The organism is Fictibacillus sp. BK138, from assembly GCF_004216955.1.
Taxonomy (GTDB): domain Bacteria; phylum Bacillota; class Bacilli; order Bacillales; family Fictibacillaceae; genus Fictibacillus.
Genome location: NZ_SGXL01000006.1, coordinates 1 through 57,001 on the forward strand (window position 1 = coordinate 1; position 57,001 = coordinate 57,001).

The 57,001-nt window shown below is 40.8% G+C and carries 58 protein-coding genes and 1 tRNA gene; 58 read left to right on the top strand and 1 reads right to left on the bottom strand.

What is annotated here, in order from left to right; translation table 11 throughout:
* Nucleotides 1–717 precede the first annotated feature (717 nt).
* From EV282_RS19415 to rsmI, 11 genes are all read left to right on the top strand, one after another.
* On the top strand, nucleotides 718–912 hold the full coding sequence (locus EV282_RS19415; protein ID WP_066285362.1) for a sigma factor G inhibitor Gin: 195 nt from the start codon (nucleotides 718–720) through the stop codon (nucleotides 910–912).
* Between the two features lie 120 nt (nucleotides 913–1,032).
* Nucleotides 1,033–2,457 carry an aminotransferase class I/II-fold pyridoxal phosphate-dependent enzyme gene (locus EV282_RS19420; RefSeq protein ID WP_130297485.1) on the top strand — a complete coding sequence of 475 codons (1,425 nt, stop codon included), beginning with the start codon at nucleotides 1,033–1,035 and terminating at the stop codon, nucleotides 2,455–2,457.
* Nucleotides 2,458–2,468: 11 nt separating this feature from the next.
* A complete protein-coding gene (gene tmk / locus EV282_RS19425) occupies nucleotides 2,469–3,113 on the top strand; it encodes a dTMP kinase (protein WP_130297486.1) in 645 nt (214 codons plus the stop codon).
* Between the two features lie 15 nt (nucleotides 3,114–3,128).
* The gene (locus EV282_RS19430; protein WP_077365562.1) at nucleotides 3,129–3,458 is read left to right on the top strand and encodes a cyclic-di-AMP receptor; all 330 of its coding nucleotides are present in this window, start codon (nucleotides 3,129–3,131) and stop codon (nucleotides 3,456–3,458) included.
* Nucleotides 3,459–3,489: 31 nt separating this feature from the next.
* Nucleotides 3,490–3,930, top strand: coding sequence for a YaaR family protein (locus EV282_RS19435; protein ID WP_130297487.1), 441 nt, complete (start codon nucleotides 3,490–3,492; stop codon nucleotides 3,928–3,930).
* A 15-nt stretch (nucleotides 3,931–3,945) separates the two neighbouring features.
* Nucleotides 3,946–4,932: a DNA polymerase III subunit delta' gene (gene holB, locus EV282_RS19440; protein ID WP_130297488.1), complete on the top strand. Its 987-nt coding sequence runs from the start codon at nucleotides 3,946–3,948 to the stop codon at nucleotides 4,930–4,932.
* Between the two features lie 4 nt (nucleotides 4,933–4,936).
* A complete protein-coding gene (locus EV282_RS19445; RefSeq protein ID WP_066285372.1) occupies nucleotides 4,937–5,770 on the top strand; it encodes a PSP1 domain-containing protein in 834 nt (277 codons plus the stop codon).
* A gap of 15 nt (nucleotides 5,771–5,785) precedes the next feature.
* Nucleotides 5,786–6,142, top strand: coding sequence for a DNA replication initiation control protein YabA (yabA, locus tag EV282_RS19450; RefSeq protein WP_130297489.1), 357 nt, complete (start codon nucleotides 5,786–5,788; stop codon nucleotides 6,140–6,142).
* A 481-nt stretch (nucleotides 6,143–6,623) separates the two neighbouring features.
* Nucleotides 6,624–7,373 (top strand): tRNA1(Val) (adenine(37)-N6)-methyltransferase, encoded by a 750-nt coding sequence (locus tag EV282_RS19455; protein ID WP_130297490.1) that lies wholly within the window; start codon nucleotides 6,624–6,626, stop codon nucleotides 7,371–7,373.
* Nucleotides 7,357–7,647, top strand: a complete 291-nt coding sequence (locus EV282_RS19460; RefSeq protein WP_226537577.1) for a GIY-YIG nuclease family protein — start codon at nucleotides 7,357–7,359, stop codon at nucleotides 7,645–7,647. The genes EV282_RS19455 and EV282_RS19460 overlap by 17 nt, the downstream gene beginning before the upstream one ends.
* Complete coding sequence (gene rsmI / locus EV282_RS19465) at nucleotides 7,622–8,506, top strand: 16S rRNA (cytidine(1402)-2'-O)-methyltransferase (protein WP_130297492.1); 885 nt, start codon at nucleotides 7,622–7,624, stop codon at nucleotides 8,504–8,506. The genes EV282_RS19460 and rsmI overlap by 26 nt, the downstream gene beginning before the upstream one ends.
* A gap of 57 nt (nucleotides 8,507–8,563) precedes the next feature.
* Here rsmI and EV282_RS19470 read toward each other — a convergent pair whose 3' ends face one another.
* A complete protein-coding gene (locus EV282_RS19470) occupies nucleotides 8,564–8,848 on the bottom strand; it encodes an AbrB/MazE/SpoVT family DNA-binding domain-containing protein (protein WP_066285380.1) in 285 nt (94 codons plus the stop codon).
* 834 nt (nucleotides 8,849–9,682) lie between these two features.
* Between EV282_RS19470 and metG the strand changes: the two genes are divergently transcribed.
* The 47 genes from metG (at nucleotide 9,683) to lysS (ending at nucleotide 56,531) form a co-directional block, all read left to right on the top strand.
* The gene (metG, locus tag EV282_RS19475; RefSeq protein ID WP_242611958.1) at nucleotides 9,683–11,653 is read left to right on the top strand and encodes a methionine--tRNA ligase; all 1,971 of its coding nucleotides are present in this window, start codon (nucleotides 9,683–9,685) and stop codon (nucleotides 11,651–11,653) included.
* A 177-nt stretch (nucleotides 11,654–11,830) separates the two neighbouring features.
* Nucleotides 11,831–12,598, top strand: a complete 768-nt coding sequence (locus EV282_RS19480; RefSeq protein WP_130297494.1) for a TatD family hydrolase — start codon at nucleotides 11,831–11,833, stop codon at nucleotides 12,596–12,598.
* Between the two features lie 215 nt (nucleotides 12,599–12,813).
* The gene (locus EV282_RS19485; RefSeq protein WP_130297495.1) at nucleotides 12,814–14,022 is read left to right on the top strand and encodes a G5 and 3D domain-containing protein; all 1,209 of its coding nucleotides are present in this window, start codon (nucleotides 12,814–12,816) and stop codon (nucleotides 14,020–14,022) included.
* 186 nt (nucleotides 14,023–14,208) lie between these two features.
* Complete coding sequence (gene rnmV / locus EV282_RS19490; protein WP_207224350.1) at nucleotides 14,209–14,775, top strand: ribonuclease M5; 567 nt, start codon at nucleotides 14,209–14,211, stop codon at nucleotides 14,773–14,775.
* A gap of 6 nt (nucleotides 14,776–14,781) precedes the next feature.
* On the top strand, nucleotides 14,782–15,657 hold the full coding sequence (rsmA, locus tag EV282_RS19495) for a 16S rRNA (adenine(1518)-N(6)/adenine(1519)-N(6))-dimethyltransferase RsmA (RefSeq protein ID WP_130297497.1): 876 nt from the start codon (nucleotides 14,782–14,784) through the stop codon (nucleotides 15,655–15,657).
* Nucleotides 15,658–15,744: 87 nt separating this feature from the next.
* Nucleotides 15,745–16,611 (top strand): sporulation peptidase YabG, encoded by an 867-nt coding sequence (yabG, locus tag EV282_RS19500; RefSeq protein WP_130297498.1) that lies wholly within the window; start codon nucleotides 15,745–15,747, stop codon nucleotides 16,609–16,611.
* A gap of 478 nt (nucleotides 16,612–17,089) precedes the next feature.
* A complete protein-coding gene (gene veg / locus EV282_RS19510; RefSeq protein ID WP_066238125.1) occupies nucleotides 17,090–17,350 on the top strand; it encodes a biofilm formation stimulator Veg in 261 nt (86 codons plus the stop codon).
* Between the two features lie 125 nt (nucleotides 17,351–17,475).
* Nucleotides 17,476–17,649, top strand: coding sequence for a small, acid-soluble spore protein, alpha/beta type (locus EV282_RS19515; protein WP_077365586.1), 174 nt, complete (start codon nucleotides 17,476–17,478; stop codon nucleotides 17,647–17,649).
* A 146-nt stretch (nucleotides 17,650–17,795) separates the two neighbouring features.
* Nucleotides 17,796–18,659: a 4-(cytidine 5'-diphospho)-2-C-methyl-D-erythritol kinase gene (gene ispE / locus EV282_RS19520; protein WP_130297500.1), complete on the top strand. Its 864-nt coding sequence runs from the start codon at nucleotides 17,796–17,798 to the stop codon at nucleotides 18,657–18,659.
* A 60-nt stretch (nucleotides 18,660–18,719) separates the two neighbouring features.
* A complete protein-coding gene (gene purR / locus EV282_RS19525; RefSeq protein ID WP_066285396.1) occupies nucleotides 18,720–19,550 on the top strand; it encodes a pur operon repressor in 831 nt (276 codons plus the stop codon).
* A complete protein-coding gene (locus EV282_RS19530) occupies nucleotides 19,547–19,924 on the top strand; it encodes a RidA family protein (protein WP_207224351.1) in 378 nt (125 codons plus the stop codon). Before purR ends, EV282_RS19530 begins: the two co-directional genes overlap by 4 nt.
* A 197-nt stretch (nucleotides 19,925–20,121) precedes the next feature.
* Nucleotides 20,122–20,412, top strand: coding sequence for a septation regulator SpoVG (gene spoVG, locus EV282_RS19535; protein ID WP_066238133.1), 291 nt, complete (start codon nucleotides 20,122–20,124; stop codon nucleotides 20,410–20,412).
* A 228-nt stretch (nucleotides 20,413–20,640) separates the two neighbouring features.
* Entirely contained in the window at nucleotides 20,641–22,020 is a 1,380-nt protein-coding gene (gene glmU / locus EV282_RS19540; protein ID WP_130297502.1) for a bifunctional UDP-N-acetylglucosamine diphosphorylase/glucosamine-1-phosphate N-acetyltransferase GlmU, read from the top strand.
* Between the two features lie 32 nt (nucleotides 22,021–22,052).
* Complete coding sequence (locus EV282_RS19545) at nucleotides 22,053–23,003, top strand: ribose-phosphate diphosphokinase (protein WP_077365594.1); 951 nt, start codon at nucleotides 22,053–22,055, stop codon at nucleotides 23,001–23,003.
* A 420-nt stretch (nucleotides 23,004–23,423) separates the two neighbouring features.
* Nucleotides 23,424–24,095, top strand: a complete 672-nt coding sequence (locus tag EV282_RS19550; RefSeq protein WP_130297503.1) for a 50S ribosomal protein L25/general stress protein Ctc — start codon at nucleotides 23,424–23,426, stop codon at nucleotides 24,093–24,095.
* A 97-nt stretch (nucleotides 24,096–24,192) separates the two neighbouring features.
* The gene (gene pth, locus EV282_RS19555; protein WP_130297504.1) at nucleotides 24,193–24,753 is read left to right on the top strand and encodes an aminoacyl-tRNA hydrolase; all 561 of its coding nucleotides are present in this window, start codon (nucleotides 24,193–24,195) and stop codon (nucleotides 24,751–24,753) included.
* A gap of 64 nt (nucleotides 24,754–24,817) precedes the next feature.
* The gene (locus tag EV282_RS19560; protein ID WP_130297505.1) at nucleotides 24,818–25,048 is read left to right on the top strand and encodes an anti-sigma-F factor Fin family protein; all 231 of its coding nucleotides are present in this window, start codon (nucleotides 24,818–24,820) and stop codon (nucleotides 25,046–25,048) included.
* Between the two features lie 99 nt (nucleotides 25,049–25,147).
* Nucleotides 25,148–28,687, top strand: a complete 3,540-nt coding sequence (gene mfd, locus EV282_RS19565; RefSeq protein WP_130297506.1) for a transcription-repair coupling factor — start codon at nucleotides 25,148–25,150, stop codon at nucleotides 28,685–28,687.
* Nucleotides 28,688–28,832: 145 nt separating this feature from the next.
* Nucleotides 28,833–29,369, top strand: coding sequence for a stage V sporulation protein T (gene spoVT, locus EV282_RS19570; RefSeq protein ID WP_130297507.1), 537 nt, complete (start codon nucleotides 28,833–28,835; stop codon nucleotides 29,367–29,369).
* A gap of 416 nt (nucleotides 29,370–29,785) precedes the next feature.
* A complete protein-coding gene (locus EV282_RS19575) occupies nucleotides 29,786–31,372 on the top strand; it encodes a putative polysaccharide biosynthesis protein (RefSeq protein ID WP_130297508.1) in 1,587 nt (528 codons plus the stop codon).
* Nucleotides 31,369–32,811, top strand: coding sequence for a nucleoside triphosphate pyrophosphohydrolase (mazG, locus tag EV282_RS19580; RefSeq protein WP_130297509.1), 1,443 nt, complete (start codon nucleotides 31,369–31,371; stop codon nucleotides 32,809–32,811). The genes EV282_RS19575 and mazG overlap by 4 nt, the downstream gene beginning before the upstream one ends.
* Nucleotides 32,812–32,937: 126 nt before the next feature.
* On the top strand, nucleotides 32,938–33,210 hold the full coding sequence (locus EV282_RS19585) for an HU family DNA-binding protein (RefSeq protein ID WP_130297510.1): 273 nt from the start codon (nucleotides 32,938–32,940) through the stop codon (nucleotides 33,208–33,210).
* A 2-nt stretch (nucleotides 33,211–33,212) separates the two neighbouring features.
* A complete protein-coding gene (locus EV282_RS19590; protein ID WP_130297511.1) occupies nucleotides 33,213–33,479 on the top strand; it encodes an RNA-binding S4 domain-containing protein in 267 nt (88 codons plus the stop codon).
* A 328-nt stretch (nucleotides 33,480–33,807) separates the two neighbouring features.
* Nucleotides 33,808–34,119 (top strand): sporulation protein YabP, encoded by a 312-nt coding sequence (gene yabP, locus EV282_RS19595; RefSeq protein ID WP_066285426.1) that lies wholly within the window; start codon nucleotides 33,808–33,810, stop codon nucleotides 34,117–34,119.
* Nucleotides 34,116–34,715 (top strand): spore cortex biosynthesis protein YabQ, encoded by a 600-nt coding sequence (gene yabQ, locus EV282_RS19600; protein ID WP_130297512.1) that lies wholly within the window; start codon nucleotides 34,116–34,118, stop codon nucleotides 34,713–34,715. The genes yabP and yabQ overlap by 4 nt, the downstream gene beginning before the upstream one ends.
* 20 nt (nucleotides 34,716–34,735) lie before the next feature.
* On the top strand, nucleotides 34,736–35,095 hold the full coding sequence (locus EV282_RS19605; RefSeq protein ID WP_066285430.1) for an FtsB family cell division protein: 360 nt from the start codon (nucleotides 34,736–34,738) through the stop codon (nucleotides 35,093–35,095).
* A gap of 91 nt (nucleotides 35,096–35,186) precedes the next feature.
* Nucleotides 35,187–35,627, top strand: a complete 441-nt coding sequence (locus EV282_RS19610) for a S1 domain-containing RNA-binding protein (RefSeq protein ID WP_130297513.1) — start codon at nucleotides 35,187–35,189, stop codon at nucleotides 35,625–35,627.
* 353 nt (nucleotides 35,628–35,980) lie between these two features.
* Nucleotides 35,981–36,057 (top strand) — tRNA-Met (locus EV282_RS19620).
* Nucleotides 36,058–36,380: 323 nt separating this feature from the next.
* A complete protein-coding gene (gene spoIIE, locus EV282_RS19625; RefSeq protein ID WP_130297515.1) occupies nucleotides 36,381–38,876 on the top strand; it encodes a stage II sporulation protein E in 2,496 nt (831 codons plus the stop codon).
* Between the two features lie 356 nt (nucleotides 38,877–39,232).
* The gene (locus EV282_RS19630) at nucleotides 39,233–39,985 is read left to right on the top strand and encodes a vWA domain-containing protein (protein ID WP_130297516.1); all 753 of its coding nucleotides are present in this window, start codon (nucleotides 39,233–39,235) and stop codon (nucleotides 39,983–39,985) included.
* On the top strand, nucleotides 39,948–40,934 hold the full coding sequence (locus tag EV282_RS19635; RefSeq protein ID WP_130297517.1) for a serine/threonine protein kinase: 987 nt from the start codon (nucleotides 39,948–39,950) through the stop codon (nucleotides 40,932–40,934). The genes EV282_RS19630 and EV282_RS19635 overlap by 38 nt, the downstream gene beginning before the upstream one ends.
* A 66-nt stretch (nucleotides 40,935–41,000) precedes the next feature.
* Nucleotides 41,001–42,395: a tRNA lysidine(34) synthetase TilS gene (gene tilS / locus EV282_RS19640; RefSeq protein ID WP_242611959.1), complete on the top strand. Its 1,395-nt coding sequence runs from the start codon at nucleotides 41,001–41,003 to the stop codon at nucleotides 42,393–42,395.
* 15 nt (nucleotides 42,396–42,410) lie between these two features.
* Entirely contained in the window at nucleotides 42,411–42,950 is a 540-nt protein-coding gene (hpt, locus tag EV282_RS19645) for a hypoxanthine phosphoribosyltransferase (RefSeq protein WP_066285441.1), read from the top strand.
* A 50-nt stretch (nucleotides 42,951–43,000) separates the two neighbouring features.
* The gene (ftsH, locus tag EV282_RS19650; protein ID WP_130297519.1) at nucleotides 43,001–44,908 is read left to right on the top strand and encodes an ATP-dependent zinc metalloprotease FtsH; all 1,908 of its coding nucleotides are present in this window, start codon (nucleotides 43,001–43,003) and stop codon (nucleotides 44,906–44,908) included.
* A 559-nt stretch (nucleotides 44,909–45,467) separates the two neighbouring features.
* Nucleotides 45,468–46,238: a type III pantothenate kinase gene (locus tag EV282_RS19660; protein WP_130297521.1), complete on the top strand. Its 771-nt coding sequence runs from the start codon at nucleotides 45,468–45,470 to the stop codon at nucleotides 46,236–46,238.
* A 14-nt stretch (nucleotides 46,239–46,252) separates the two neighbouring features.
* Nucleotides 46,253–47,137, top strand: coding sequence for an Hsp33 family molecular chaperone HslO (hslO, locus tag EV282_RS19665; RefSeq protein ID WP_130297522.1), 885 nt, complete (start codon nucleotides 46,253–46,255; stop codon nucleotides 47,135–47,137).
* A gap of 157 nt (nucleotides 47,138–47,294) precedes the next feature.
* Complete coding sequence (gene cysK, locus EV282_RS19670; protein ID WP_130297523.1) at nucleotides 47,295–48,221, top strand: cysteine synthase A; 927 nt, start codon at nucleotides 47,295–47,297, stop codon at nucleotides 48,219–48,221.
* Nucleotides 48,222–48,660: 439 nt separating this feature from the next.
* Entirely contained in the window at nucleotides 48,661–50,091 is a 1,431-nt protein-coding gene (locus tag EV282_RS19675) for an anthranilate synthase component I family protein (RefSeq protein WP_130297524.1), read from the top strand.
* 28 nt (nucleotides 50,092–50,119) lie between these two features.
* Nucleotides 50,120–50,713, top strand: coding sequence for an aminodeoxychorismate/anthranilate synthase component II (gene pabA, locus EV282_RS19680; protein WP_130297525.1), 594 nt, complete (start codon nucleotides 50,120–50,122; stop codon nucleotides 50,711–50,713).
* Nucleotides 50,698–51,546: an aminodeoxychorismate lyase gene (gene pabC, locus EV282_RS19685; RefSeq protein ID WP_130297526.1), complete on the top strand. Its 849-nt coding sequence runs from the start codon at nucleotides 50,698–50,700 to the stop codon at nucleotides 51,544–51,546. Before pabA ends, pabC begins: the two co-directional genes overlap by 16 nt.
* Nucleotides 51,547–51,571: 25 nt before the next feature.
* Nucleotides 51,572–52,426 carry a dihydropteroate synthase gene (folP, locus tag EV282_RS19690; RefSeq protein ID WP_425590208.1) on the top strand — a complete coding sequence of 285 codons (855 nt, stop codon included), beginning with the start codon at nucleotides 51,572–51,574 and terminating at the stop codon, nucleotides 52,424–52,426.
* Entirely contained in the window at nucleotides 52,419–52,781 is a 363-nt protein-coding gene (gene folB / locus EV282_RS19695; protein ID WP_130297527.1) for a dihydroneopterin aldolase, read from the top strand. The genes folP and folB overlap by 8 nt, the downstream gene beginning before the upstream one ends.
* A complete protein-coding gene (gene folK, locus EV282_RS19700) occupies nucleotides 52,782–53,315 on the top strand; it encodes a 2-amino-4-hydroxy-6-hydroxymethyldihydropteridine diphosphokinase (RefSeq protein WP_130297528.1) in 534 nt (177 codons plus the stop codon).
* Nucleotides 53,267–53,464: a helix-turn-helix domain-containing protein gene (locus EV282_RS19705; RefSeq protein WP_130297529.1), complete on the top strand. Its 198-nt coding sequence runs from the start codon at nucleotides 53,267–53,269 to the stop codon at nucleotides 53,462–53,464. The genes folK and EV282_RS19705 overlap by 49 nt, the downstream gene beginning before the upstream one ends.
* Nucleotides 53,465–53,482: 18 nt before the next feature.
* Nucleotides 53,483–54,499 (top strand): tRNA dihydrouridine synthase DusB, encoded by a 1,017-nt coding sequence (gene dusB, locus EV282_RS19710; protein WP_130297530.1) that lies wholly within the window; start codon nucleotides 53,483–53,485, stop codon nucleotides 54,497–54,499.
* Between the two features lie 108 nt (nucleotides 54,500–54,607).
* Nucleotides 54,608–55,021: a GreA/GreB family elongation factor gene (locus EV282_RS19715; protein WP_130297531.1), complete on the top strand. Its 414-nt coding sequence runs from the start codon at nucleotides 54,608–54,610 to the stop codon at nucleotides 55,019–55,021.
* A gap of 16 nt (nucleotides 55,022–55,037) precedes the next feature.
* Nucleotides 55,038–56,531, top strand: coding sequence for a lysine--tRNA ligase (gene lysS / locus EV282_RS19720; RefSeq protein ID WP_130297532.1), 1,494 nt, complete (start codon nucleotides 55,038–55,040; stop codon nucleotides 56,529–56,531).
* Nucleotides 56,532–57,001 lie beyond the last annotated feature (470 nt).

Genomic DNA, 57,001 nt, shown 5'->3' on the forward strand with positions numbered 1-57,001 from the left:
TTCAGCGCCGATGGTAGTTGGGGGTCTCCCCCTGTTAGAGTAGGACGTCGCTAGGCAATGAGGAAGATGGATGAAGATCCATCTTCTTTTTTTGTATAAAAAAGAAAGAGAAAGCACCTAAAACAATAAAGATTAGCTGCTATTTGTAAGATTGCGAGTTAGTTGTTCTAAAAACTACTCCATATAGAGCTATTTTTGTTATATATGAGGGGCAAGGCGTGGCATGGATCTGCAAGTTTGAGCGAACAAGGTATCATTCTGAGCGTAGGTAAGGAATTTTGAGCGTAAAACGACAATTCTGAGCGTAACTTGAAGTTTTTGAGCGAAGAAAGGGTACTCTTGAGCGAACGTGTAACAAATAAAAGAACACGTACCGTAAAAAACATTTAAACTACTGCAAATTTCACACCTGTAAAACATCTGCTGATAAACGATTTAATACACTCACCACTAACCTTCCATCACCTTTATTATCTCTTGTGCTTTAGTATAAAAACTTTAACTCTTAAAAGCGGCACATCGAACTGTTTTAAATCCTGCTGCAGCGGGGATTTAAGGAAACATGAGGACGCATACTCGGTTTATTTTACCTAATTGAATAAAGACAGACACAACGAGAGCCAGAGTCTCATACATTTTAAAAGAACATTTAAATAATCTGAAAAAACGTATATGAATAAACAATTCTGGCAACAATGGCATTATGGAGGTGGAAGAATGAAAAACACACGACAGTACGGGGAAACGTGTATGGTTTGTGAGGAACAAAAGGATCGGGGATTACACATTCTTCATCAATTTATTTGCCGGGAATGTGAGCAGAAAATCCTTACTGCCAAGACAAATGACGACTATTATAAACATTACTTATCACAGTTAAGAAAATTAAAATTAGTAAATGCGTCTTCATAAAAACAGGCTGATTAAACAGTCTGTTTTTTTATGTGATAAATTCTTTGAGGAAGCAACATGTGATAGAATAGAGATATACCAAAAGCTGAAAAACGTTTGAAAACAAAAGGGTTTTTAACTATGAAACATGCACCGCTATATGAGGCGTTACTTAAACATACAAAGAATAATAAGTGGTCTTTTCATGTTCCCGGACACAAAAATGGTCAGGTTTTTGAAAAGACTGCAAAACCTTTTTTTCAGCCTGTCTTGTCCTTAGATGCAACAGAACTGACAGGACTTGATGATCTGCATCATCCTGAAGGAGCAATCTTGGAAGCGCAGGAATTGCTGTCTTCATTTTACAACGTGAAGAAAAGTTATTTCCTTATTGGAGGAAGTACATCTGGGAATCTCGCTATGATTCTTTCTTCATTTTTTCCGGACGATATCGTGCTTGTTCAGAGAAACTGCCATAAATCCGTTTTAAACGGACTTGAACTTGCTGGTGTGAAACCCGTATTTTTATCACCAGAAATGGATGAAGACGGAGGATTTCCTTTAGGTGTCAGTCTTGAAACAGTAAAGAAAGCAATAAAAAGATACCCCGAGCTTAGAGGTATTATTTTAACAAATCCTACTTACTACGGGTTGCAGCAGGGTATAGAAGATATAGCAGAAGTAATCCACGCTCATAACGGCATCGTTTTGGTTGATGAAGCACATGGAGCACATTTTGGGCTTAAGAATATGCCTCAGAGTGCGATACATAGAGGTGCAGACGTAGTCGTGCAATCGGCACATAAAACACTTCCAGCTTTAACGATGGGTGCTTTTTTACATGTGAACAGTGATCAAGTTGATGAGTATCGTCTGTCGCAAGCTCTTCAGATGGTACAGTCTTCTTCTCCTTCTTATCTGATTATGGCTTCACTGGATTTGAGCCGTTTATATATGGAGAATTTATCGCAAGCGGATTTAGATTATATTATTCTTCAAGCTGATGAGTTTAGAGTGTTCATCAATTCACTGGAACATCTTCATACTGTTAAAACTCCTGCAGGTTACAATTTAGATCCTCTTAAGATAACCGTTCAGTCAGATAAAGATATTTCAGGGTTTGAACTGCAGCAGCTTTTTGAGGCAAAGGGTTTGTATACAGAGCTTGCCGATGACCGCAATGTATTACTTATTTTGCCGATCGGAACAATGAACGAGCTTGCTGAGCTTAAAGAAGTTTTTTATAAAATTTCAGAAAAACTTTCTTCATATAAAAGCAGATCAGAACGAATTCAAACGGTATCGCTATTTCCTCAGGTCAGTACGTTAGAAATTTCTTATCATGACATGAAGAGAATGCGCGTCAAACAAGTTCAAATGGAGGGTGCTGAAGGGTATGCGGCAGCTGAAGCAGTAATTCCGTATCCTCCAGGTATTCCATTGATTGCAAAAGGAGAAAAAATCACTTCAGAATCCATTCGTCGTTATTTATACCTTAAAGAGAAGGGTGCTCGGTTTCAAGGGGTCTGCGAGCAGAATAGGATGCATGTATTTGATATAAGTTAGGAGCAGTAATTGTGAAAGGCTTATTTATTACGCTAGAAGGTCCAGACGGATCAGGCAAAACCACTCAGGTTGCAAAGATTGCCGAATACTTAACCGAAAATAAAATCGACTTTATTCAAACACGCGAACCAGGTGGCACTAGAATCAGTGATAAGATTCGTTCACTTATCTTGGATCCAGAACATAAAGAAATGAATGACCTTACGGAAGTTCTTCTTTATGCTGCATCTAGGGCACAGCATGTTCATGAAAAAATCCTTCCTGCTCTAGAAAGTGGCAAGGTTGTACTATGTGACCGGTTTGTTGATGCTTCACTCGCTTATCAAGGATTTGGACTCGGTGTCGGAGAAGAACCGGTACTACAGGTAAACCGAATTGCAACGGGTGGATTGGTTCCTGACCGCAGTTATTTCATTGATGTCTCTCCAGAAGTTGGTCGAGAGCGAATGAAGGAGAGATACGGTACAGCAAGTCTCGACCGCATCGAGCAAAAAGATCTTTCGTATCATGAGCGCGTGAGGGAAGGATTTCAGTATATTTTTGCTAATCAGGAGAAACGTATTCATCGCGTTAACGGTGAACAAGATCCGGAAACAGTGTTTGCAGAGATCGTAAAGGATTTGGATAAGCTTTTAGCGAATCATAAGGAAAAGTAAAAGGAGGCATTTGCCATGAAAATGATTATAGCCGTTGTTCAAGATAAAGATAGCAGCCGGTTGCAGGATGCGCTTGTTGAAAAGAATTACCGTGCCACAAAACTCGCTACAACAGGCGGATTTCTAAAAGCCGGAAATACAACGTTTATGATTGGTGTGGAAGATGCTCAAATAGATGAAGTAATGGATATTATTCGTGAGAACTGCAAAAGCCGAAACCAGATGGTCGCACCGGTGTCTCCGATGGGCGGAAACGCAGATGCTTATGTACCATATCCTGTTGAAGTAGAAGTTGGAGGCGCTACAGTATTCGTACTGCCCGTTGAAAGCTTCCAGCAATTTTAATAAATTTAAGCTTCTAAATTGAGGGGTTATTATGAAAATCGGACAGGACATAAGACCAGTTCTTGATACAAAGCAAAATGAGGGGAAACTGGGAAAGAAAACATCCCTTTCATTTGGAGAAACGGTATCCAAACAGAGTGAGAAACTTCACTCTGAACAGCTTACACGGCTGTTAGGCGATATCGAGACACAAGGCAAAAGACTGCTGCAGTCCCAAACTGTACGAGATCTGCAGCTTTATAAAAATTTGGTTCAGCGCTTCGTAAAAGAAGCCGTTAACTTCGGGATGCAGCTGAAACAGAACAAAAGCTGGAATGAACAAGGGCGATCACGGACACTCAAACTTGTTAAAGAGATTGATGAACAGCTGATCCAAGTTACAGAAGCAGTATTAAGCCAGGAAAAAGACTCAATATCCTTATTAGATAAGATTGGTGAAATCAAAGGGTTATTAGTGAATTTATATACGTAGCAGGTGAAATGTATGATGAGCTGGGAAACAAGCAGCAAGACACAGCCCCGTGTTGTGAAACTATTAAAAAACAGTATAAAAAAGCAGCGCCTTGCTCATGCATATATTTTTGAAGGTGCACAAGGCACAGGGAAGATGGCTGTCGGGATTGCATTAGCAAAAACCTTTCTATGCCGGAATGCTGAGGATGGGAATCCGTGCGAGAACTGTACCAACTGCAAAAGAATCACATCAGGCAATCATCCGGATGTGCATATCATCTCACCCGAAGGACAGTCGATTAAGATCGACCAGATCAGAGGGCTGCAGAAGGAATTTGCATACAGTGGAATGGAGTCTTCTAAAAAGGTTTATATTGTAGAGCACGCTGATAAGATGACTGTTCAAGCAGCCAATAGTCTCTTGAAGTTTTTAGAAGAGCCGGGTTCAGACACGATTGCTATTTTATTGACAGAACAGGTTCATAGTTTACTTGATACGATTCGTTCACGTGCACAGACTCTTTCCTTCTCTCCTCTTGCTCCTGAAGGGATTTTACAAAAGCTGTTAGAAGAGGAAATACCGAAGCCGATCGCTGCTTTGGCCTCCTCACTCACGTCAGATTATGCGGAAGCACTCGAAATTTGTAGGGAAGAGTGGTTTGCACAAGCAAGAGCCAAAGTGATACAATTGACGGAGGAACTGCGGCTGCGGCCTGATTATTGTCTTGTTGTACTGCAAGACCAATATTTAAGCTTTTTTAAAGAGAAAGAACAGCTGCGTTTAGCTTTAAACTTACTTTTGATCTGGTATCGGGATCTGTTATCTATACATTTATCACAGTCGGAAAAAGTTGTGTTTTTCGATCAGCTTCAAGCATTAGAGCAGCAGGCGCTTCAAACGTCTCAAAAGAAAGCGGGAGAAGCTCTGCAAGCTATACTGACTGCTCAGGCCAGACTAAGGAGCAACGTCAGCCCCCTTATGGTGATGGAGCAGTTGGTTTTACGATTACGGGAGGGATAAAACCTTGTATGAGGTAGTGGGAATCCGCTTTAAGAAAGCGGGTAAAGTATATTATTTCGACCCCGGCGACCTTGAAGTGAAAAAAGACGCGTTCGTTATTGTGGAAACAGCGCGTGGAATAGAATATGGCAAGGTAGTTATCGATAAGAAACTAGTCGGGGAGAACGATGTAGTTCTTCCTTTAAAAAAAGTCGTTCGGCTCGCGACACAGAAAGATATTTTATCTGTTGACGAAAACAAAGCGGCCGCTAAGGAAGCGTTTCAAAGTTGTGAGGAAAAAATCATTGAACACCAGCTGGACATGAAGCTGGTCGATGTTGAATATACGTTTGACAGAAATAAAATCATTTTTTATTTTACAGCAGACGGAAGAATAGATTTCCGTGAACTAGTTAAAGATCTTGCTTCTATTTTTAGAACAAGAATAGAACTAAGACAGATCGGTGTCAGAGATGAAGCGAAAATGCTCGGAGGGATTGGACCATGCGGGCGTATGCTTTGCTGTTCAACATTCTTAGGAGATTTTGAGCCTGTTTCAATCAAAATGGCAAAAGATCAGAACCTCTCATTAAACCCAGCTAAGATTTCCGGATTATGCGGACGTTTAATGTGCTGTCTGAAGTACGAAAATGACTATTACGAAGAAGCTAAAGAAGAAATGCCTGATGTTGGTGAAGAAATTATGACCCCTCATGGTGTTGGTCGCGTTGTCGGCTTGAACTTGCTTGAAAAGCTCATTCAAGTAAACATTCCTTCAATGGAAAGAACGACAGAGTTTACATTGGACGAGCTGGCAGAAGGCAAGAAAGAGGAATTATTCAGTCAGGCCACAGAGTAAAAAGAGGTGGAATTCGTGGAAAAGAAGACTATATTTTCCCGCGTGGTGCAAATGGAAGAACAAATCACGGAGTTGTCACAGCAACTAGAAGATTTTAAGACCCATTTGGCTGCATTAATTGAAGAAAACCACCATCTCGTGATGGAAAATGAAAATCTTCGAAACAAGCTGAACTCAGATGGGACACGAGTTTCCGCTAAGAAATCTCCAGCTTCTAAAGGGAAAAAAGAGCCTGCAGTCGATATCGGTGAGGGCTATGATAACCTGGCACGTCTCTACCAAGAAGGATTCCACATTTGTAACCTTCATTATGGCAGCGTACGTTCAGAGGGAGATTGTTTGTTTTGTCTTTCATTTTTAAATAAGAAATAAACGCCTTTCCTAAGGGGAAGGCTTCTTTTTATATGGGTGATTTTTAAAAAAATTCTATTTACGCAACAACTGTAGCTTTAAGGAGGGTTAATCCGTTCCAGGATGTTCGCTTTCCGCGGGGCGGGCGGTGAGCCCCTTGAGTTCTGCCCTCCCTATTAGTTACTTTGAGCGAAAAAAGAAGATTTTGAGCGAAACTAAAGGGAGTTTGAGCGTAGCTCGGCATTTTTGAGCGAAACCCCAATATTTCTGAGCGAACGTGTAATAAATATAAGAACACGTACCGTAAAATTCCATCAATAAGGACCGGACCGGAGTACGGAAATAAAGCGACACTTCCATTTTTCGTTTGTCACGCTGACCATAGCCGGAGTCTCGCACCTTCCGCTCAAATCAACATGTCCACGAAGGTTATTCAAAAAAACGGTCCAAAAAAAAATCTTTTTTAAAAGCCTTTTATATAGAAGAAATGGAGGGAATAACGATGACTGAGCTCCTACCAGATGAGCGAATTGATTACTTAGTCCATGAAGACTTAAAAATAATCCAAAGTCCCTCTGTCTTTTCGTTTTCACTAGATGCGGTTTTATTAAGCCGTTTTGCCTGGGTTCCGATCCAAAAAGGAAAAATTATAGATTTGTGCAGCGGCAACGGTGCAGTAGCTCTTTTACTGAGCAAGAGGTCGAAAGCCCGTATAACCGGGGTTGAGATTCAAGAAAGACTATACAGTATGGCAAATAGAAGTGTTGTGCTCAACAATCTAGATGATCAGATAAATATGGATCTTGGGGATATAAAAGAGGCACCTGCTATATACGGTCATGGTACTTTTGATGCGTTAACGTGCAATCCCCCATATTTTGCTTCAGTTCATGAAGAAGATTTCAATCAGAATGAACATCTCGCCATTGCACGCCATGAAATTCATTGTTCTTTAGAAGATGTGATTCGTGTAAGCAGCCAGCTTGTGAAGCAAGGCGGTAAGGTTGCGATGGTGCACCGGCCGAACCGTCTCATGGAAATCTTAGCGTTTATGCGCCAGTATAAACTTGAACCTAAAAAACTGCAGCTGATCTATCCAAAAGCCGGAAGTGAAGCAAACATGCTTTTAATAGAAGGAATGAAAAACGGAAAACCTGATCTACATATTCTTCCACCTCTTACGGTATACGGAGAGAATGGAGAATATACGGATGAGCTTAAAAGGATGTTCTACGGTGAACAAGAGCAATAGTCATTTTGTGTATATTTTGGAGTGTGGTGACGGAACTTACTATACAGGCTATACAAATGAGATCAGTCAGCGACTGCGTAAACATGAAGAAGGAAAAGGGGCTAAGTACACGAGAGGTAGAGGACCTCTTAAGCTTGTATTTCAGCAATCTTTTTCTACGAAACAAGAAGCAATGCGCTTGGAATTTGCCATTAAGAAACTGAACAGAGCCGCAAAAGAGAGAATAATAAAAGAGGGAAGTGTTCCATATGTGGCAGCAAAAGAGCTACCATGACGAGAGAGGGACTGGTGCATTATATCTGGTTCCTACACCGATTGGAAACTTAGAAGATATGACGTTCCGTGCTGTTCGCACATTAAAAGAGGCTGATCTGATAGCAGCAGAAGATACGCGGCAAACGAAGAAGTTATGCAGCCATTTTGAAATTAGTGCACCATTGACGAGTTATCATGATCATAATAAGGTGCAGAGCGGAAAAAAACTGATAGAAGCATTAAAAGAAGGAAAGCAAATTGCATTAGTAACGGATGCCGGGATGCCGGGGATATCAGATCCCGGGTACGAGCTGGTCGTCCAATGTGTAGAAGAAAAAATACCTGTCATACCTCTGCCTGGAGCAAATGCTGCTTTGCCTGCACTGGTTGCTTCTGGATTAAATACAGAACTTTTCACATTCTATGGTTTTCTACCAAGGGGTAAAAAAGAAAAGAAAGCTGAATTAGAAAGATTAAAGCTCTTTCCATCCACACTTTTGTTTTATGAAGCCCCTCATCGTCTAAAAGAAACACTTCAGGCTATGAATGGAATATTTGAGAACCGGAAAATTGCGGTGGTCCGGGAGTTAACAAAGAAATATGAAGAAATTATCCGTGGTACACTTACAGAAGTTACCGATTACATAAATCAGGGAGATGCTGAGATCAGGGGAGAATTTTGCTTGGTCGTCGAGGGAAGCGGTAATGCAGAATTCGAAAGTGAAACAGCTGAGCAATGGTGGGAATCTCTTTCAGTAACTGAACATGTCGACCATTATGTAAATCAAGGTGAGAAACCAAAGGAAGCGATTAAGTTAGCAGCTGTTGACCGGAATGTCCCTAAGCGTTCTGTTTATCAGGAATATCATGGCCTGTAATTTTTTCAATACAAAGGGAAAGAGCCTTCTAAATGAAGGCTCTTATTGTTTAAGTTCTTATTTTGATGTTTGAAGCTGCTTTTGAAGCTCGTCCATAACTTCTTTAGCACCTTCACGGCTAAGAATGATTTTTCCGCCTGCTACAGTGTAGTTATCATCTGAAACTTCCCCAGTTACAGCACATGTCATGTTTGGCTTGTATTTCTTAAGGATGATGCGGTCGTCATCAACGTAGATTTCTAAAGCATCCTTCTCTGCAATTCCTAAAGTACGGCGTAGCTCGATTGGAATAACCACACGTCCTAGTTCATCAACCTTACGTACAATTCCTGTAGATTTCATAATAAAATCTCTCCTCCCGAATATATAAAAAATTTCCCTATCTATTTTAATCGTCAGAATTCGACAAAATCCTACGAGAACATCTTACCAAGATTTCCAATTGTCGTCAATAGTTTTGACTTAAACATTTTTAACTCTTTTACCAATTGAATTCTCTAGTATATACCCGTTTTATAATACTTTTAAAACCGGTAAATGGAAGATATATTCATATATTGTCATAAAAAATTCAAATAAGTGTAAAAGATGAAAAAAATTAACTGGAAATAAGGTTCAGATTAATCGTCAAATTTCGACAAAACTAACAATGAAAAAATACTATCCATGTTCTCCTCTTAAACCTTTAGCTCCTACACCTTGACACACTTTCAATGCATTAGGTATATTTTGAAGGAAGAAAAGAGAATAATGAAAGTATTTACATAGAAATCTTTCGCTTGCTTTTTTACTTTTATGTCCTAGAGTAAACAGTTTTTTATAGTTTTTGTAAAAAAGATACATTTTCCGGAACAGTTAAATGTTCCCTATAATTTTTTAAGGCTGTTTTCGTTTAACCTTTGTTGTCTTTGGAAGATGTTGATTTCCGTTCCAGGATGCTCGCTTTCCGCGGGGCAGGCGGTGAGCCACATTCGTACGTTTCACTTTTAAGTGTCTCACCTGACCGCCAGTCCCGCAGGAGTCTCGCACCTTCCACTCCAATCAACTTCTCAATGAAGAACTTCAAAGCTCCGTGTAGAAACTATATTATAGAAAAGAACCATTTCAAAAGACAATCAGTCCCTAAATGGAGGGGCTTTTTTCCTTATTACAGAATACTTTGAGGAGGCGGTATTAGTGGCAAAACCAACATTTTATATTACAACACCAATTTACTATCCAAGCGGAAAGCTTCACATCGGCCATGCGTATACAACAACAGCTGGGGATGCGATGGCAAGATACAAGCGTTTAAAAGGATTCGATGTTATGTATCTTACTGGATCTGATGAGCATGGGGAAAAGATTCAAAAGAAAGCAAACGAACAAGGTCTTCATCCACAAAAGTATGTAGACGGAATCGTGGATGATATTAAAGCCCTTTGGGAGAAGATGGACATCTCTTATGATGATTACATCCGTACAACAGATGATCGTCATAAAAATTCTGTCGAAAAAATCTTTCAGCAGCTGCTAGACCAGGATGATATTTACTTAAGTGAATATGAAGGCTGGTACTGCACGGACTGTGAGTCGTTTTTTACAGAACGACAGCTTGAAGACGGTAAGTGTCCAGACTGTGGACGTGAAGTGAAGAAGGTAAAGGAAGAAAGCTACTTTTTCCGCATGAGTAAATATGCAGATCGCTTGCTCGCTTATTATGAAGAAAACCCTTCTTTTATCTATCCAGAATCAAGAAAGCGTGAGATGATCAATAACTTTATTAAGCCTGGTTTAGAAGATCTTGCGGTTTCACGTACATCCTTTGACTGGGGAGTGAAGGTTCCGGGAAATCCAAAGCATGTGATCTATGTTTGGATTGATGCGCTTTCGAACTATATTACGGCACTTGGCTATGGCAGTGATAACGATGAGAAGTATCAAAAGTATTGGCCAGCAGATGTTCATCTAATGAGTAAAGAGATTGTTCGTTTTCATACGATTTATTGGCCGATCATGCTTATGGCTTTAGGACTTCCTTTACCGAAACAAGTAATAGCGCACGGATGGCTTTTAATGAAAGATGGAAAGATGTCCAAATCTAAAGGAAATGTAGTGGATCCTAATGTGCTGATCGACCGTTATGGCCTTGATCCGCTTCGTTACTACTTACTTCGTGAAGTGCCGTTTGGCTCTGATGGTGTGTTTACACCTGAAAGTTTCGTTGACAGAGTAAATGCTGATCTCGCGAATGACTTAGGAAATCTTCTAAACCGTACGATCGCCATGATCGGTAAATACTTTGACGGCAAGATTCCAGCTTATGAAGGCAGAGTTACAGAATTCGATGGAACACTTGAAAATTTTGCGATGGAAACAGTGAGAAAAACAGAAGAAGCGATGGAGAACCTTGAGTTTTCAATTGCGCTTTCAACCATTTGGCAGCTTGTCAGCCGCACAAATAAATACATTGATGAAACGCAGCCATGGGTGCTAGCTAAAGATGAAGCAAAACAAGGCGAACTCGCGAGTGTTATGTATCACCTTGCAGAGTCAATCCGCATCGTATCTGTTCTGATTCAGCCGTTTATGACAGAGACTCCAGCGAAAATCTGGAGCCAGCTTGGATTGAATGACTCTAAACTAACAGACTGGGATTCTTTAAAAGAGTTCGGTACCATTCCGGGAGAAACTTCAGTAGTAAAAGGGGATCCGATCTTCCCTAGACTCGAAACAGAAGTAGAAGTGCAGTTCATTAAAGATTCGATGGGGAGCACTTCTGCACCGGCAGAAGCGGCAAAAGAAGAAGTGAAGCAAGAAGCTCCTTCTGCAGCCGATCAAAAACCTGAGATCTCGATCGATGACTTCATGAAAGTAGACTTAAGGGTCGCTACGGTATTAGCAGCTGAACCCGTAAAAAAAGCTGATAAGCTATTAAAGCTTCAATTGGATCTTGGGTATGAAAAACGCCAAGTCGTTTCTGGAATTGCCCAGTATTATAAGCCTGATGATCTTGTTGGGCAAAAAGTGATCTGTGTAACGAACCTAAAACCGGTAAAATTACGCGGAGAGCTTTCAGAGGGAATGATTTTAGCAGGTTCTTCTGATGGACAATTAACTTTGGCTACAGTTGATCAATCACTTCCAAATGGCTCAAAAGTTAAATAATGAGAAAAAGCGGGGAGGATCTCCCTGCTTTTTTAGTGCCTAAGATAGAGGAAACACTTGGTAAACCATAATAAAAATAGGTCTTATTACCCACAATGTAATTATATTGTAATGCTACTGTTACCCGAATGAATGGAAAATGTGATAAGATTTGTAAAGTTGAAAGGATTGTACACTATGTTTGATACACACGCACATCTGAATGCAACACAATTTGAAGAAGACCGTCAGGAAGTGATTCAGCGAGCTTTAGATGAAGGCGTTCACCATATCGTTGTTGTCGGCTTTGACCGGGAAACGATTAAAGGTGCCATGGAACTTGCTGAAGAATATGACTTCATTTATGCTTGCGTAGGCTGGCATCCAGTTGATGCAATCGACATGACGGAAGAAGATTTGGCATGGATTGAAGAACTTGCAGCGCATCCAAAAGTTGTCGCTCTTGGCGAAATGGGATTGGATTATCATTGGGATAAGTCGCCTGCAGATGTTCAAAAAGAAGTATTTAGACGCCAGATCCGACTTGCGAAAAAAGTAAAGCTACCCATCGTTATTCATAACCGGGAAGCGACACAAGACGTTGTTGACATACTTAGGGAAGAAGAGGCCCGTGAAGTTGGCGGCATCATGCATTGCTACAGCGGAAGTATAGAGGTAGCCCGCCAATGTATGGAAATGAATTTCTACATAAGTTTTGGTGGACCAGTAACATTTAAGAATGCAAAAAAGGTTAAGGAAGTTGCGAAAGACATTCCGATGGACCGGCTTTTGATTGAAACTGATTGTCCTTATCTTAGCCCTCATCCATTAAGAGGCAAAAGAAACGAACCATCTTATGTAAAGTATGTAGCAGAATCTTTATCAGATATAAAAGATCTTCCACTTGAAGACATCATAAAGAAAACTTCCGACAATGCATTTCGAATTTTTAACATATCCCGATAGGATATGGTGTCGGAAACAAACGAAGCATGAAGAATATCGCGTTAATCTTTCAAGAAATGACAAAAGGGACAGGAAAATTGTCAAACGTTTTTTCTTCCCTTTTTCCTTCTTTTCCGTTCATAATTGTCCTTGGGTCAATTAATGACGAAAAAGGAGGGATTTGACAGAGAGAAAAAAGATATTTATAATGCAGTCCTTGTAGGGGAGGAAATTGGATGTATAAGAATATAACAGCTTTGTTCTCGAGTTTTACGAGAAAGAAACTTTATCTTTCTTTAGCCGCTCTTCTCGTTTTAGCGGTAACTACTGGATTCGTAGGTTATGAAACTACGAAAGCAGAAGTGACACTGATGCTTGACGGAAAGAAAACGGAAGTAAACACACATGCTAGCACAGTAGGGGAACTTTTAAGCGAACAAAATATAAAACCTAACCAGCATGATGTTGTAAAACCTGGGCTTTCTGCAAAGGTTGAAGATAACATGAAGGTTGATTTTTTAAAGGCTAAGGAAATTGTCCTTACCGTAGATGGCAAAGACAAAAAGGTATGGACCACAGCAAAGACTGTTGAGCAATTCGTAAAAGAACAACAGTTATCGCTGAAAGAGCATGATGTCATTAAGCCAAATCTGACTGCTGATATTCAGGATCAAGGCAAGATTAAGATCGAATCAGCATTTCCGGTAAAGCTTGTTGTAGGCGGAAAAGCACAGCAAGTTTGGACCACTTCGACTACCGTCGCTGACCTTTTGAAGCAACAAAAGGTATCATTAGGTGAAATAGACCGAGTATCACCTGCCAAAACAGAAAAAATTACTGGCAAAACGCAGGTTGAAGTCATCAGAGTAGAAAAGGTCACCGATGTAGTGGAAGAAGAAACACCATTTGCTGTTGTTAACCGTAAAGACAGCGGATTAACAAAAGGCAAAGAGCGTGTCGTGCAAGATGGCAAGAAAGGCAAGCTAGAAAAACGCTATGAAGTTGTAATGGAAAACGGCAAAGAAGTTTCCAGAAAACTTGTTGGTGAAAAGACATTAAGCGACAGCAAAGATAAGATTGTTGCTATCGGTACTAAAGCAAAACCGCAGCCTGTGGTATCAGTATCACGTAGCAAAGCTCCGAGTACTTCTGGCGGAAGAGAGCTGACTGTAACAAGTACGGCTTATACTGCTAACTGCTCAGGATGTTCTGGAATCACGGCTTCAGGCTATAATTTAAAAGCGAATCCGAATGCGAAAGTAATCGCAGTCGATCCTAATGTTATTCCTCTAGGCACAAAAGTATATGTTGAAGGGTATGGATATGCCATTGCATCAGATACTGGAGGAGCTATAAAGGGTAACAAGATTGATGTATTCTTTTCTTCTCAATCAAAGGCAGAGGCTTGGGGAAGAAAAACAATTAAGATTCGCATCATAAACTAATTAATAACAAAGCATGGGGATGATTCCCTGTGCTTTTTTTGTACCAAGAAACGAAGCACTTAGAAGTTAAGGCCAGTCAATCCTAGACTTTCTTGACGCCTGGGGTATACTAGTAAAAGATGTTTTTTCGTTCAAATTATTAGACGCTGCAATGCCTAAAAAGGTTTCACCGTTTTGGAGGAAATCATGAAAAAAATAAAAGAAATTATTATTGTTGAAGGAAAGAGCGATACACTCGCTATAAAACGCTCGGTTGAAGCGGATACGATTGAAACAAATGGTTCAGAAATAAGTATAGATACGTTGAATCGAATCAAGAGAGCGCATGACATCCGGGGGATTATCGTATTTACGGATCCTGATTTTCCCGGAAAGAGAATCCGGCAGATCATTTCTGAGTTTGTTCCTGGCTGTAAGCATGCATACTTAGCCAAACAAGACGCCATTGCTAAAGGTGATAAGGGTGTAGGTGTCGAGCATGCTTCTAAGGAAGCTATCATTGAAGCTCTTTCACATGTAAGAGAAGAATTGCTGGAATCAGATGAGAATGAATTAATAGCATGGGAAGATCTAATAGCAGCCGGGTTAACCGGAGGACCAGATTCTAAAAGAAGACGTGAAATAATTGGTGCAGAGCTCCGCTTAGGCTATATGAATGCAAAGCAATTATATAAGCGTTTAAATATGTTTCGCGTCACTCAGGAAGAATTTCAGAAAGCTCTGCAGGCGCTCTACAGAAATGAGGAGGACTAGATAGTAATGAGAAAAGATATCTCAACCCCGCAATCCACAAAGGCCATACTTGAAAAACATGGTTTTACATTTAAAAAAAGTCTAGGGCAAAACTTTTTAATCGATCGCAACATACTTAATAATATTGTTAATGCTGCTGATTTAACGGAGGACTCAGGAGTTATTGAGATCGGGCCTGGAATCGGTGCGTTAACAGAGTTTATCGCGAGGGCTTCAAAGAAAGCTGTAGCCTTTGAGATCGATCAGAGGCTGCTGCCTATTTTACAAGAAACGCTCGCTCCGTACCCGAATGTGGAAGTTATTCATTCTGATGTGCTAAAAGCTGATATCCATCAGGTAATCAAGGAACATTTTGAAGAAGGACAAGACTTGATGGTCGTTGCAAACCTGCCTTATTATGTGACGACACCAATCATTATGAAGCTTCTTCAAGACAAACTTCCTATTCGTGGTATCGTTTGTATGATACAGAAAGAGGTTGCCGACCGCTTGGCTGCATCACCGGGCACAAAAGACTATAATTCCCTGTCTATAGCCATTCAGTATTATGCGACAGCTGAGACGATGATTAAAGTGCCTAAAACCGTTTTTGTTCCAGCACCTAATGTGGATTCGTCGGTTATTAAACTAACCATTCGCAAAGAACCTGCAGTAAAAGTACAAGATGAAGCGTTCTTTTTTGAGGTAGTCAGATCCTCTTTTGCACAACGAAGAAAGACGCTATGGAACAACCTGACAAGCCAGCTTGTTTCAAAAGAAAAGAAAGATGAACTCCTATCTATATTAGAAAAGTTGGATATCGATCCTAAACGCCGTGGAGAAACACTGACAATCGAAGAATTCGGCAGATTGGCAGATTCTCTTTTGCCGCTTGTAAAATAAACCTCATTTTTCCCCTTATCCTCTCATACTCTTATAAAAGGAACATTGGGAGCAGTGGAGCTTGTTACTCCAAATAGGGGGAGTAAAATGAAACTAGAGATTGGATCAATTGTAACCAGGAACTCTTACAATCGGGATTTACTTTTTCGTATTGTAGGATTTAGTGAAGATCGTACCATTGCGGAACTTGCAGGAGAAGAGCTCAGACTCTGGGCTGATGCTCCGGTGGACGATTTATTTGTCGTGGACGACAAGCAAATGTCTGAACACAGGCAAGTAGTGAAGGAAAAGGAAGATTCCTCACTAAAACTATTCAGACAGGATTACTATCTGCTAAGACAAAAAAGGGAATACCTCTCAACAAACGGCTATCAATATGATCAATCCTATTTTGAACTGCCTGGAAGAGTGCTTCATATAGACGGAGATCCCTTATATTTAAATAAATGCCTGGAGCTTTATAAAAAGCTGGGTGTACCTGTTTATGGCATTCATATGAAAGAAACCGAAATGCCTGAAAAAGTTCCAGCACTTGTAGATGAAGTTAGACCGGACATTCTGGTTATTACAGGTCATGATGCTTACATGAAATCAAAAGGCGATGTATCAGATGTAAATGCATATCGCCATACAAAATACTTCATCAGGACGGTTCGTGAAGTGAGAAGGAAGTATACGAACCTCGATCATCTGATGATCTTTGCCGGTGCTTGCCAGTCTCATTTTGAATCACTGATTAAAGTTGGTTCAAACTTTGCGAGTTCACCTGCACGAATCAACATACATGCCTTAGACCCCGTCTATATCGTTTCAAAGATCAGTCTGACATCCTTCATGGATCGCGTGAACGTAATGGATGTTTTACGCAACACACTTACTGGCAAAGAGGGATTGGGTGGTGTAGAAACTAGAGGGTTCCTCAGAACAGGAATGCCCATCAAAACCAAGCCGTAAAATAGAACTCCGGACTGCCGGAGTTTTTTTGTTTTCACCCTAAATACTTAAGGAAAAGTCTTCTAAGAGACAATAGAGGCGATTGACTTCCACTTACGCTTCAATCAACTTGAATGTCTTTCGCAAAGGGTATTCTCTAAAAGATTGTTGCTTTTGTTTCTTCATTGGTAAGTGGATTGGAGTGCAAGATGCGTGCCCAAAGAGGCTGACCGCCCACCCCGCGGAAAGCGAGCGCTTGGAACGGAAATAAACCACTTTTCAAGAGCGAAAAATTCACAAAAACAGCCAAAACAAAAGATTATTTGTATCATTTACTCACTTTATACATATCTTCCCGAAAAAAAGACATACTAAAAAAAGCAAAAAAAGGATATTTGGTCATTGACATGAAAATGCTTTGCTTGCTATAATGAAAATTTTAATTTGACAAAAAAGCACGATTTGTGTTACAATTTGTCTAAGTGAGGTGGAGCCTAAAATGGGTAAAACAATAGTGGACATTAGACGCTCTTTAGAGTCCAACGTGGGTAGAAGACTTTCTTTACGTGCAAATGGCGGTCGACGCAAAACGATCGAACGTTTAGGAACACTGGAAGAAACATACCCTGCAGTTTTTATTATCAAATTAGATCAGGACACCAACGCTTTCGAACGTGTTTCTTATAGTTACGCGGATGTACTCACAGAAACAGTAGAACTTACATTCTTAGAAGATACACAAGCAGCAATCGGGCAGTAAGAACTCTTTACTGCTATTTTTTTTACCCTCTGGGGCTGGTTTTAAACATACATACGAAATACAGCAAGAATTAACCCCTTTTGGAGATACTATTACGTATCGCATATGAAAGGGGTTTTATCATTATGGGAAGAAGCAAGCATGGAATGATGTCTGAAGGATTAAAGACTGAAATTGCCAAAGAGCTAGGTTTTTACGATAAAGTTCAGCGTGATGGATGGGGCGGTATTTCTTCAAAGGACGCAGGAAATATGGTTAAGCGTGCACTTGAATTGGCTGAGCAAAGGTTGAACAAATAAATATGCGATAGAAATAAAGCCGGAGGTATTAAGTCTCCGGTTTTCCGCTATCCTGAGATGAAACGTTTTTTATATTATATAAATGTTCATACTGTGTTACTATTAAAAATATCAAAATTGTGTAAGATTTTTAGGCAGGGATAAAGATGATTAATAATAAAATATCCATTAAAGCACCAGCTAAAATCAATCTTTCTCTAGATGCTTTGCGAAAAAGAGAAGATGGCTTTCATGAAGTAGCCATGGTCATGACCACGGTTGATTTAGCTGACCGCATCGAACTGACTTTATTAGATAAAGACGAAATTAGAATAGAAAGCTCAGGCGGTTTCGTGCCTTTGGATGAACGGAACTTGGCATATCAAGCTGCTTTGCTTCTTAAGAAAACGTTCGGAATTAAACAAGGTGTTTTTATACATATTTCAAAACATATTCCTGTTGCTGCAGGACTTGCTGGAGGAAGCAGTGACGCCGCAGCTGCATTAAAAGGGTTGAATCAGCTTTGGAACTTAGGATTGTCACTGGATGAACTGGCAGAACTCGGGGCAAAGATCGGGTCTGATGTTTCGTTTTGTGTATACGGCGGAACTGCACTGGCCACTGGCCGCGGCGAAAAAATTCATCATATTTCTTCCCCGCCTCCATGTTGGGTACTTCTTGCAAAACCTCCTATCGGCGTTTCGACAGGGGAAGTATATCGGAACTTGAAGCTTTCAGGGATCGAACATCCTGATGTAGAAGGAATGGTTAGAGCGATTGAAGACAAAGATTACGATCAGATCTGCAGCCTCCTTGGTAACGTGTTAGAGACTGTGACCCTTAAAATGTACCCTGAAGTTAAACATATTAAGGAACAGATGATGAAACTTGGAGCAGATGCCGTTTTAATGAGTGGAAGCGGACCGACAGTTTTTGGGTTATTCCAGCATGAATCAAGGCTTCAGAGGGTTTATAACGGTTTAAGAGGTTTTTGCAATGAAGTTTATGCCGTAAGACTATTAGGGGAATGATTGATAAAATCCGTATAAAAATGTTATATTAACTTCAAACATTCGGTTTTGGAGGAAAATATGAAATTAAAAAGAAGCGGAAGAATGGTGGATTTGACAGCCTACCTACTTCATCATCCCCATCAGCTTATTCCCTTATCTTATTTTGTAGAACGCTATGAATCGGCTAAATCATCTATAAGTGAAGACCTTGCGATTATCAAAGAACATTTTGAACAGCACGGATTAGGACAAGTTCAAACTGTTCCAGGTGCAGCGGGCGGTGTGAAATACATCCCAGGCATCGATCAGGCAGAGGCAGAAGCAACAGTTGAAGAACTAGTTCAGCTTCTCGAAGATCCAAGCCGTATATTGCCTGGAGGCTATCTGTATGTTACGGATGTGATCGGCAACCCAAGGCTGGTTAATCAGATCGGCCGGTTGTTTGCTTCTATCTTTTCTAAAAGAAAAATAGATGTTGTTATGACGATCGCAACCAAAGGTATACCTCTTGCTTACGCGGTAGCTACTCATTTGAACGTTCCTGTAGTGGTTGTTAGGAGCAACAGCAGGGTAACTGAAGGGTCCACCGTGAGTATCAATTATGTATCAGGCTCCACAAAGCGCATTCAAACGATGGCTCTTGCAAGACGAAGCATCAAACAAGGTTCCCGTGTATTGATTATTGATGATTTTATGAAAGCGGGCGGTACGATTAAAGGCATGATTAGTTTAATAGAAGAATTTCAGGCACATATCGAAGGGATCGGTGTACTTGTGGAAGCGCAGGAAGTATCCGAACGCCTTGTAGATGATTATGTTTCGATCGCACGTCTTTCCCAAGTAAACGAAAAAGAAAACCGTATTGAAGTAGAAAAAGGCAATTATTCTTTAAACGGAGGTCATTCATAATGAAAAAGGTTCATACTACAGAAGCTCCAGCAGCAATCGGGCCGTACTCCCAAGGAATCGTTTACAACAATTTGTTTTTCAGTTCTGGCCAGATCCCATTGACAAAAGAAGGCGAAATGATCGATGGAGATGTGAAAGAGCAGACACATCAAGTGTTCAGTAACTTAAAAGCTGTTTTAAATGAAGCGGGCTCATCTCTTGAGCAAGTTATCAAAGCTACTGTTTTTATTAAAGATATGAATGAATTCGCTGATATCAATGAAGTTTATGGCGAGTATTTTTCAGACCATAAGCCAGCACGCTCTTGTGTGGAAGTTGCACGTCTTCCCAAAGATGCAAAAGTTGAAATCGAAGTGATCGCACTTGTGAAATAAGCTCCTTATAGGGCTTATTTTTTTTTGGCTATTTTAATATGTAAGGGTTTGGCACGAAAGAAAAAACCTAAAAAGCCTTATAGAACAGCAACTTCACAAATTTTTTAAAAATTTTTATTTTTCAAAGAAGGATTTTGTAAAATGTTGAAGAATTGTAGTATTACGTTCTTATTATTGGAAAAAGGTGGTGTTTGTAAGTGGAAGTGACTGACGTAAGATTACGCCGTGTAAATACAGAAGGCCGTATGAAAGCGATTGCCTCCATTACAATCGATCATGAATTTGTTATTCATGATATCAGAGTAATTGATGGCAATAATGGAATGTTCGTAGCTATGCCAAGCAAACGAACACCAGATGGGGAGTTCCGTGATATCGCACATCCGATTACTTCAAGTACTCGGGAAAAGATTCAAAATGCGGTATTAACAGAATATCACCGTATGGGAGAAATGGAGTCTGCTTTGGAAGAAGCAGGAGCTTCCTAATATCCTAATAAGAATCAAGAGCCTGGTCGCAAATGATTAGGTTCTTTTTATTTGTCCATTTTTATAATAATCTGAAACCTCTGCAGAAAAATCAGCTTATTTCCTCCATATTTTTCTCTATTTATATCAAACCATTGACAATCCCGCGTCACTTCTTGAAATGCCCCCGCGTTTAAGATATATTCGTAATGGTATATTAAGAATTAGGAGAATGGATGGAGGTTCACTATGACAAATCGCTATGCGGTCATTCTTGCTGCGGGTCAAGGAACAAGGATGAAATCCAAATTATATAAAGTGTTACATCCTGTATGTGGTAAGCCAATGGTTCAGCATGTTGTTGACCAGATCAGCTCACTTCAAATGAAGCAAATGGTGGCTGTAGTTGGCCATGGGGCAGAAAAAGTTCAGGAACAACTGGGCGATCACATTCAGTATGTCCTTCAAGAAGAGCAGCTCGGAACTGCCCATGCGGTTATGCAGGCAGAAGAGGTTCTGGCTAACGAAGATGGAGTGACTCTTGTGGTGTGTGGTGACACTCCGCTTATTACATCTGAAACCATGGAAAAGCTTATTGCTGAACATGAATCACTTGGGGCAAAGGCTACTATCCTTACAGCGCAGGCAGATGATCCAACAGGTTATGGCCGTATCATTCGCAACAGTGAAGGTACGGTTGAGAGAAACGTTGAGCATAAGGATGCATCTGAGGAAGAGCGCAAAGTTACTGAGATTAATACAGGAACATACTGTTTTGATAATAAAGCGTTGTTTGAAGCTTTAAAGAAAGTAAGCAATGACAATGTACAGGGTGAATATTATTTGCCTGACGTAATTGAGATCTTGAAAAAGGCCGGTGAGGTTGTAGCGGCATATCAAACGCCCGATTTCAATGAAACGCTGGGTGTAAATGACCGAGTTGCCCTTTCAAAAGCGGAAAGCTTTATGAAAAAGAGAATCAACGAGCGTCATATGAGAAATGGCGTTACATTAATCGATCCAGAACAAACGTATATTTCCGATGATGCAGAAATCGGAAGTGATACAGTTATCTACCCTGGAACCGTTATTTTAGGAAATACGAAGATCGGTGAAGAGAATATCATCGGTCCTCAATCAGAAATAAAAGACAGTGTGGTGGGCAATGGAAATACAATCCGCCAGTCTGTCATCCATGACAGTGAAGTGGGGAATGAAACAGCTATCGGGCCGTTTGCTCACATTCGCCCTAAATCTGTTCTTGAGAATAATGTTAAGATCGGCAACTTTGTCGAAATTAAGAAATCTGTTATGAGCACAGGAAGCAAGGCTTCACATTTAAGCTACATTGGAGATGCCGAGATCGGCAAAGATGTTAACTTGGGTTGTGGATCTATTACTGTGAATTATGATGGTAAGAATAAGTTCCTGACAAAAGTAGAAGATGGTGCGTTCATCGGCTGTAATTCCAACTTAGTAGCACCTGTTACTGTGGGGAAAAACGCTTATGTTGCAGCAGGTTCTACCATTACGAATGATGTTCCGGCCGAGTCGCTGTCCATAGCAAGATCGCGCCAGACCGTTAAAGAAAACTACGTTCAAAAGCTTAACGAAAAACAAAACCAATAATTAATTAAGAGTGGGGAAGGATGAAGCCATCAATGAGTACGTATGTAGATCCTACATTAAAAGTTTTCACTTTAAATTCCAATAAGGAGCTTTCAAAAGAAATTGCCGAGCATATTGGAATTGAGCTTGGAGAAAGTTCAGTAACAAAATTCAGTGACGGGGAAATTCAAATCAACATTGAAGAAAGTATCCGTGGTTGTGAAGTTTATGTTATTCAATCCACTAGCGACCCTGTTAACCAGCACTTAATGGAACTTTTAATTATGATTGATGCTTTAAAACGTGCATCTGCTAAAACGATCAATGTCGTTATTCCATACTACGGTTATGCACGTCAAGACCGAAAAGCACGTGCACGTGAGCCGATCACTGCAAAGCTTGTTGCAAACCTGCTTGAAACAGCGGGAGCTACTCGTGTAATTGCAATCGATCTTCATGCAACTCAAATTCAAGGCTTTTTCGATATTCCTGTAGATCAGCTGCTTGGTGTGCCAATTCTTGCTAACTATTTCTCAAATAAAAACTTGGATGACATCGTTATCGTATCACCCGATCATGGTGGTGTTACAAGAGCGCGTAAAATGGCTGACCGTCTTAAAGCTCCGATCGCCATCATTGATAAGCGCCGTCCTCGCCCGAATGTATCAGAAGTAATGAACATCGTAGGTAACATTGAAGGCAAAACGGCAATCTTGATCGATGACATTATTGATACAGCGGGTACGATTACGTTAGCTGCTAATGCACTTATTGAAAACGGAGCGAAGGAAGTATATGCATGCTGTACGCATCCAGTACTTTCAGGACCAGCTATGGACCGAATCCAAAACTCTTCTATTAAAGAACTTGTTGTGACAAACACGATCGTTCTTCCTGAAGAGAAGAAAATCGACAAAGTAACACAGCTTTCCGTAGCTCCTTTATTAGGAGAAGCAATCATCCGTGTTCACGAGCAGCTATCAGTATCTAAGTTATTTGACTAAGTTGAAGTCTTCGTAAACTGGTACAAGCGATGTTCTAGAAGCAGTTTACGGTACGTGTTCTTATATTTATTACACGTTCGCTCAGGTTTTCTGACTTACGCTCAAAAACGCCGAGTTACGCTCAAAATTCTCTTTCTTCGCTCAGATTGACTTTAGTTTCGCTCAAACTATTCATTTTTCGCTCAAAGTCCCTCCTTTTTATAAAAAAGGGGGGATAAAACTTGATGGGGTACGCTGCAGGGGTCTCGCTTTTTCCGATATCTCAAAAAAGCTGGGGAGCTCACTGTACTCCTAGCGAAATGCGAGCATCTGGAGCGGGAATCAACCTTTCTAAATCGAGATAATAAACTTCACGTTTTAAAATCTTTCACTTCGGGTAATCCTTTTAAGAGACTCGAAATAGGAAAGGTGGATCTCATTATGGCAACGAATCTAACAGTCGAAAAACGAAATACTGAAAAACGTTCATTTTTGACGGAGTTAAGAAATAAAGGACATGTTCCGGCAAACCTTTATGGTTATGGAACAAAGTCTGTTGCATTGTCCGTTGATGAACCTGAATTTATTAAAGCTTATAGAGAAGTAGGTAGAAACGGCGTACTCAAACTTAAAGTGGATGGAAAAGATTATTCTGTAATGGTACAGGAAATGCAAGTACACCCATTAAAGAATGCAGTTACTCACATTGATTTTATTGCGATTGATTTAAATAAAGAAACAGAAGCTGAGGTGCCAGTTGTATTAACAGGCGATTCTGTGGGGGTTAAGGAAGGCGGAGTTCTGCAGCGTGTACACGCAACTGTAAACGTAAAAGCACTGCCGTCTGACTTCCCGGAGCAATTGGAAGCTTCTGTTGAAGACTTAAATATTGGTGATTCTCTATACGTTAAGGACTTGCCGACTGGCAGCAAATACGAAATTCTTCATGAAGAAGATGAAGTAATCGCGAGTGTTGTGCCACCTAAACTTCAAGACGAAGAAACTGACCCAGAAACTGAAGAAGCGGATGAAGCTGGAGATGCTCCAGAGTCCTCCGAATCTGTTGCTGACGATGGTCAGGAAGGTCAAGAAGACGAGAAGAAAGACGAATAGTTATATACAAAACGCAGCCTACGCTGCGTTTTTATTCTGTTTATCAGAATTGATGTATAATGATCGTATGACATTTTAAAGGTTAGGTGAACCAAAAGTGAAATTGTTTATAGGACTCGGGAATCCTGGGTCAAGATTTGATGGAACCCGACATAACATTGGGTTTGAAGTAATCGACAGACTTTCCGATTCTTTGAACATTCAAATGCAGCAAACAAAATTCAAGGGAATATACGGCACAGCCAACGTTGGCGGAGAAAAAATTTATTTGCTTAAACCTCTGACGTATATGAATTTGTCTGGTGAATGTATACGCCCATTCATGGACTACTTTCAAATACCTGTTGAGGACATTCTTGTGATTTATGACGACCTCGATACTCAACCAGGGAAACTGAGACTGCGAACGAAAGGCAGTGCTGGCGGTCATAATGGAATAAAATCTATGATTGCTCATCTTGGAACACAGGAATTTAAACGCATCCGATTCGGAATCGGCCGTCCGCAAAATCAGCAGCCTGTTCCTGATTTTGTACTTAACCGTTTCTCAAAAGAAGAACAGCTTGATGTGGAGAATGGAATTGAACGTGCAGTTAAAGCGAGTGAGGCTTTTATTGATACATCTTTTGATAAGGTGATGAATAAGTTTAACGGGTAAAGAATAGATTACACATGTTCCGCTCATAATGGTTAGTAGAATGCTAACCGAAAGGGGAACGTATATGGCTATTCATTACAGGTGCAGGCATTGTAAAACCCATGTTGGCACCATCGATCACCATACTGTGAACACTTCGAACCTTGGATTTGAAGCACTATCTGCAGAAGAACGGCAGGAATTACTCTCTTACAAAGAGAATGGAGATATAGAGGTAACGACTACTTGTGAAGATTGTCAGGATACATTAGAACGATATCCTGAATTTCATACACTGAAATCTTTTATTCAATAAGGTATTGCTTTGGCCGCAGGCTATGATGCGGACCAAAGCCTTTTTCTGTTTACATGTCATTGTTTACGGCTAGGAACGGCGCGAGAGGGGGAGGAAAAATTGCTCGGATTAAAGAGATATTTTAGTCAGGGAGAAGATATTGATTCAATATTAAACGGTATAAATGCCGGACTGAAAGAACAGTTAGTTGCAGGTCTTTCAGGGTCTGCCCGTACGATGCTGATCAGCAGCCTTCATGAAAAAACGGGTAAGCCTCAACTGGTTGTCACACATAACCTATTTCAGGCACAAAAATTGTATGAAGATTTAATTTCCCTTCTACCTGAAGATGAAGTTTATTTATATCCGGTAAACGACTTAATCTCTTCAGAAATGGCGATATCAAGTCCAGAATTAAAGAGCCAGCGCATCGATGCTCTGAACTATTTAAGCAATTCTGCTTCAGGTGTCATCATTACACCGATTGCGGGACTAAGAAGATACTTGCCGCCTATTGAAACTTGGAAACAAGCAGGGCTTTCTTTTCAAATGGGAGAGGAGATCGATCCTGATCAAATATTGAATAAGCTTGTTGCTATGGGGTATGAACGGACATCAATGGTCCAAACTCCTGGCGAATTTAGTGTGCGTGGGGGAATTATTGATATTTTCCCTCTAACTCTTAAGAACCCTGTTCGTATCGAACTATTCGATACAGAGATCGATTCTATCCGGTACTTTGAAGCAGAAACGCAGCGTTCAAAGGATAAAGTACAAGAGATTTCTATTGCCCCTGCAGAAGAACTCATTTTGTTTGATGAGCATTACGAACAAGCCGCTGGTCGAATTGATGCGAGGCTGGCAGATACACTGAAAAATATTAAAGATGATTCACTTAAAGAGATGCTTGTTGAGAATATAAGTTATGAAACAGGACGTTTAAGAGAACATCAACAATTCCAAGGCATGTATAAGTATGCTTCTTTGTTTTACGATAATCCCGCAAGCCTGTTGGACTATGTTTCTTCTGATTGTTTAATCATTATGGATGAGATAGGACGAATACAGGAAACGAGCCAGCAACTTGATAAGGAAGAAGCAGAGTGGCAAACCGCACTTTTGGAACATGGTGAACTTGTCAGGGGTCTCACGATATCCCCTGACACGAACGGAATCCTAGGTGATAAAAAGAGTTTCCCGATTATTTATCTATCTCTTTTCTTAAGGCATGTTCCGCATACTCAGCCGCTGAACATTTTAAATGTAGAATGCAAAAGTATGCAGAACTTCCATGGACAGATGAATGTACTAAAAGGAGAAATGGATCGCTGGAAGAAGCTCGGCTTTGCGATCGTTTTTGTTGCGCTTAACAAAGAACGTGCAAACCGGCTCGAAAGAGTTCTGGCTGACTATGAGATGGATGCCGGGATAATAGATGACGACAAAGATATTCGCCCGAAAACAAGCCAGATATTACTTGGAGATCTTGCTAGTGGATTCGAATCAACAAAGCAAAAACTTGTTGTTATAACAGAAGAGGAAGTTTTCACGAAAAAAGCGAAGCGTCCTGCCCGTAAGCAGAAGATGACAAATGCTGAACGAATAAAAAGCTACTCGGAGTTAAAAGTCGGGGACTATGTTGTTCACGTTAACCACGGGATCGGAAAATATTTAGGGATTGAAACGCTCGAGATCAAGGGCGTGCATAAAGATTATCTGCACATCAAGTACTCTGGCAATGATACGCTTTATGTACCTGTGGACCAGATCGATCAAGTACAAAAGTATGTAGGCTCTGAAGGTAAAGAACCCAAGATCTACTCATTAGGCGGAAGTGACTGGAAAAAAGTAAAGAGCAGAGTAAAGTCATCTGTACAGGATATCGCAGATGATTTAATCAAGCTTTATGCTGAACGTGAAGCAAGCAAAGGATACGCGTTCTCAGAGGATGGTGCTGAACAGAGTGAATTTGAAGGCAGCTTTCCGTATCAGGAGACAGAAGACCAGCTGCGTACGATTGAAGAGATTAAAAAAGACATGGAAAGCATTCGTCCTATGGACCGGCTGCTCTGCGGAGATGTTGGCTATGGAAAAACAGAAGTGGCAATCCGAGCTGCTTTTAAAGCGATTATGGATGGAAAACAGGTAGCTTTTCTCGTACCGACGACCATTCTTGCTCAGCAGCACTTCGAAACATTCCGTGAGCGGTTTTCAGAGTTTCCGATTACGATTGGCAGCTTAAGCCGTTTCCGTTCAAAAAAAGAACAAAACGAAGTAATTAAAGGTTTAAAGGCAGGTACTGTAGATATTGCGATCGGTACGCACCGTCTTCTTTCAAAAGATGTGCAATATAAGGACCTGGGATTATTAATTATTGATGAAGAGCAGCGTTTTGGGGTCACGCACAAGGAAAAGATTAAAACGCTGAAATCGAATGTGGATGTACTTACATTAACAGCGACACCAATTCCGCGTACCCTTCACATGTCCATGCTCGGTGTACGTGATCTGTCGGTCATAGAAACGCCACCTGAAAACCGTTTCCCTATTCAGACTTATGTCATGGAGTATAACGGTTCATTGGTCCGTGAAGCCATAGAAAGAGAGATGGGCCGCGGCGGTCAAGTGTATTTCCTATATAACCGGGTTGATTCTATAGAGAGGATGGCTGAACAGATTTCTATGCTTGTTCCTGATTGCCGAGTGGCATATGCACACGGGCAAATGTCAGAGAACGAGCTTGAAACGGTCATGCTTGAATTTTTAGAAGGAAACTATGATGTATTAGTATCAACAACGATTATTGAAACGGGTGTTGATATTCCGAATGTGAATACGCTAATCGTCTATGATGCAGATAAGATGGGCTTATCCCAGCTTTATCAGCTCCGCGGCCGTGTAGGAAGATCCAACCGCGTTGCTTACGCGTATTTTACGTATCAGCGTGACAAAGTTTTAACAGAAGTCGCTGAGAAACGACTGCAGGCAATTAAAGAATTCACAGAGTTAGGTTCAGGCTTTAAGATTGCGATGCGCGACTTGTCTATCCGAGGTGCCGGAAACCTTCTTGGTGCACAGCAGCATGGATTTATCGATTCTGTAGGTTTTGACCTTTATTCGCAAATGCTTGAAGAAGCAATCGAGGAACGCAAAGGAACGAAACCAAAAGAAGTGGAAGAGGAGATGGACTTCAATATAGAAGTGGATGCTTATATTCCATCAAGTTACATTGGGGATGAGAAACAAAAGATAGAAATGTATAAGCATGTACGTGCCGCTAAATCGCTAAAAGATATTTCGGATCTGCAGGAGGAATTCATCGATCGTTTTGGCGATTATCCAGTGGAAGTTGAATGTCTGCTGCTCGCAGCGGGAATAAAGCTGCGTGCTAAGCGTGAAGGTATTCAATCGATCGAACAGAAGCAAGACACGATTAATATGCTCCTCACCGAAAGTTCAACAGCATCAGTTGATGGAGGAAAAATGTTTGAGATCGCAAACAAAATCGGAAGACACGTGAACCTAGGTATGCAAAATAACTTTATGAAAGTGGTTATTAACCGAAAACGCCTCAAAGATCTGGAACTCTTAAAACAAGTCGACCTTTTCCTAAAAGAAATAAAGCATGCGAGGAAAGAAAAGACAACAAATACACGCTAAAATTTAATAAGCCCTCTCATTCGTGAATAGAACAGGAGATGTAACAAATAATAAACCTAGAAAATGGAACATTCTTTCAGAGAAGGAACCATTTTGTTGTTACATCAGTGCACTATCATCATCCGAAAGTGAGGGCATTATTTATATGAAAGCGACTGGTATCGTTCGACGTATTGATGATCTTGGGCGCGTTGTTATACCTAAAGAAATCCGCAGAACACTGAGGATTCGCGAGGGTGACCCGCTTGAGATTTTTGTAGACAGAGATGGAGAAGTCATCTTAAAAAAATATTCTCCTATTAATGAGCTTGGCGACTTTGCGAAAGAATATGCCGAAAGCCTTGCTGACAGTACAGGTCATGTTGTTTTAATTGCTGACCGTGATACATATATTGCGGTAGCTGGCGGATCCAAAAAAGACTATTACAATAAAGCGATCGGCAAAGTAGTAGAATCTTCTATGAGTGACAGGAAGACTCTGGTTGAATCAAACGGTACAGAAGCTGAGCTTATTGATGGTATTAAAGAAAATACATCTCATGTAATCGCACCAATCATAGCGGGTGGCGATCCAATCGGAGCGGTCGTTATGATCGGAAAAGAAGGAAAGAAGCTTACTGAACTGGAGCAGAAACTTGCTGAAACAGCTGCAGGATTTTTAGCCAGACAGATGGAGCAATAAGAAAGGGCTAACTTCGCCCTTTCTTTTTTTATTTTCCATATATGTGTATCGCCGGGCGATACGTTGCAACAAAGGCATGAGCGCTTGTGGTATAATACGTTGAATTAAAAAGAATTGTAAAGAGATGTGTCGACATGTGTCGTCCCGGGAAATATTTATCTAAATACACTCTCTAAAAAGGATTGATGCTTCTGCTAGGAATTTTTATTTGACACCTGGCAGGTTGATAGGAGTGTAAGGCACGAGACTCCAGCGGGACAAGTGGGACAGGTGAGACTCCTAAGGGCGCAAAGCGCGAGGAGGCTCACCGCCCGCCCCGCGGAAAGCGAGTGTCCTGAAACGGAAATCAACAACTTTCAAAAGCAACGCTGATTGAGTCTTTTAAAACGAAAGAAACGGATTTTTGAGGTACTAAAATGAACACAAAAAAGTCTTCTGTTTGGGAAGGTGCTTTACTGCTTACTGCAACAGCACTTGTTGTAAAATTATTAAGTGCCGTCTACCGGATTCCCTATCAAAACATGACAGGTGATTTCGGTTTTTATGTATTTCAGCAAGCTTATCCATTCTATGCGATATCCGCTGCTGTTGCTTTTACAGGATTTCCGATGGCTCTTTCTAAAATGATCGCATCTAAAAACAGCAACAATGATCATCTTATAAAGACATCAATTTGGACATCCTTTTTGTTAGGGATTGTTTCTTTTATATTTTTATTTATTACCGCACCTTACATAGCCGTTTTAATGGGTGACAGCCACCTTTCTTTACCGATTCGTGTTATATCCGTACTGTTCTTATTTATACCGCTGTCTGCTTTTCTCAGAGGTGCGTATCAAGGGTATGGTGATATGCAGCTTACAGCAGTTTCACAGCTGCTCGAACAAACTGTTCGGGTTTCAGGAATATTATTAATTTCATTTTATTTTGTAAGAGAGGGTTATTCCAGCTATGAAACAGGAGCAGGCGCATTATCGGGATCGGTTTTAGGTGCTGCCGCCTCAGGATTATTCCTTTTGTTCTTCTGGAGAAAAGGAATCACTCCCGCTTATCATCCTAAGGCGAAAATAAGGGTTTCATATGGAATGGAACTTCTGAAGTCGAGCATTTATCTTTCCTTAAGCGCACTTGTTTTAGCACTGATGCAGCTGGTTGATGCATTCCTTTTTGTAAACGTGTGGGTTGAAAGCGGAATGCAGGCATATGACGCCAAACTGCTAAAAGGGGTATTTGACCGAGGTCAGCCTCTTCTTCAGCTAGGAACTGTAGCCGCCGCCTCTGTAGCACTTGCTGTCGTCCCGGAAATGGCACATTTAGTGCAGCAAAAAAGAAACGCTGATATCCAGTCGCTTACAAAGCTGTCAGTAAAGATTTCTGTTGTTTTTGGCGGTGCAGCAGCAGTCGGGCTCATTTGTATCATGGAACCTTTAAATACTATGCTTTTTAGGAATGCAGAGGGTTCATCTGCACTTGCTGTATTGTGTTTGTCCATTGTTTCGGTATCAATTATTTATACTTCTACAGGCCTTTTGCAGGGAATCGGTCATGGAAGATATGCAGCGGTATCCATTTTGGCTGCAATGCTCGTGAAAGTTGCGGGAAACCTGATATTGATACCGCACTTCGGAATGGAAGGAGCAGCACTTTCAACTGTTATTGCTACAAGTATTGCTGCCGTGCTCCAATTAATAAGACTCCAGATGGCTACGAGGTTTTTGAGCAATATACGAGCAGTTAACCTATTCTCTTATCTATTTACATTAGGTGTTATGGCTGCAGGTGTTATGTTGTGGGTATTTATTGCCGAAAATATTTTTGAAGGTGTTTCTAGGTTAGATGCTATGTTTATCAGCATAACTTCTGCTGTACTTGGCGGAGTGATCTACCTAACAGCCATCATAAAATTAAAAATTTTTTCTCAAAGTGAGTGGGAATCAGTATTCCACTCGATCGATACGATCAGGAAGTTAGTAGAACGGCTGAAAAAAAGGAGGCCAAAATGAAAAAAAAGATTACGATTATAGGCTTGGGGGCAGGGAACCTAGATCAAATGACGCTCGGTATATATCGGTTGCTCGAATCAGCAGAAACCATATATGCCAGAACGATCCATCACCCTGCTGTAGAAGAGCTTATCGCACAAGGGAAAACATTTATAACATTTGATGATATATACGAAAAGCATGATCAGTTCCAGCCTGTATATGAGGAAATTGCAGAACTGTTATTTAACGCTGCTGAAGAAACCGGGCATGTGATTTATGCCGTGCCAGGTCATCCTTTAGTTGCTGAGCAGGCAGTGCAGCTACTGCTGCATAATGCTGATCAAAATCATACAGAAGTCTCTGTAGCAGGCGGTAAAAGTTTTCTCGATGAAATGTACACGGCTTTAAAGATTGACCCGATTGAAGGTTGTCAAATACTTGATGGAACCTCACTAAAAAAAGAAGAGATCCAAATTCGGCATCATCTTGTTATCGTTCAAGTGTACGATTCATTTATCGCATCGGAAGTAAAATTGACACTCATGGAGAAGTACCCAGATGATTATGAAGTGACTGTTGTAACAGCAGCCGGGAGCTCAAGTGAGACGATCAAAAGAGTTCCGTTGTTCGAGTTAGATCAATCTGTTACATTAAACAATCTAACCGCTGTATACGTACCACCTGTTAAAGAAGACACATTGATGTACAGAGATTTTGCTTTTTTAAAAAGTGTTATCGAAAGATTGAGGGGGCCTGGAGGCTGTCCATGGGATCAGAAACAAACACACGTCAGTCTGAAGAAATATTTAATTGAAGAAGCGTATGAAGTGCTCGAAGCGATCGATGAGGAAGATGATGAAACTTTGGCTGAAGAGCTCGGTGATGTTCTGCTGCAAGTGCTTCTGCACGCTCAGATTGGCGAAGAAGAAGGTTTTTTTGCGATAGATGATGTGATCTCTGTCTTAACCGAGAAGATGATCCGCCGTCACCCTCACGTGTTTAGTAACGTAAATGCAGAAGACGCCGATGAAGTCGTTGCAAACTGGGAAGCTATAAAAGCTCGGGAAGCGGGCAAGGAAAAAAGAGAGTCTCTGTTAGACGGTGTGCCTAAGGGAATGCCGGCTATTCAAAAAGCCTTTCAATATCAGAAAAAAGCTGCTAAGGTTGGATTCGACTGGAAAGAAACAGAGCCGGTTTATGAAAAGATTTTAGAAGAGTTAAAAGAATTTCAGGAAGCTGAAGGTGAAGAACAGTTGAAAGAGCTTGGTGATCTGCTGTTCTCCGTTGTAAATTTAGCCCGTTTCTATAAAATCGATCCTGAAGAAGCTCTTAACGCAACGAACAGAAAGTTTTATCAGCGGTTTCGTTATATTGAGTCAGCACTAAAGGAAAAGAACCTCTCATTTGAAGATGTTACATTGGAAGAAATGGATCGTCTGTGGGATGAAGCAAAATAATTTTTTTTTCTACAAAGAAGGATTATAGTGAGAAATAGAGAATATTTTCTCGAGAAATACCATGAACCCTTAATTATAAAGGGTTTCTAACGAATTCTTTGAAAGAAACCTTAGGAGGTAATAAAAATGAACAAAAATGAATTGGTAACAAATATCTCAGAAAAGTCAGGTCTTACTAAGAAAGATGTAGAAACAGTCGTTAATGGCGTAATCGATGAAATCACTGCTGCTCTTAAAGGCGGAGAAAAAGTACAGTTTGTTGGATTTGGAACTTTTGAAACTCGCGAGCGTTCTAGCCGTACTGGCCGCAACCCTCAAACAGGTAAAGAAATTCAAATCCCAGCTGCTACTGTTCCAGCATTTAAAGCAGGAAACAAGCTGAAAGAAGCTGTTAAGTAAGCATGCGCTTAGACAAATTTCTGAAAGTCTCCCGTCTTATTAAACGGAGAACCGTGGCGAAGGAGATTTCAGATCAAGGCCGTATCACGATAAACGGATTGCAGGCGAAAGCTTCTTCTGATGTAAAAGTTGGGGACGTGCTTACGATTCGCTTTGGCCAAAAGCTTGTAAAGGTGAAAATCAACGAGCTTAAAGATACGACCAAAAAAGAGGACGCGGATAACATGTATACCGTTCTCGAAGAAAATCGCATCGAAACGACTGAGTAAAGAACCTGAATTCTTCAGGTTCTTTTTCCTTTTGTGGTTTTAGCATGGTTGTTCTATGTGAGTTGTTGATTTACGCTCCAGGTCCTCGCTTTCCATGGGGCGTGCGGTGAGCCTCCTGCCGCTTTGCGCCATTAGGAGTCTCCACCTGACCGCTCGTCCCATAGGAGTCTCGGACCTTGCGCTTCAATCAACTTACATGGAGGATAAAAAGAAAACATCCAAAACAAGAATACTACTGACTCAAAAAACAGCTCTTTTGATTCATCATAGCTTGTTCTATTCCCCCAGCCTGTTTCATACATTTGTATGGAATAGAGGAGGGGAATGTATGGACCAACGATATGATTTCAATAACAACTATAATCAAAAAGTAAGCACTCCAAATCATGATGTTAGAATGATAGGCCGTAAGAATCTGGAGATCACAGGTGTTAAGCAAGTTGAAAGTTTTGATAATGAGGAATTTCTGCTTGAAACCACGATGGGCTTTCTAGCGATACGCGGGACAAACTTGAAGATGAAAAACCTTGATGTCGAATCTGGTGTGGTGAATATCGAAGGAAAAGTATTCGATCTTGTCTACCTAGACCAGCAAACCGGTGAAAAGAATAAAGGTTTCTTCGGCAAATTGTTCAAATGACGTTAACCGTACAGTTTCAAACCATGCTGGCTATGGGTTTCATGGGGATATGGATCGGTATGGCTGTTGATACCTACAGCCGGTTCATCCATGAAAAGCGAAAGTGGCACTGGCTTCATTTCTTAAATGATCTGCTCTTTTGGCTGGTACAGGCTTTGCTGGTTTTTTATGTTCTTCTTCACGTCAATCACGCCGAAATTCGCTTTTATATTTTTATTGCTTTAATTTGCGGCTATGCTGCTTATCGTGCACTTTTCGAAAACATATATAAAAAGCTGCTGGAATGGTTTGTTTCAGCTGCAGCAGCAATTTTCCGGTTCTTATATAATCTGTTCAACAGTTTACTTGTGATGCCGATAAAATGGTTGATTATGCTTATTACGGGTATTCTTTTATATGTATTGAAGCTTTTACAAAGAATAATCTTTGTTTTATTAAAGATTCTTTTTTCTCCTTTTAAGTGGATCGGAAGCCTTGTATGGCGTTTCATTCCAAAACAAAAATGGTATAATTTAAAAGAGAAATATTTAAAAATTGCAGGGTTTTTTAATTCAGTGAAGAATAAAGTCAGCAATTGGAAGGGAAAAAAGAAGTAAAGGAGGGGAAGAGCGAACAAATGCGCCAAAAGAAGATAACAGAGATTCACTCACAATACATCCAGAATAAAGAACGCCATGAGAAGGTGATCGCTAAACGTAAACGCGGGCTGTACAGGCGTTTAACGGGGGCTTTTATCGTATTTTCCTTTTTTGCTTTTTTAATTATTACGGGTATTGCAGAGCAACTCTCCCTTTTAAATGAAAAACAGACGGAACAGAAAGAGCTGACCGAAGAATATAAAGCTCTTTTAGAAGAAAAGGCACAACTTAAAGACGAAGTGAATAAACTAAAAGACGAAGAATACATTGGAGAAATCGCCAGACGCGACTTTTTTATGTCAAAGCCTGGTGAAACAATCTTTAAACTTCCAGAATAAAGCAAGAAGCGTTCATTGACACGCAGATTTTTTCGAATGTATAATAAGTATTGATATCTTTTGAGATTTTTTAAGGAGGAGCATTTTTTGCATGTCAATTGAAGTAGGCAGCAAGTTGCAAGGGAAAGTTACTGGGATTACTCATTTTGGAGCGTTTGTTGAGCTGCCAGGGGGTACTACAGGACTCGTGCATATTAGCGAAGTTGCGGATAATTACGTAAAGGACATCAACGAATTTCTTAAAGTTGGTGATCAAGTCGAAGTAAAGGTTATGAGCATCGAAAAGGACGGAAAGATCGGTCTGTCTATTAAGAAAGCAAAAGAAAATGTTGCTTCCACTAGACCTGCACCATCTAGAGGCGGATTCAACAAATCCCGCAAAGGTCCAAATCGCGGCGGTAATAACCACTCTACTGCATTATCTTTTGAGGATAAGATGAGCAAGTTCCTTAAGGATAGTGAAGACCGACTCACTACTTTAAAGCGTAGTACTGAATCAAAAAGAGGAGGCCGCGGCGGCCGAAGAGGATAATTGATGCATTTTTAATGCTCATTCATCTATATATGGCTAGCATCCTATTCATTAGGGTGCTTTTTGTTTGCTGTTTTTTAAAGTAGTTGATCTCCACTCCAGGTGCTCGCTTTCCGCGGGGCGGGCGGTGAGCCTCCTGGCGCTTCGCACCCTCAGGAGTCTCACCTTTCCCACTCGTCCCGCAGGAGTCTCGCACCTTGCGCTCCAATCAACTTGTCAGTGATGAAATTTACAAAAAGCGTTATAATATAGCTTGAACGCAGTCCTGTAAAAACTTTTTTCGACAAAATTCAAAAGAACCGTTGACAGTTATAGAGGATTCTTGTAATATACTACTTGTGTCTTTTACAAATGGCGGTGTAGCTCAGCTGGCTAGAGCGTACGGTTCATACCCGTGAGGTCGTGGGTTCGACTCCCTCCGCCGCTACCATTTTTTGACACTTACATACTAAAATGTTCAAGAGCGCTTGCAAATGGCGCTCTTTTTTTATGCCTAAAAATATATTCAAATTAAATCCCCGTTTTTATTAATAAATAACCATTTATTTTTCATCATAATTCTTCTTAATCTCTTTTAATTCATTAATTAAGCTATTCATTTTATACGAATGCTGTCCTCTTTTGCTTTTCTTTCGTGAAATGGTGGGGAAGACCGTCGAGAAGTTTTTCTAGTAAACATTGTTCTTTTGACAAAATCTTTGTTCTAAACCTGTTTATAATGGTTACACAAATTGGAAACGGGTGGTGTATGGGATGTGGCAGAAGGTAGAACAAGAAGTACTCGAACCGATTAGAGGCATGGTGTGGGTAGAGAAGGGTCAGCAGGCAGTCTATAAGACAAGTAAGAGATGGCTTCAGATTTTGAACCAGAGCATTTTTAATTGGAGAATGCTGTTGTTTGGAATTGGCTTTTTGTTAGGACGAGCTATGATTTTAGCTGAGATGGCTCCATTTGCATTGCCTTTTGCAGCAAGTGTATTTGTCTTAAGAAAAGAACGGACAGGTATTGCTGTATTTGCAATACTTGCCGGCGCACTGACACATCAGCCGATCAATGCCTTGTTCTTCATAAGTGCCTTGCTTGTCTATGCGTGTCTGCAGAAAGGTACCGATCTATTTATCAAAAATAGAATTCAAAGTTTGCCGCTATTGGTATTCGGATCAAGCCTGATAACCCGAACATTATTTTCTTTATTTGGGGAAGGCGGACTTGAGCGGGTCGATACGATGCTTGCTCTTGTGGAGGGAGGACTGAGCTTAGTACTCACCTTAATCTTCCTTCAATCCATTCCTTTGTTAACGTATAAGAAGATTCCTCAGTCATTGAAGAACGAAGAGATCGTATGTTTAATGATCCTTCTCGCCTCAGTAATGACAGGTACAATCGGCTGGCAGATCAATGATGTCTCCGTTGAACATGTCGTATCCCGTTATCTCGTGCTTTTGTTTGCTTTTGTCGGTGGTGCAGCGATCGGATCTACGGTTGGTGTAGTCACTGGTTTGATTCTCAGTTTGGCTCAAGTAGCAAGTCTGTCTCAAATGAGCCTGCTCGCGTTCTCTGGTTTGCTAGGCGGACTTTTAAAAGAAGGGAAAAGATTTGGGGTAAGCTTAGGGCTTATCATCGGAACTGTATTGATCGGACTGTATGGTGAGGGCAGGGCAGAAATTACATCTACCTTGATGGAATCAGGATTTGCCATCCTTCTGTTTCTGTTAACTCCTAAAACAGCGATAAGCAATATATCAAAATATGTTCCGGGTACAAGAGAGCATTCGATGCAGCAACAACAATATTTAAAAAAGATTCGTGATGTTACAGCGAGCCGCGTCGAAAGATTCTCTTCATTATTCCAGGCGCTGTCTCATTCGTTCGGTTCAGTTGGATTGTCATTGAATGAAGAAGAAAGCTCACGAGAAGTTGATTTGTTCTTGAGCAATATAACAGAAAAAACATGTCAGACATGCTTTAAGAAGGAACAATGCTGGGCTCAAAACTTCACTTCCACCTATGACCTAATGACAAAAATTATGGTCGAACAAGAAGATTACGGCGATATAAGAGACCGGAAGTTAAAACGTGATTGGGAAAAGCACTGTATTAAACCGCAAAAAGTTACAGATTTAATGAAACAGGAACTATCTCAATATAAAGCAAGCCAAAAGTTGAAGATCCAAGTTCAGGAAAGCCGCAGACTTGTCGCGGATCAGCTTATGGGTGTTTCTCAAGTCATGGGGAACTTTGCAAAAGAAATTCAGCGGGAACAGGAAAATCATCAGATTCAAGAAGAGCAGATTAAAGACTCATTATTCCAAGCTGGGATTGATGTTGGGCATGTTGATATTTACAGCTTAGAAGCGTCAAACGTTGATATCGAGATGACGATTCCTTACTGCAACAATTCCGGAATCGCAGAGAAACTTATCGCACCGATCTTATCGGATATTTTAGAAGAGACGATTCTTGTTACACATGAGGAATGTGCGAATTATGCAACGGGTTTCTGTCACCTGTCATTTCATTCAGCAAGGGAATATGTGGTGGAAACAGGAATTGCTTCAGCAGCAAAAGGAGGAGCTTGGCTTTCTGGAGACAGCCACTCGACGATTGAAATTGGTGCCGGCAAATTTGCTGTAGCTATAGCTGACGGAATGGGCAACGGCGAACGTGCCTTCATAGAAAGTAATGAAACCCTTCAGCTTCTGCAGAAAATTCTTCAGTCAGGCATTGAAGAAGAAGTAGCGATCAAATCGGTAAATTCCGTATTATCGCTGAGAACAACAGACGAGATCTTCTCAACGCTTGATCTGGCTATGATCGACCTCCAGGACGCATCTGCTAAGTTTTTGAAAATCGGTTCGACTCCAAGTTTTATTAAAAGGGGTGACCAAGTAAAAACAGTGGAAGCAAGCAACTTGCCGATGGGCATCATCCAGGATTTTGATGTAGATGTTGTGGACGAGCAATTAAAAGCAGGGGATATTCTGATCATGATGAGTGACGGAATCTATGAAGCCCCTCGTCACATTGAAAATATTGATGCATGGTTAAAACGCAAAATAAGAGAAATCGATACTGACGATCCTCAGGAAATCGCAGATCTTATTATGGAGGAGGTTATCCGATCAGGAAATAACGGAATCGAGGACGATATGACTGTGGCGGTAACGAAGATCGAAAAAAATATCCCGAAATGGGCAACTGTCCCTCATTACCCGAAAGTAAACTTAAACAGAAAGAAAGCCCAATAGTTTATTAGAATAAGAGGCTGTCCAGAAAGTAAGTAAACTTACTTTCTGCAGCCTCCATTTTTTATTTTTCATTAAAAATAAAAAATAACTGAAACCCTCATTTAAGCTTTCATATGATATATATATTCTTCACTAGGCTTACCTAAGAAAGCGAGCATCCTGGAGCGGAAATCAACATCTTCTTATAGCAATAATATTTAAGAAATAGCTAATCAAACGAGGCATGACATTAAACGTTTTTAGTTTTGAATCATGCCTCTTTTTTATGAGCAAAAAGACTCTTTAAACGTATATTCCAAGACCTTTTTGACGATGATGGTAATACGTTAAAAATCGTACTTGAGAGGTGTTAGAGAATGCGTAAAAAAGGAACGTTGAGGCAGATTCTGCTGATTACAGACGGTTGTTCAAATCAAGGTGAAGATCCAGTAGCGATGGCGGCACTTGCTCATGAGCAAGGCATTGCAGTAAATGTAATCGGGGTATTGAATGAAAATGCGCCTGAGTATCACAGACAGGGATTAAAAGAAGTAGAAGATATAGCGATGGCTGGAGGAGGAATCAGTCAGGTCGTTTATACGAAACAGCTTGCACAAACGGTAAAGATGGTAACACAAAAAGCGATGGCCCAAACGATTAAAGGTGTCGTTAATGCAGAACTGCAACAAATCCTCGGAAGCAAATCTACGATGGAGGATCTTCCTCCTGATAAACGCGGAGAGGTGATGGAAGTCGTCGACGAAATGGGAGAAACTATGAACCTCGAAGTATTGGTATTGATAGATGCATCCGGCTCGATGGAAGATAAGATGCTGACCGTTCAGGAATCATTGCTGGATCTATCTATCTCACTAAATTCGAGAATCGGTGAAAATGAGTTTTCGATTTTTGCTTTCCCTGGAAAGAAGAAAGAAGTGGAAGAATTATTAAGCTGGTCTTCGAAATTAGATTCGATCGGCAAAATATTTTCAAAGCTTACACTAGGCGGAATTACACCAACAGGCCCGGCAATAAAAGAAGGGATCGCTGCATTCACTCGTAAACGATCCTCGAAAAGGAGCTTCTTGTCCGATGATGCCCCAGGATATATCGAAGAGTCCGGTATGTAACTTAGCTGCAGGAGAAGAAATTCGTGGAAAATGGAACCAGCTTATCTATCGTATACGCCGCCGTTTAGGTTATGGTGCAACAGGTGCGGTGTATCTCGCTGATTCTATTAACGGTACGGTTGCTTTAAAGATCGGACATGACCAGATGTCGATTACATCAGAAGTGAATGTGCTGAAGCGTTTTTCTAAGGTCCAGGGGAAAGTCCTTGGACCTTCTTTAATCGATGTGGATGATTGGCAGATAAGAAGCGTAACATACCCGTTTTATGCGATGGAATATTTAAAAGGTGAGACGCTTTTTGATTTTATGCGGCCGAAATCCCCCGAATGGGCGGGGATTCTGCTCGTTCAGCTCTTAACAGATCTGCACATGCTTCATCAGGCAGGCTGGGCTTTCGGGGATTTAAAGCCTGACAATTTACTTGTTACGGGTCCCCCATACCGGATCAGATGGATTGATGTCGGCGGTACGACTGTCATGGACCGGTCTATAAAAGAATACACAGAGTTCTTTGACCGGGGGTATTGGGGGAAGGGTTCACGAAAAGCGGAGCCTTCTTATGATCTGTTTTCAGCTGGAATGGTGATGGTGAACCTGGCTTATCCAGCACGTTTTACGAAAAAGAGTGATCCCGATAGACAGATGCAGGAATTAAGAAAAAACAGTCCTATGCTTAGACTTTACGCACATATTCTTGAGAAGGCATGGAACGGAAAGTATCGATATGCTGAAGAGATGAGAAATGAACTTGTGCTTTTATTGAATGAAAAAGATAAACGCACAGTTCAGCAAAATAAAAATCCTGCTGTACAAAAAAAGGCAGCTGTACAAAAGCAGACAAGACAGTCACAAAAAAAGAAACAGAAAAGTTTTATTGCCGAAACTTTTTTAGTATTTACTTTTGTCTTTGTGGTTTATTTATTTTATATGCTCGGCCAGACGATGTAAGAGTGTAAGTCAGCAGCATTCTTTGATATGATTTTAAGGAGAATCGGTGTGAAGGAGCGGGTTAGGTTGCAGCATGTTGAAAATTTTATTAAAAAGCACCAGCTTCTTTCATCTGCGAAAACAGTTGTTGTTGGCGTATCCGGAGGACCAGATTCATTAGCCTTGCTTCATTTTCTATGGAAAAGGTCAGCTAAATACAGTATTAAAGTAGTTGCCGCATCCTTTGATCATAAGCTTAGGGGTGAAGAGTCTGCCCGTGAACTGGCGATGACTGAAAAGTTTTGCTCAGATAGAAACATCCCGTTTGAAGGCGGAGCAGCAGATGTGGCAGACTATCAAAAAGAGAATCATCTTTCACTGCAAACAGCAGCCCGAACATGCAGGTACGATTTTTTTGAGCGGGTTATGAAGAAGTACGAAGCCAATGTTCTGGCGCTCGCTCATCATGGTGATGATCAAGTAGAGACGATGCTCATGAGGATGACAAGAGGAAGTGAAGGATACAGTCTTGCAGGAATACCTGTTAAACGCTCTTTCGCTGAAGGGGAAATTATTCGTCCTTTTTTAGGAATAACGAAAGCCGAAATCGAGCATTATTGTAAAGTGGAAGATCTTTATCCTGTTTATGATCCGTCGAACGAAAGTGAAAAATATGTACGGAACAGGTTTAGAAAAAAAGTGCTGCCTTTTTTAAAACAGGAAAACCCGAATGTTCATGAAAGATTTCAGTATTTAAGTGAAACCATTACAGAAGATGAAGCGTATATATTACATCAGGCTGAAATAGAGTTAGAAAAGGTTTTAATAGTTAAAACAGAGGGGAAAATAGAGTTATCTGTATCCGCATTTAACAAGATGCCTATTCCTTTACAAAAAAGAGGGATTACACTAATATTGAACTATCTGTATAAATTAAATCCTTCATCTCTTTCCTCTGTACATAAGGAAAACTTTCTTAGTTTGCTCGGAAGTGAGCATCCATCCGGATTTTTGCATTTTCCGTCAGGCCTTTTTGTCAGCCGAACTTATGACAGATGTACATTAAGTTTTGAGCAGGTAAAAAATGAAGAACCTTCATATGAGTTATCTATGGATGTGCCTGGCAAAGCAGAAGTTCCGATTGGAATATTAACTGCTGAAATAACGGATCGTGAACCAGCTTCAATTAGAGGAAAAGATGTTTTTGTGTTTTCACCGAATGATGTAAGTCTCCCTTTACGAGTTCGAAACCGCAGACCAGGTGACCGGATGGCGATTGCCGGCGTCGGTACGCGGAAATTAAAAGATATATTTATTGATGCTAAAGTGGCACAAGAAGAACGGAAAGTTTGGCCTGTCGTTGTTAATGCCAACGGCGATATTATATGGCTTCCCGGACTGAAACACACAGGACGCAAACATATAAATCATTCTGAACAGTGGGTTATCTTACGCTTTCAAAAAAATCGCCATGACGTCTAGGAGGCTTGTTGAACTATGCATGATGAAATTTTAGAAACACTTATATCTGAAGAAGCCATTCAAGGGAAGATCAAAGAACTTGGAAAAGAGCTATCAGAGGAATATAAGGACAGTTTTCCATTAGTAATTGGAGTGCTAAAGGGTGCATTACCTTTTATGGCAGACCTGATTAAACGAATGGATATCCACCTCGAGATCGATTTAATGGCTGTTTCCAGCTATGGAGCTTCTACCGTTTCTTCCGGTCAAGTGAAAATCGTTAAAGATTTAGATACTTCCTTAGAAGGTCGAGACGTAATCATTGTAGAAGATATTATTGACAGCGGATTGACTCTTAGCTATTTGGTGAACTTGTTTAAAGCACGCAAGGCCAAAACGGTTAAGATTGTAACATTGTTAGATAAGCCAACAGGACGAAAAGTAGATATTACACCAGATTTAGCTGGCTTTATCGTTCCTGATGCTTTTGTTGTCGGATACGGCTTGGATTATATCGAGAAGTACCGCAACTTGCCTTACATTGGCGTATTAAAGCCAGAGATCTACGAAAAGTAAGAATAACAAAAACCGCATAAGATTTGATTGTTCGCCTAAGGAGGTAAGGAATGAATCGCATCTTCCGTAATACGATATTTTATTTATTAATCTTTTTAGTTGTAGTTGGAGTTGTCAGCTTTTTCAACGGCAACAACAACGAAGTAAAAGAAATCCGTTATGATCAGCTGACAAAGTACATTGAAGACGGTAAAGTAGAAAGCATTGTTTACCAGCCAGAGGGTGGCGTTTATGTTGTCCGAGGAAAGCTGGAGGGAGCGAAAGAAGGAGAAGTATTCCAGACGAATGCTCCGTTAACCGGCAATACACTTGCTGAAATTGAACAGCTTGCAGACAGCGCAAATGTTGAATTCAAACAGCAGGAACAGACGAGCGGCTGGGTTACGTTCTTTACATCGATTATCCCGTTTGTCATTATCTTTATTTTATTCTTCTTCTTGCTTAATCAAGCTCAGGGTGGCGGAAGCCGTGTAATGAACTTTGGAAAGAGCAAGGCAAAACTTTATAACGAAGAAAAGAAAAAAGTTACGTTTAAAGATGTAGCTGGAGCGGATGAAGAGAAACAAGAACTTGTAGAAGTTGTTGAATTCTTGAAAGATCCTCGCAAGTTCTCTGCACTAGGTGCGCGTATTCCTAAGGGTGTTCTTTTAGTCGGACCTCCGGGTACCGGTAAAACACTTCTTGCACGTGCTGTAGCAGGTGAAGCAGGCGTTCCGTTCTTCTCGATCTCAGGTTCTGATTTCGTTGAAATGTTCGTCGGTGTCGGGGCTTCCCGTGTCCGTGATTTGTTTGAAAATGCAAAGAAAAACGCTCCTTGTATCATTTTCATTGATGAGATTGATGCTGTAGGACGTCAGCGTGGCGCTGGTCTAGGTGGCGGTCACGATGAACGTGAGCAGACCCTGAACCAATTGCTGGTTGAGATGGATGGTTTCGGTGCGAATGAAGGAATCATCATCATCGCAGCTACCAACCGTGCTGATATTCTTGACCCGGCACTTCTTCGTCCGGGACGTTTTGACCGTCAGATTCCGGTTAACCGCCCAGATGTAAAAGGCCGTGAAGAAGTTCTTCAAGTGCATGCGCGCAACAAGCCGCTTGCAGAAGACGTTAACTTAAAAACGATCGCGATGCGTACTCCAGGTTTCTCTGGTGCGGATCTAGAAAACTTACTAAACGAAGCAGCATTAGTTGCTGCCCGTTCTGACAAGAAAAAGATCGATATGGACGATGTAGATGAAGCGATTGACCGTGTAATAGCAGGTCCTGCTAAGAAGAGCCGTGTTATTTCTGAAAAAGAAAAGAACATTGTAGCTTACCATGAAGCTGGTCACACAGTGATTGGTCTAGTTCTAGAAGGTGCCGATACCGTTCATAAAGTAACAGTTGTTCCTCGTGGTCAAGCCGGAGGATATACGGTTATGCTTCCTAAAGAAGATCGTTATTTCATGACTAAACCAGAACTAGAAGATAAGATCGTTGGATTGCTTGGAGGCCGTGTTGCTGAAGAGATCACATTCAATGAAGTAAGTACTGGTGCTCATAATGACTTCCAGCGTGCAACGGGTATCGCTCGCCGCATGGTAACGGAGTTTGGTATGAGTGATCGTCTCGGACCAATGCAGTTTGGTTCTTCTCAAGGAGGCCAAGTGTTCTTAGGAAGAGACTTCAATAATGAGCAAAACTACAGTGATGCAATCGCGCATGAGATCGACTTAGAAGTTCAACGCATCATTAAAGAATCTTACGAGCGCTGTCGTCAGATTCTTACAGAACACAATTCTAAGTTAGAAATCATCGCTCAGACATTGCTATCTGTTGAAACGCTTGATGAGGAACAAATCAAAGAGCTTGTTAAAACAGGTCAGCTTCCTGACAAAAAGACGATTTCGAAACCATCTGATGATGTTAAGGTTACACTTAACAAAAAAGATGAAGAAGAACCAAAACAAGATTAATTTTTACAAAAGGATGCCTCAGATCTCGAGGTGTCCTTTTTTTGTAAGTCATTGTTGCTCTTGAAAGCAGTTGATTTCCACTCCAGGTTGCACGCTTTCCACGGGGCGCACGGTGAGCCTCCTGCCGCTTTGCGCCATTAGGAGTCTCCACCTGACCGCTCGTCCCGTAGGAGTCGGCAACCTTACGCTACAATCAACTTTCAATGAAGAAAATAAGGAAACATCCAACAGCAATAGCCATTATAAACCATCCTAATAAAAAGGTTTTTTCTTTTAGTTTCGTTTATTGATGTTCTTTCTCTTCACTGACTAGTTGATTGGAGTGAAAGGTGCGAGACTCCTGCGGGACAAGTGGTCAGGTGAGACCCTTTAAGGCGCGTAGCGGCAAGGGGCTCACCGCCTGCCCCGCGGAAAGCGAGTATCTGTAACGGAAATCAACCACTTCCAAGAGCACCAAAGATTATTCAACGAGTATTCCAATAAGCCACGTTACTTTACTCCTATACGTTTTGTGTTATAACTATTATAGAAACTTAAGATAAGAAGCGGGGACAAATTCATGATTTTTGTGTTTGATGTCGGAAATACGAATATTGTTTTAGGGCTATATGAGAACGATGAACTGAAGCACCATTGGAGAATTCACACATCACGTGAAAAGACAGAAGACGAATACGGCATGCTGGTACTCGATCTGTTTCGCCATGTGAATATTAATAAAGAACAAATTGAAGGAATAATCATATCCTCTGTTGTTCCTCCAATCATGTTCGCATTAGAGCGTATGTGCTTGAAATATTTTAATCAGCGTCCATTGATTGTTGGTCCTGGTATTAAAACCGGGCTGAACATAAAGTATGAAAATCCCAGAGAAGTTGGAGCTGACCGTATTGTGAATGCGGTTGCTGCCATTCATGAATACGATTCTCCATTGATCATTGTGGACTTTGGCACGGCTACAACTTACTGCTATATTAATGAAAATAAGCAATACATGGGCGGTGCAATAGCCCCAGGTATCAATATTTCTACAGAAGCGCTTTACACGAAAGCAGCTAAACTTCCGCGTATCGAGATCGCAAAGCCTGAAGGTGTGATCGGAAAAAATACAGTTAATGCTATGCAAGCCGGCATACTTTATGGATATGTAGGACAAGTAGAGGGTATTGTAAAAAGAATGAAGGAACAATCACCGGTTGAACCAACTGTAATCGCAACAGGCGGTCTTGCGAATCTGATCGCAGCCGAAAGCAGTGTTATTGACCATGTAGATCCTTTCTTAACATTAAAAGGTCTACTGCTTATTTATGATAAAAACAAGAACGGCTAAAAGGATGAGTTATTATGAATGACTATTTAATCAAAGCCCTTGCATTCGACGGGCAAATTCGTGCTTATGCTATTTCAACAACAGAGATGGTAAGCGAAGCGCAGCAAAGACATAATACGTGGCCGACAGCATCAGCTGCACTAGGAAGAGCGATGACTGCTACTACCATGATGGGTATGATGCTAAAAGGCGAAGATAATAAAATCACAGTAAAAATTGAAGGCGGAGGTCCGATCGGCGTAATCATCGTGGACAGCAACACGAAGGGTGAAACGCGCGGTTATGTTACGAATCCTCAGACTCATTTTGATTTAAACAGCAAAGGGAAACTTGATGTGGCAAGAGCTGTTGGAAAGACTGGATATCTATCTGTTTTAAAAGATATCGGTATGCGTGAAAAATTCACAGGACAAGTACCGATGGTTTCAGGTGAACTAGGTGAAGACTTTACGTATTATTTTGCTTCTTCAGAACAGGTTCCTTCTGCAGTAGGTGTTGGAGTTCTTGTAAATCCGGATAATTCCATCAAAGCAGCTGGCGGTTTTATCATTCAGGTAATGCCGAATGCTTCTGATAGTATCGTTGACCTTCTAGAAGAACGTATAAATGCAATACCTCCTATTTCCCGTTTAATCGAAAAAGGATTGTCTCCAGAGGAAATTTTATTTGAGCTTTTAGGAGAGGATCAGGTTCGAATTTTAGAAAAGTCACCGGTCCGCTTCCAATGTACATGTTCACACGAACGGTTCGGACAAGCGATTGTAAGTCTTGGAGAACAAGAAATCAAAGATATTATTGAAGAAGACGGTCAAGCGGAGACAAACTGCCAATTTTGTAACGCAACCTATGTTTTTTCAAAAGAAGAACTTCAAACTTTGCTTGAACAAGCAAAATCCTAAACCCGGAATCTTTCCGGGTTTTGATTTACACATGAAAATTATTTTTTAGCGTACGATTGTAATAGGGCGGAAATCACAGGCTTTTAAATTGACACTTAATTTCCAAAGTTGATACAATTAATCCAATAAAAATACTCGGTTTTAGGAGTGATGTCAAATGGCACGTGTGGCACAGTCGATTACAGATTTAATTGGTCAAACGCCTGTTGTGAAATTAAATCGCTTAACAACAGATGATATGGCAGATGTGTACTTGAAATTAGAATTTATGAATCCAGGAAGCAGTGTAAAAGATCGGATTGCATTAGCGATGATCGAAGAAGCTGAAGAGAGCGGCAAGTTAAAAGCGGGGGACACGATCGTCGAGCCTACAAGCGGAAACACGGGAATTGGATTAGCGATGGTTGCAGCAGCAAAAGGATACAAAACAGTTCTTGTTATGCCTGAAACAATGAGTATGGAAAGACGGAATTTGTTAAGAGCATACGGAGCAGAACTTATATTAACTCCAGGACCCGAAGGAATGGGCGGAGCGATCCGGAAGGCTGAGGAACTATCAAAAGAAAAAGGCTATTTCATGCCTCAGCAATTTAAAAATGAAGCAAATCCAAAAGTTCATAAAAATACGACCGGAAAAGAAATCATCGCACAATTTCCTGACGGTCTTGATGCATTTGTGTCAGGCATCGGTACAGGCGGAACGATCACGGGTGCAGGTGAGGTAATTAAAGAAAAATATCCGGAAGCGAAAATTTACGCTGTAGAGCCGACGGATTCTCCTGTTCTTTCAGGCGGAAAACCAGGACCGCATAAGATACAAGGAATAGGTGCAGGATTTGTTCCCGATATTTTAAAAACTGATGTTTACGATGAAGTCTTAACGATCTCAAATGATGAAGCATTTGAATGGGCAAGAAGAGCAGCCCGTGAAGAAGGCCTATTAGGAGGCATCTCCTCAGGTGCCGCAATCGCAGCTGCCTTAAAAGTAGCCAAAAAGCTCGGAAAAGGAAAAAAGGTACTCGCTGTAATTCCAAGCAACGGTGAAAGATACTTAAGCACACCGCTATACCAATTCGAAGACTAGCATAACCGCTCCCTTATGGGGGCTTTTTTTATTCGAAAGATAACGACGAAACGCGAAAGCTTCGTTTTAGACCCGTTATCGGGTACTTGTTGTAAATTTTACGGTATGTGTTCTTATATTTATTACACGTTCGCTCAGAATCTTTAAGTTACGCTCAAAAATGGCGAGTTACGCTCAAAATCTTCTAGCTTCGCTCAAACAGACCTTAGTTACGCTCAAGATCGTCTTTCTTCGGTCAAAGGAACTAAAATCAAGGCAAAACTTAAGAGACTGACCGCACGCCACACGGAAAGTGAGCATCCTGGAGCGGAAATCAACACTGCCAAAGCAAAAATCATACATAAATTCGTTTGAAAATGCAGGAAATTGACAGAAAGATGTGCCAAAGTGAAATGCCTCATGTACAATGTAAACAGAAGATTTTTGGGAGAGTGACCTTATGGGGAAGAACAAGAAATGGCATGTGCTGCATACTAACATTCCGCTTTCGAAAGAAGAGTGGTTTTTTAAATATAAAACGTTGTCGGCAACCGAACCGCGTCATGTTTTATTGGAGAGCGGAAGAACAGGAAAGTACAGTATTATCGGACTTTCGCCATTTGCTGAGGTTTCTGGAAAAGAAAATGTTTTAACGGTAAAAACAGACGACGGGATCTCGATAAAAAAAGGACCCGTTTACAAAGAGTTTCAACAATGGTTTAAGCATTTTGAGATCGAACCCGTTCATGGTCTGCCGGATTTTACAGGTGGGGCAATCGGATACTTGAGTTATGACCTGACTCGTGAATTCGAGAAACTTCCAGCACGTGCAGATGATGACCTCGGACTGCCTGATTTATACTTTTTATTATTCAAAGATGTATTCGTTTATGATCATGAGACGAACAAGCTTTGGATTCTTGTGTTAAGTGAAGAAAAAGACGATCCATATAGCCTGGACAAGCTGCGTGCTTTTAAGGAGATGTGGCACACACCTAGCTCCCCGGAGACTGCAAGAATTTTTGACCAAAGTTTTTCAAACGATGACAACTTTAAGCATGTATCTATGACTGAAGATGTTTTCGTTGAAGCGGTCAAAAAGATCCAATCCTATATCTCTGACGGAGACGTATTTCAGGTGAATCTATCTGTGCGCCAATCAAAGGCACTGCAGACGGAGCCTTTTAACATATATGAGGAATTAAGAAGAATTAACCCTTCACCTTATATGGGGTATTTACAAACCCCTGATTTCCAGCTGGTAAGTGCTTCTCCAGAACTTTTAGTAAAGAAAAAAGGCGATTGTGTAAGTACCCGGCCTATAGCAGGTACACGCCCGCGCGGCAGAACGGAAGAAGAAGATCTTGAGCTTGCAAATACCCTCATCGAAAATGAAAAAGAACGTGCAGAACATGTGATGCTCGTTGATCTTGAAAGAAACGATCTTGGCAAAGTTTCAGCCTACGGAACAGTTAAGGTAGATGAGTTCATGGTGATCGAAAGGTATTCACATGTTATGCATATTGTCTCAAATGTAGTCGGTAAGCTTCGTCCGGAATGTGATGCGTTCGATTGTATCAAAGCGACATTCCCTGGTGGAACAATAACGGGTGCGCCGAAAGTGAGAACGATGGAGATCATTGAAGAACTTGAGCCAGTCAGAAGAGGCGTTTATACAGGAAGTATCGGATGGATCGGGTTTAACGGTGATACAGAAATGAATATCGCAATACGCACGATGGTATGTCAAAATGGAACTGCGCATGTTCAAGCAGGCGCGGGTATTGTCATTGACTCGATACCGGAAAGTGAATATAAAGAGAGTTTGAAAAAAGCAGAGGCGCTGTGGCGTGCCAAAGAGCAAAGTGAGCTCGGGTCAATTTTGGTATAAAACAGTACATGAGAGGAGAAGAGACGAGATGATTTTAATGATTGATAACTATGATTCTTTTACGTACAACCTCGTTCAATATTTAGGTGAGATGGGTGAGGAGCTAGTCGTAAAACGAAATGATGAAATTACGATTAAAGAGATCGAGGAGTTAAATCCAGAATTTCTGATGATATCCCCTGGCCCATGCTCTCCGAATGAAGCGGGCATTAGTTTAAAAGCAATTGAATATTTTGCTGGGAAGATTCCTGTATTCGGCGTATGTCTCGGACACCAGGCGATCGCCCAGGTTTTTGGCGGAGACGTAATACGGGCGGACAGATTGATGCATGGCAAAGTTTCTCCGGTGCTTCATGATGGAAAAACCGTATATGAAGGCTTAGAACAGGAATTTCCTGCAACACGCTACCACTCTTTGATTGTCAAAAGAGAAACGCTGCCGGATTGTTTTGAGATTTCCTCGTGGACAAAAGAAGGCGAGATTATGGGAATCCGCCATAAAGAACTCCCGATCGAAGGGGTGCAATATCATCCAGAATCTATTTTAACGGAGGACGGAAAGAAACTCTTAAGAAACTTTATTGATTTCTATAAAGGCAAAAACGTATGTACATCTATATAAACGGAAAAGTTCTAGCGAAGGAAGAGGCCAAAATATCTCCTTATGACCACGGATTCATGTATGGTCTTGGAGCGTTTGAAACGTTCAGAACATATAATGGCTTCCCTTATTTGATTGATGAACATATGGGACGGCTTCATGAAGCACTTAAAGAGTTAAATATTGATGCAGAATTAAATACAGATCATGTTATAGAAGTGGTGCAGACTCTTCTGCAAAAAAACAAACTTGAAAATGCCTATTTTCGTTTAAACGTATCGGCAGGCAACGGTGATATAGGTTTGCAAACACAGCCTTATGAAAATCCTGCGGTTATTCTTTTTACGAAGCCACTACCGAACCAGCTGCCTTCAGCGAAAGAACTGATTGTACTCAATACTGTCCGCAACACTCCTGAAGGTAAACAAAGGCTAAAGTCCCATCACTATTTAAACAGTATACTTGGCAAAAGAGAGCTTAAGGATCCAGTCGGCCAAGAAGGAATTTTCCTGTCAGAACAAGGATTCATCAGTGAAGGCACAGTCTCCAACCTTTTTTGGTTTAAGGATGAAACCTTGTTCACTCCGGGATTATCAACAGGTATTCTAAATGGAATTACAAGAAAATGGGTATTAAATGCTTCCAAGAAATTGAACATTCCTTTTGAAACGGGGAATTATAAAATAAATGAACTTCATGATGCGGATGAAGTATTTCTAACGAATTCGATACAGGAACTTGTCCCGGTTAACCGGTTCGAACAAAAACAGTTTCCTGGAACGAACGGACAGTTTTTTCAAAAACTGAAAGCAAAGTACAAGGAAGATACGAATAATAGACGCCGAACGATTTAAGGGTTTAAGAAAGGGAAGATAGTCTATGCATGAAATGATCATGAATCAGCCTAAGCTTGTATGCGGAGAATACGTCCTCGATTTTTCGAAAAAAACATATGTGATGGGGATCCTCAACGTAACTCCTGATTCTTTCTCAGATGGCGGACATCATAACCGGATTGAGCAAGCCATCGTCCACGCAAAAGAGATGGTGAAGGACGGAGCTGACATTATTGATGTTGGCGGTGAATCCACTAGACCTGGAGCTCTAAAAGTAACGTTAGATGAAGAACTGGAACGGGTGATCCCTGTCATTGAAGCATTGAAAAAGGAAGTCAATGTTCCGATTTCGATCGATACGTATAAAGCAGAAACGGCAAGACAAGCAGTTCAAGCTGGTGCTCATATCATCAATGATGTATGGGGTGCAAAACTGGATCCTGAGATGCCGCGTGTTATGGCCGAAACAAATGTACCGGTGATCTTAATGCATAACCGATTCGATACCAACTATCAGGAGTTCATGGCCGATGTGATTGCTGACTTAGAACATAGTATAGCAATAGCCGTTAAGGCAGGTGTTAAACCAGAAAACATTATACTTGATCCTGGTATCGGATTCGTAAAATCCTTTCAGCAAAATCTTGAAACCATGAGAAGACTGGATGAAATAACTAATATGGGCTATCCCGTACTGCTGGGTACTTCCCGAAAATCCGTGATCGGAAAAGCGCTGGATCTTCCAGTTGATGAACGTATGGAAGGAACCGGTGCTACAGTATGTCTTGGCATTGAGCGAGGATGTTCGATCGTTCGTGTTCATGATGTTAAAGAAATGAGCAGGATGGCAAAAATGATGGATATAATGCTCGGGAAAGGTGCTGAGAGCCATGGATAAAATGTATGTGACAGGTATGAAATTTTATGGTTATCACGGCGTTTTTGCTGAGGAACAAAAGCTCGGCCAGCGGTTCAACGTAGATGTAACACTGTCGATGGATCTTTCGAGAGCGGGACTTACTGATGAACTAGATCAAACGGTTAACTATAAGGAAGTTTATGATGCAGTAAAGAAGATCGTTGAGGGAGATCCAGTTAAACTTCTAGAGTCTCTGGCTGAAAGCATCGCTGCCTCTTTGCTTGGCAAGTTCACTTCAGTTGATGAAACAACGGTCAAAGTAATAAAACCTGATCCTCCAATCCCGGGACATTATGATTCGGTTGCTGTGGAGATCACAAGGGGCAGAAGTTAGATGAAACAAATCAATACAGCTTACTTGTCTATCGGTTCTAATATGGGAGACAGGGAAGGACTGCTCAAAAAATCAATAGAGCTTCTTAACGGATATCCAAATGTTTTAATAGAAAGTGTATCTTCTATCTATGAGACAGACCCAGTTGGATTTACTGATCAGCCGCTGTTTTTGAATTTAGCCATAAAACTCAAAACCAGTCTTTCTCCACAGGCATTATTGAGTATAATGCAAGAGGTGGAGAACAATCTGGACAGAAAAAGGGTTCAAAAATGGGGACCTCGAACAATAGACCTTGACATTTTATTGTATAATAGTGTAAGTATACAGACGGAAGACTTAGAAATTCCGCATCCACGTATGCTTGAAAGGGCATTTGTTCTGATACCTCTTAGTGAAATTGCTCCTGATAATATTTATCCGGATAAAACAATTTCTTTACATCAAGTCCTTTGCGAACAAAGAGATAAAGAAGGTGTACGCATATGGAAGAAGACAGACTGGGAAGGCGCATCCGTGCGTTCAGAAAGTTAAAAGGCTATACACAAGAGCAGCTAGCTAAAGATATCGGTATTTCGGTGTCGGTTCTTGGCGAGGTGGAAAGGGGCAGCCGAAAGCCCAAAGTAGATTTACTCCACAAAATAGCGAATCAATTTTGCATTAACGTTGAAGAGTTACAGTAAGCAGATAGATTTTATTAAATGATTGGAAACGAGGTGATATGGACGTTGAAAATCGGTGATATTACATTGAAAAATCCTGTTGTCCTTGCCCCTATGGCAGGTGTGTGCAACCCTGCATTCCGTTTGATCGCAAAAGAGTTTGGAGCTGGGCTTGTGTGTGCAGAGATGGTAAGTGACAAGGGAATTCTTTATGAAAATGAAAGATCGCTTAAGATGCTGTATGTAGATGAACGTGAAAAACCGTTAAGCCTTCAAATTTTCGGTGGAGAACGTGAATCATTGGTAGCTGCGGCTAAATACGTTGATAAGCATACAAATGCAGATATAATTGATATCAATATGGGATGCCCGGTTCCTAAAATCACAAAGTGTGATGCGGGGGCAAAGTGGCTCCTTGATCCAGACAAGATCTATGAGATGGTAGCTGCAACAGTAGATGCTGTTCAAAAGCCAGTAACAGTAAAGATGCGGGTCGGATGGGATGAAGATCACATTTATGCTGTAAAAAACGCACAGGCAGTCGAACGTGCAGGCGGTGCAGCAGTAGCGGTTCATGGTCGTACACGTGTTCAGATGTATGAAGGAACAGCTAATTGGGATATCATCAAAGAAGTAAAACAAAATGTTTCGATTCCTGTAATCGGAAATGGTGATATTTCAACACCCCAAGAAGCAAAAGAACGTCTTGAGAAATATGGCGTTGACGGTGTAATGATCGGCAGAGCGGCTCTCGGAAATCCCTGGATGCTTTACCGTACCGTTCAATACCTGGAAACAGGAGAGATTCTTCCGGAACCTGATGCTCGTGAAAAAATGAACATCTGCATGCTGCACATGGATCGTTTGATCGAGCTTAAAGGCGAAGATGTTGCAGTTCGAGAAATGAGAAAACATGCAGCATGGTATCTTAAAGGGTTACCAAAGACAGGAACTGTTCGAAATGAAATTAACCAGATGACGACGCGTGATGACATGAGCAAGGTATTGTTCAATTACGTAGAACAAGTCGAAGAGATACAGCAAAAAATCAGCTAATTATAGTGACATACAGCCAGATCATCAGATGACTGGCTGTTGTTTGCTTAAATGGTCAAAACAGCAGCCGGTGTTTTCTTATATTATAAAATTTAGGGGGAAAAGCATATGAATATGCTAAAACTCACACAAGAAGGCACCAGGAAGCTTGAGAAAGAACTTCAATACTTGAAAAAACGCAAAAAGGAATTTCGGAACTCACCTGAAAAAGATTTCATAATGAGCCGGATGGAAGAGATAGAGAGTGTATTATCATCTTCTGTTACTTGGCCAGTTGTAAGAGAAGCGGGAGATTTTGTAGAAGCCGGTTCAACCATTACAATAGAGGAAACCGTCTATAAAGAGAGATACACATACACGATTGTTCATCCTTATGAAGCGGATCCCCGTGATAATATGATTTCTATTCAGTCCCCAATTGCAAAAGCCGCCATTGGCAAAACAGTAAATACATTGATTTGTATACAAGTACCGGCGGGTGAAAATTTAACTTATAACATAATAGATATTCAAAACTGCTAAAGGTAGGAGTGTTCCCATGAGTCAAGAAGTAGAATTAAATGATTTGCTGCGTGTGCGGCGTGAAAAGTTAGCTTCTCTAACAGAGAAAGGATTAGATCCGTTCGGTACAAAGTTCAACCGTACCCATACAGCTGCTGATCTTGCAAATGAATACGGAGAAGTTGAAAAAGAAGAACTCGACAGTCAGGAGATTGAAGTAACTCTTGCTGGTCGTATCATGACTAAGCGCGGAAAAGGTAAAGCTGGTTTTGCTCATATTCAGGATTTAACTGGTAAAATTCAGATTTACGTAAGACAGGATGCAGTCGGCGAAGATCAATATGATTTGTTCAATACTATTGATATTGGTGACTGGGTAGGGATTACAGGGTTAGTTTTCAAAACAAAAGTTGGAGAACTTTCTATTAAAGCGAAAGACTTTCAGCTTTTAACTAAATCCTTGCGTCCTCTTCCAGACAAGTTCCACGGATTAAAAGATGTTGAACAGCGTTACCGCCAGCGTTACGTTGATCTGATCATGAACCCGGAAGTAAAAGATACTTTTATCTCTCGTTCAAAGATTATCCGATCTATGCGTCGTTACTTAGATGACCATGGCTACCTGGAAGTTGAAACACCAACCATGCATTCTATTCCTGGGGGTGCATCTGCCCGTCCGTTTATTACACATCACAATGCATTGGACATGGAGCTTTACATGCGTATCGCGATCGAGCTTCATTTAAAGCGTCTAATCGTCGGTGGTCTTGAAAAGGTTTATGAAATCGGCCGTGTATTCCGTAATGAAGGTGTATCTACTCGCCATAACCCGGAATTCACGATGATTGAACTGTATGAAGCTTATGCTGATTACCTTGATATTATGGAACTTACTGAAAACCTGATCGCTCATATTGCTGAAGATGTGCTTGGATCAACTACTGTAAAATATGGTGACTACGAAGTAGATCTTAAGCCTCGCTGGAAGAGAGTTCATATGGTCGATGCCATTAAAGAAGCAGCGGGTGTAGATTTCTGGCCGGAGATGTCAGATGAAGAAGCGCGCGAATTAGCTAAGAAGCATAATGTGCCAGTTAAAGATAATATGTCTTACGGGCACGTTGTAAATGAATTCTTTGAGCATTTTGTTGAAGAAAAGCTTATTCAGCCTACATTTGTTTACGGACATCCTGTTGCGATCTCTCCTCTTGCTAAAAAGAATCCAGAGGATCCGCGCTTTACGGACCGTTTCGAATTATTTATCGTAGGACGCGAACATGCTAATGCGTTCTCGGAACTTAATGATCCGATCGATCAGCGCGAACGTTTTGAAGAGCAATTAAAAGAACGTGCTGAAGGTAATGATGAAGCACACATGATGGATGAAGATTTTGTAGAGGCACTTGAATATGGTATGCCTCCAACTGGCGGACTTGGAATCGGTATTGATCGTTTAGTTATGTTATTAACGAATTCACCATCTATCCGAGACGTATTGTTATTCCCGCAAATGCGTCATTCAGAGAAATAAGTTATTTAAAACCAGCCTAGTGCTGGTTTTTTTATTTAAACAGGAATGGATTGTTTTTATTTTGAGAAAGATAAATGGGGTGCTGACCAAGCAATTGCCATTTCACAATATCTTGTGTTTAAAGGTGAATTGCTTAGCCCATATTGTAATTAGCACTATATCGGTTTTGTTTGAAGAAAAAATGTTTAATTATTTTAAGGAAAACTATTGTACAAGAGCGAAAATGGTGGTATATTATTCTTCGTCGCAAGGAATACTAACGTGTTGATTGCTTCTCTAAAACGATTTAAAGTTTTTTGAGAAAGCTGTTGACAACAAGGGTTGCGGCATGATAACCTAATAAAGTCGCCAAAACGAGCGGCATTAAAAAAGGTTAAACAAGTTCTTTGAAAACTGAACAAAAGCAAAGGTAAGGAATTAAGAATTAATTCCGTCAGTAACAAATGAGAGCAAGTCAAACACTTTTATGG

Coding starts and splice junctions, on each gene's coding strand:
- EV282_RS19585 (WP_130297510.1), top strand. CDS start 32,938: ATGAACAAAAATGAATTGGTAACAAATATCTCAGAAAAGTCAGGTCTT.
- EV282_RS19420 (WP_130297485.1), top strand. CDS start 1,033: ATGAAACATGCACCGCTATATGAGGCGTTACTTAAACATACAAAGAAT.
- mazG (WP_130297509.1), top strand. CDS start 31,369: ATGAAAAAAAAGATTACGATTATAGGCTTGGGGGCAGGGAACCTAGAT.
- lysS (WP_130297532.1), top strand. CDS start 55,038: ATGAGTCAAGAAGTAGAATTAAATGATTTGCTGCGTGTGCGGCGTGAA.
- EV282_RS19705 (WP_130297529.1), top strand. CDS start 53,267: ATGGAAGAAGACAGACTGGGAAGGCGCATCCGTGCGTTCAGAAAGTTA.
- EV282_RS19560 (WP_130297505.1), top strand. CDS start 24,818: ATGGCTATTCATTACAGGTGCAGGCATTGTAAAACCCATGTTGGCACC.
- glmU (WP_130297502.1), top strand. CDS start 20,641: ATGACAAATCGCTATGCGGTCATTCTTGCTGCGGGTCAAGGAACAAGG.
- folP (WP_425590208.1), top strand. CDS start 51,572: ATGCATGAAATGATCATGAATCAGCCTAAGCTTGTATGCGGAGAATAC.
- EV282_RS19660 (WP_130297521.1), top strand. CDS start 45,468: ATGATTTTTGTGTTTGATGTCGGAAATACGAATATTGTTTTAGGGCTA.
- EV282_RS19485 (WP_130297495.1), top strand. CDS start 12,814: ATGTATAAGAATATAACAGCTTTGTTCTCGAGTTTTACGAGAAAGAAA.
- rnmV (WP_207224350.1), top strand. CDS start 14,209: ATGAAAAAAATAAAAGAAATTATTATTGTTGAAGGAAAGAGCGATACA.
- cysK (WP_130297523.1), top strand. CDS start 47,295: ATGGCACGTGTGGCACAGTCGATTACAGATTTAATTGGTCAAACGCCT.
- spoIIE (WP_130297515.1), top strand. CDS start 36,381: ATGTGGCAGAAGGTAGAACAAGAAGTACTCGAACCGATTAGAGGCATG.
- hslO (WP_130297522.1), top strand. CDS start 46,253: ATGAATGACTATTTAATCAAAGCCCTTGCATTCGACGGGCAAATTCGT.
- EV282_RS19675 (WP_130297524.1), top strand. CDS start 48,661: ATGGGGAAGAACAAGAAATGGCATGTGCTGCATACTAACATTCCGCTT.
- ispE (WP_130297500.1), top strand. CDS start 17,796: ATGATTAATAATAAAATATCCATTAAAGCACCAGCTAAAATCAATCTT.
- veg (WP_066238125.1), top strand. CDS start 17,090: ATGGGTAAAACAATAGTGGACATTAGACGCTCTTTAGAGTCCAACGTG.
- pabA (WP_130297525.1), top strand. CDS start 50,120: ATGATTTTAATGATTGATAACTATGATTCTTTTACGTACAACCTCGTT.
- purR (WP_066285396.1), top strand. CDS start 18,720: ATGAAATTAAAAAGAAGCGGAAGAATGGTGGATTTGACAGCCTACCTA.
- folB (WP_130297527.1), top strand. CDS start 52,419: ATGGATAAAATGTATGTGACAGGTATGAAATTTTATGGTTATCACGGC.
- EV282_RS19630 (WP_130297516.1), top strand. CDS start 39,233: ATGCGTAAAAAAGGAACGTTGAGGCAGATTCTGCTGATTACAGACGGT.
- EV282_RS19590 (WP_130297511.1), top strand. CDS start 33,213: ATGCGCTTAGACAAATTTCTGAAAGTCTCCCGTCTTATTAAACGGAGA.
- EV282_RS19470 (WP_066285380.1), bottom strand. CDS start 8,848: ATGAAATCTACAGGAATTGTACGTAAGGTTGATGAACTAGGACGTGTG.
- dusB (WP_130297530.1), top strand. CDS start 53,483: ATGATTGGAAACGAGGTGATATGGACGTTGAAAATCGGTGATATTACA.
- EV282_RS19515 (WP_077365586.1), top strand. CDS start 17,476: ATGGGAAGAAGCAAGCATGGAATGATGTCTGAAGGATTAAAGACTGAA.
- EV282_RS19480 (WP_130297494.1), top strand. CDS start 11,831: ATGTTTGATACACACGCACATCTGAATGCAACACAATTTGAAGAAGAC.
- EV282_RS19430 (WP_077365562.1), top strand. CDS start 3,129: ATGAAAATGATTATAGCCGTTGTTCAAGATAAAGATAGCAGCCGGTTG.
- rsmI (WP_130297492.1), top strand. CDS start 7,622: ATGTGGCAGCAAAAGAGCTACCATGACGAGAGAGGGACTGGTGCATTA.
- EV282_RS19550 (WP_130297503.1), top strand. CDS start 23,424: ATGGCAACGAATCTAACAGTCGAAAAACGAAATACTGAAAAACGTTCA.
- EV282_RS19610 (WP_130297513.1), top strand. CDS start 35,187: ATGTCAATTGAAGTAGGCAGCAAGTTGCAAGGGAAAGTTACTGGGATT.
- yabQ (WP_130297512.1), top strand. CDS start 34,116: ATGACGTTAACCGTACAGTTTCAAACCATGCTGGCTATGGGTTTCATG.
- EV282_RS19635 (WP_130297517.1), top strand. CDS start 39,948: ATGATGCCCCAGGATATATCGAAGAGTCCGGTATGTAACTTAGCTGCA.
- yabG (WP_130297498.1), top strand. CDS start 15,745: ATGAAACTAGAGATTGGATCAATTGTAACCAGGAACTCTTACAATCGG.
- EV282_RS19715 (WP_130297531.1), top strand. CDS start 54,608: ATGAATATGCTAAAACTCACACAAGAAGGCACCAGGAAGCTTGAGAAA.
- EV282_RS19415 (WP_066285362.1), top strand. CDS start 718: ATGAAAAACACACGACAGTACGGGGAAACGTGTATGGTTTGTGAGGAA.
- EV282_RS19605 (WP_066285430.1), top strand. CDS start 34,736: ATGCGCCAAAAGAAGATAACAGAGATTCACTCACAATACATCCAGAAT.
- EV282_RS19435 (WP_130297487.1), top strand. CDS start 3,490: ATGAAAATCGGACAGGACATAAGACCAGTTCTTGATACAAAGCAAAAT.
- rsmA (WP_130297497.1), top strand. CDS start 14,782: ATGAGAAAAGATATCTCAACCCCGCAATCCACAAAGGCCATACTTGAA.
- ftsH (WP_130297519.1), top strand. CDS start 43,001: ATGAATCGCATCTTCCGTAATACGATATTTTATTTATTAATCTTTTTA.
- spoVT (WP_130297507.1), top strand. CDS start 28,833: ATGAAAGCGACTGGTATCGTTCGACGTATTGATGATCTTGGGCGCGTT.
- EV282_RS19545 (WP_077365594.1), top strand. CDS start 22,053: ATGAGTACGTATGTAGATCCTACATTAAAAGTTTTCACTTTAAATTCC.
- EV282_RS19455 (WP_130297490.1), top strand. CDS start 6,624: ATGACTGAGCTCCTACCAGATGAGCGAATTGATTACTTAGTCCATGAA.
- EV282_RS19575 (WP_130297508.1), top strand. CDS start 29,786: ATGAACACAAAAAAGTCTTCTGTTTGGGAAGGTGCTTTACTGCTTACT.
- folK (WP_130297528.1), top strand. CDS start 52,782: ATGAAACAAATCAATACAGCTTACTTGTCTATCGGTTCTAATATGGGA.
- yabP (WP_066285426.1), top strand. CDS start 33,808: ATGGACCAACGATATGATTTCAATAACAACTATAATCAAAAAGTAAGC.
- holB (WP_130297488.1), top strand. CDS start 3,946: ATGAGCTGGGAAACAAGCAGCAAGACACAGCCCCGTGTTGTGAAACTA.
- pabC (WP_130297526.1), top strand. CDS start 50,698: ATGTACATCTATATAAACGGAAAAGTTCTAGCGAAGGAAGAGGCCAAA.
- hpt (WP_066285441.1), top strand. CDS start 42,411: ATGCATGATGAAATTTTAGAAACACTTATATCTGAAGAAGCCATTCAA.